This is a genomic window from Streptomyces sp. NPDC001732 (assembly GCF_053596315.1).
In genome coordinates, this window is the sequence record NZ_JBSFFY010000026.1 from 57390 (window position 1) to 107102 (window position 49713).

45 protein-coding genes and 1 pseudogene (1 of these 46 cut by a window edge) are annotated in these 49713 nt (G+C 72.3%); 16 read left to right on the forward strand and 30 right to left on the reverse strand.

The window, feature by feature from the left end; translation table 11 throughout:
* Window positions 1-97, forward strand: partial view of a L,D-transpeptidase family protein gene (locus tag ACWCXX_RS23575; RefSeq protein ID WP_451130271.1) — the final stretch only. Its footprint begins 779 nt before the window's first position; only the last 97 of its 876 coding nucleotides appear in the window; its start codon lies beyond the left edge, outside the window; its stop codon occupies window positions 95-97.
* Between the two features lie 93 nt (window positions 98-190).
* Here ACWCXX_RS23575 and metG read toward each other — a convergent pair whose 3' ends face one another.
* Window positions 191-1795 (reverse strand): methionine--tRNA ligase, encoded by a 1605-nt coding sequence (gene metG / locus ACWCXX_RS23580; RefSeq protein WP_451130273.1) that lies wholly within the window; start codon window positions 1793-1795, stop codon window positions 191-193.
* A 148-nt stretch (window positions 1796-1943) separates the two neighbouring features.
* Between metG and ACWCXX_RS23585 the strand changes: the two genes are divergently transcribed.
* Window positions 1944-2597: a response regulator transcription factor gene (locus ACWCXX_RS23585; protein ID WP_451130356.1), complete on the forward strand. Its 654-nt coding sequence runs from the start codon at window positions 1944-1946 to the stop codon at window positions 2595-2597.
* Between the two features lie 29 nt (window positions 2598-2626).
* Window positions 2627-3832: a sensor histidine kinase gene (locus ACWCXX_RS23590; protein WP_451130358.1), complete on the forward strand. Its 1206-nt coding sequence runs from the start codon at window positions 2627-2629 to the stop codon at window positions 3830-3832.
* On the opposite strand, the gene ACWCXX_RS23595 is transcribed toward ACWCXX_RS23590, so the two are convergent.
* The gene (locus ACWCXX_RS23595) at window positions 3766-5397 is read right to left on the reverse strand and encodes a VWA domain-containing protein (RefSeq protein WP_451130275.1); all 1632 of its coding nucleotides are present in this window, start codon (window positions 5395-5397) and stop codon (window positions 3766-3768) included. The genes ACWCXX_RS23590 and ACWCXX_RS23595 overlap by 67 nt on opposite strands.
* 476 nt (window positions 5398-5873) lie before the next feature.
* On the opposite strand from ACWCXX_RS23595, the gene ACWCXX_RS23600 reads away from it, so the two are divergent.
* Both ACWCXX_RS23600 and ACWCXX_RS23605 read left to right on the forward strand, forming a co-directional pair.
* Window positions 5874-7436 carry a hypothetical protein gene (locus tag ACWCXX_RS23600; protein WP_451130277.1) on the forward strand — a complete coding sequence of 521 codons (1563 nt, stop codon included), beginning with the start codon at window positions 5874-5876 and terminating at the stop codon, window positions 7434-7436.
* A 77-nt stretch (window positions 7437-7513) separates the two neighbouring features.
* Window positions 7514-7915: an RNA-binding S4 domain-containing protein gene (locus ACWCXX_RS23605; protein ID WP_451130279.1), complete on the forward strand. Its 402-nt coding sequence runs from the start codon at window positions 7514-7516 to the stop codon at window positions 7913-7915.
* Between the two features lie 52 nt (window positions 7916-7967).
* Here the strand turns inward: ACWCXX_RS23605 and ACWCXX_RS23610 are convergent, their stop codons facing one another.
* The 3 genes from ACWCXX_RS23610 to ACWCXX_RS23620 form a co-directional block, all read right to left on the reverse strand.
* Window positions 7968-9983: an FUSC family protein gene (locus tag ACWCXX_RS23610; RefSeq protein ID WP_451130281.1), complete on the reverse strand. Its 2016-nt coding sequence runs from the start codon at window positions 9981-9983 to the stop codon at window positions 7968-7970.
* A gap of 168 nt (window positions 9984-10151) precedes the next feature.
* Window positions 10152-11099 carry an NADP-dependent oxidoreductase gene (locus ACWCXX_RS23615; RefSeq protein ID WP_451130283.1) on the reverse strand — a complete coding sequence of 316 codons (948 nt, stop codon included), beginning with the start codon at window positions 11097-11099 and terminating at the stop codon, window positions 10152-10154.
* 165 nt (window positions 11100-11264) lie between these two features.
* Window positions 11265-12158, reverse strand: a complete 894-nt coding sequence (locus tag ACWCXX_RS23620) for a hypothetical protein (RefSeq protein WP_451130285.1) — start codon at window positions 12156-12158, stop codon at window positions 11265-11267.
* 119 nt (window positions 12159-12277) lie between these two features.
* Here ACWCXX_RS23620 and ACWCXX_RS23625 point away from each other — a divergent pair, with 119 nt between their 5' ends.
* A complete protein-coding gene (locus ACWCXX_RS23625) occupies window positions 12278-12691 on the forward strand; it encodes a hypothetical protein (protein WP_451130287.1) in 414 nt (137 codons plus the stop codon).
* 76 nt (window positions 12692-12767) lie between these two features.
* On the opposite strand, the gene ACWCXX_RS23630 is transcribed toward ACWCXX_RS23625, so the two are convergent.
* From ACWCXX_RS23630 to ACWCXX_RS23640, 3 genes are all read right to left on the reverse strand, one after another.
* A complete protein-coding gene (locus tag ACWCXX_RS23630; protein WP_451130289.1) occupies window positions 12768-13193 on the reverse strand; it encodes a universal stress protein in 426 nt (141 codons plus the stop codon).
* Window positions 13194-13397: 204 nt separating this feature from the next.
* On the reverse strand, window positions 13398-14078 hold the full coding sequence (locus ACWCXX_RS23635; protein WP_451130291.1) for an FMN reductase: 681 nt from the start codon (window positions 14076-14078) through the stop codon (window positions 13398-13400).
* A 5-nt stretch (window positions 14079-14083) separates the two neighbouring features.
* A complete protein-coding gene (locus ACWCXX_RS23640; RefSeq protein WP_451130293.1) occupies window positions 14084-15175 on the reverse strand; it encodes an LLM class flavin-dependent oxidoreductase in 1092 nt (363 codons plus the stop codon).
* Window positions 15176-15346: 171 nt separating this feature from the next.
* On the opposite strand from ACWCXX_RS23640, the gene ACWCXX_RS23645 reads away from it, so the two are divergent.
* Window positions 15347-15496 (forward strand): DUF6126 family protein, encoded by a 150-nt coding sequence (locus ACWCXX_RS23645; protein WP_451130295.1) that lies wholly within the window; start codon window positions 15347-15349, stop codon window positions 15494-15496.
* A gap of 117 nt (window positions 15497-15613) precedes the next feature.
* On the opposite strand, the gene ACWCXX_RS23650 is transcribed toward ACWCXX_RS23645, so the two are convergent.
* Entirely contained in the window at window positions 15614-15742 is a 129-nt protein-coding gene (locus ACWCXX_RS23650; RefSeq protein ID WP_451130297.1) for a hypothetical protein, read from the reverse strand.
* Between ACWCXX_RS23650 and ACWCXX_RS23655 the strand changes: the two genes are divergently transcribed.
* On the forward strand, window positions 15732-16190 hold the full coding sequence (locus ACWCXX_RS23655; protein ID WP_451130299.1) for a VOC family protein: 459 nt from the start codon (window positions 15732-15734) through the stop codon (window positions 16188-16190). The two genes, ACWCXX_RS23650 and ACWCXX_RS23655, sit on opposite strands and share 11 nt — an antisense overlap.
* Before the next feature lie 178 nt (window positions 16191-16368).
* Complete coding sequence (gene trpS / locus ACWCXX_RS23660; RefSeq protein ID WP_451130301.1) at window positions 16369-17472, forward strand: tryptophan--tRNA ligase; 1104 nt, start codon at window positions 16369-16371, stop codon at window positions 17470-17472.
* An 82-nt stretch (window positions 17473-17554) separates the two neighbouring features.
* On the opposite strand, the gene ACWCXX_RS23665 is transcribed toward trpS, so the two are convergent.
* The 5 genes from ACWCXX_RS23665 to ACWCXX_RS23685 form a co-directional block, all read right to left on the reverse strand.
* Window positions 17555-18175, reverse strand: a complete 621-nt coding sequence (locus ACWCXX_RS23665) for an exonuclease domain-containing protein (protein ID WP_451130303.1) — start codon at window positions 18173-18175, stop codon at window positions 17555-17557.
* 101 nt (window positions 18176-18276) lie between these two features.
* Entirely contained in the window at window positions 18277-20274 is a 1998-nt protein-coding gene (locus ACWCXX_RS23670; protein WP_451130305.1) for an NAD-binding protein, read from the reverse strand.
* 80 nt (window positions 20275-20354) lie between these two features.
* Complete coding sequence (locus ACWCXX_RS23675; RefSeq protein WP_451130307.1) at window positions 20355-25439, reverse strand: DNA repair ATPase; 5085 nt, start codon at window positions 25437-25439, stop codon at window positions 20355-20357.
* A 412-nt stretch (window positions 25440-25851) separates the two neighbouring features.
* Window positions 25852-28035: a flotillin family protein gene (locus ACWCXX_RS23680; RefSeq protein WP_451130308.1), complete on the reverse strand. Its 2184-nt coding sequence runs from the start codon at window positions 28033-28035 to the stop codon at window positions 25852-25854.
* A 131-nt stretch (window positions 28036-28166) separates the two neighbouring features.
* Window positions 28167-28844 carry a hypothetical protein gene (locus ACWCXX_RS23685; protein ID WP_451130310.1) on the reverse strand — a complete coding sequence of 226 codons (678 nt, stop codon included), beginning with the start codon at window positions 28842-28844 and terminating at the stop codon, window positions 28167-28169.
* Between the two features lie 267 nt (window positions 28845-29111).
* Between ACWCXX_RS23685 and ACWCXX_RS23690 the strand changes: the two genes are divergently transcribed.
* Entirely contained in the window at window positions 29112-30182 is a 1071-nt protein-coding gene (locus tag ACWCXX_RS23690) for a PucR family transcriptional regulator (RefSeq protein ID WP_451130312.1), read from the forward strand.
* Between the two features lie 82 nt (window positions 30183-30264).
* Here ACWCXX_RS23690 and ACWCXX_RS23695 read toward each other — a convergent pair whose 3' ends face one another.
* The 3 genes from ACWCXX_RS23695 to ACWCXX_RS23705 all read right to left on the reverse strand — a co-directional run bounded on the left by ACWCXX_RS23695 (window position 30265) and on the right by ACWCXX_RS23705 (window position 32980).
* Entirely contained in the window at window positions 30265-31443 is a 1179-nt protein-coding gene (locus ACWCXX_RS23695; protein WP_451130360.1) for a GDSL-type esterase/lipase family protein, read from the reverse strand.
* A 161-nt stretch (window positions 31444-31604) separates the two neighbouring features.
* The gene (locus ACWCXX_RS23700) at window positions 31605-32174 is read right to left on the reverse strand and encodes a TetR/AcrR family transcriptional regulator (RefSeq protein WP_451130314.1); all 570 of its coding nucleotides are present in this window, start codon (window positions 32172-32174) and stop codon (window positions 31605-31607) included.
* A 350-nt stretch (window positions 32175-32524) separates the two neighbouring features.
* Window positions 32525-32980, reverse strand: coding sequence for a tellurite resistance TerB family protein (locus tag ACWCXX_RS23705; protein ID WP_451130316.1), 456 nt, complete (start codon window positions 32978-32980; stop codon window positions 32525-32527).
* Between the two features lie 363 nt (window positions 32981-33343).
* Between ACWCXX_RS23705 and ACWCXX_RS23710 the strand changes: the two genes are divergently transcribed.
* Together ACWCXX_RS23710 and ACWCXX_RS23715 are read left to right on the forward strand one after the other, a co-directional pair.
* Window positions 33344-33715: a BlaI/MecI/CopY family transcriptional regulator gene (locus ACWCXX_RS23710; protein WP_451130362.1), complete on the forward strand. Its 372-nt coding sequence runs from the start codon at window positions 33344-33346 to the stop codon at window positions 33713-33715.
* A gap of 7 nt (window positions 33716-33722) precedes the next feature.
* On the forward strand, window positions 33723-34664 hold the full coding sequence (locus ACWCXX_RS23715) for a M56 family metallopeptidase (protein ID WP_451130318.1): 942 nt from the start codon (window positions 33723-33725) through the stop codon (window positions 34662-34664).
* A 91-nt stretch (window positions 34665-34755) separates the two neighbouring features.
* On the opposite strand, the gene ACWCXX_RS23720 is transcribed toward ACWCXX_RS23715, so the two are convergent.
* The 5 genes from ACWCXX_RS23720 to ACWCXX_RS23740 all read right to left on the reverse strand — a co-directional run bounded on the left by ACWCXX_RS23720 (window position 34756) and on the right by ACWCXX_RS23740 (window position 39637).
* A complete protein-coding gene (locus tag ACWCXX_RS23720) occupies window positions 34756-36030 on the reverse strand; it encodes a cation:proton antiporter (protein WP_451130320.1) in 1275 nt (424 codons plus the stop codon).
* Between the two features lie 2 nt (window positions 36031-36032).
* Window positions 36033-36503: a cation:proton antiporter regulatory subunit gene (locus tag ACWCXX_RS23725; RefSeq protein ID WP_451130322.1), complete on the reverse strand. Its 471-nt coding sequence runs from the start codon at window positions 36501-36503 to the stop codon at window positions 36033-36035.
* A 387-nt stretch (window positions 36504-36890) separates the two neighbouring features.
* The gene (locus ACWCXX_RS23730) at window positions 36891-38357 is read right to left on the reverse strand and encodes a flotillin family protein (protein ID WP_451130324.1); all 1467 of its coding nucleotides are present in this window, start codon (window positions 38355-38357) and stop codon (window positions 36891-36893) included.
* 178 nt (window positions 38358-38535) lie between these two features.
* Window positions 38536-39045 (reverse strand): hypothetical protein, encoded by a 510-nt coding sequence (locus ACWCXX_RS23735; protein ID WP_451130326.1) that lies wholly within the window; start codon window positions 39043-39045, stop codon window positions 38536-38538.
* Between the two features lie 106 nt (window positions 39046-39151).
* Window positions 39152-39637 carry a peroxiredoxin gene (locus tag ACWCXX_RS23740; protein WP_451130328.1) on the reverse strand — a complete coding sequence of 162 codons (486 nt, stop codon included), beginning with the start codon at window positions 39635-39637 and terminating at the stop codon, window positions 39152-39154.
* Window positions 39638-39823: 186 nt separating this feature from the next.
* On the opposite strand from ACWCXX_RS23740, the gene ACWCXX_RS23745 reads away from it, so the two are divergent.
* The 3 genes from ACWCXX_RS23745 (at window position 39824) to ACWCXX_RS23755 (ending at window position 42877) form a co-directional block, all read left to right on the forward strand.
* A complete protein-coding gene (locus tag ACWCXX_RS23745) occupies window positions 39824-40525 on the forward strand; it encodes an alpha/beta hydrolase (RefSeq protein WP_451130330.1) in 702 nt (233 codons plus the stop codon).
* A gap of 153 nt (window positions 40526-40678) precedes the next feature.
* The gene (locus tag ACWCXX_RS23750; RefSeq protein ID WP_451130332.1) at window positions 40679-40951 is read left to right on the forward strand and encodes a DUF1876 domain-containing protein; all 273 of its coding nucleotides are present in this window, start codon (window positions 40679-40681) and stop codon (window positions 40949-40951) included.
* A 225-nt stretch (window positions 40952-41176) separates the two neighbouring features.
* On the forward strand, window positions 41177-42877 hold the full coding sequence (locus ACWCXX_RS23755) for a SpoIIE family protein phosphatase (protein ID WP_451130334.1): 1701 nt from the start codon (window positions 41177-41179) through the stop codon (window positions 42875-42877).
* 117 nt (window positions 42878-42994) lie between these two features.
* Here ACWCXX_RS23755 and ACWCXX_RS23760 read toward each other — a convergent pair whose 3' ends face one another.
* From ACWCXX_RS23760 to ACWCXX_RS23790, 7 genes and pseudogenes are all read right to left on the reverse strand, one after another.
* A complete protein-coding gene (locus ACWCXX_RS23760) occupies window positions 42995-43843 on the reverse strand; it encodes a GNAT family N-acetyltransferase (RefSeq protein WP_451130336.1) in 849 nt (282 codons plus the stop codon).
* A 46-nt stretch (window positions 43844-43889) separates the two neighbouring features.
* Window positions 43890-45200 carry an MAB_1171c family putative transporter gene (locus ACWCXX_RS23765; protein ID WP_451130338.1) on the reverse strand — a complete coding sequence of 437 codons (1311 nt, stop codon included), beginning with the start codon at window positions 45198-45200 and terminating at the stop codon, window positions 43890-43892.
* A gap of 95 nt (window positions 45201-45295) precedes the next feature.
* Window positions 45296-45907 carry a toxin gene (locus ACWCXX_RS23770; protein WP_451130340.1) on the reverse strand — a complete coding sequence of 204 codons (612 nt, stop codon included), beginning with the start codon at window positions 45905-45907 and terminating at the stop codon, window positions 45296-45298.
* A 6-nt stretch (window positions 45908-45913) separates the two neighbouring features.
* The gene (locus tag ACWCXX_RS23775) at window positions 45914-46375 is read right to left on the reverse strand and encodes a hypothetical protein (protein ID WP_451130342.1); all 462 of its coding nucleotides are present in this window, start codon (window positions 46373-46375) and stop codon (window positions 45914-45916) included.
* A 416-nt stretch (window positions 46376-46791) separates the two neighbouring features.
* Window positions 46792-47037: pseudogene (locus tag ACWCXX_RS23780) on the reverse strand (glutaredoxin domain-containing protein); the annotation flags it as partial.
* On the reverse strand, window positions 47037-47417 hold the full coding sequence (locus tag ACWCXX_RS23785; protein WP_451130344.1) for a transposase: 381 nt from the start codon (window positions 47415-47417) through the stop codon (window positions 47037-47039). The gene ACWCXX_RS23785 and the pseudogene ACWCXX_RS23780, both read right to left, overlap by 1 nt.
* A 15-nt stretch (window positions 47418-47432) precedes the next feature.
* Window positions 47433-48287 carry a class I SAM-dependent methyltransferase gene (locus ACWCXX_RS23790; RefSeq protein ID WP_451130346.1) on the reverse strand — a complete coding sequence of 285 codons (855 nt, stop codon included), beginning with the start codon at window positions 48285-48287 and terminating at the stop codon, window positions 47433-47435.
* Window positions 48288-48349: 62 nt separating this feature from the next.
* Here ACWCXX_RS23790 and ACWCXX_RS23795 point away from each other — a divergent pair, with 62 nt between their 5' ends.
* Window positions 48350-48985: a TetR/AcrR family transcriptional regulator gene (locus ACWCXX_RS23795; RefSeq protein ID WP_451130348.1), complete on the forward strand. Its 636-nt coding sequence runs from the start codon at window positions 48350-48352 to the stop codon at window positions 48983-48985.
* An 86-nt stretch (window positions 48986-49071) separates the two neighbouring features.
* Here the strand turns inward: ACWCXX_RS23795 and ACWCXX_RS23800 are convergent, their stop codons facing one another.
* Entirely contained in the window at window positions 49072-49437 is a 366-nt protein-coding gene (locus tag ACWCXX_RS23800) for a hypothetical protein (protein WP_451130350.1), read from the reverse strand.
* Window positions 49438-49713: the final 276 nt, after the last annotated feature.

Consider the following 49713-nt stretch of genomic DNA (forward strand, 5'->3'; position numbering starts at 1 on the left):
GCTCCCCGAGGACCGGATGCGGGAACTCCTGAGCACCCTCGACCCGGCGAAGAAGCCCGTCGTCGTCATGGGCGACGCGGAGGCCCTGGAACGGTGAACCGGAAACGGGCGGGGAGGGGGGCCCGTACGCTGGAGACGGCCGGTCCCCGCACCTGCGGGGACCGGCCCTTCGTCGGGTGTGCGGGGCCGCTTACGCGGGCTTCTCCTCCAGGCGCGGGAAGAGCACCGCGCCCTTCGTCACCGTCGTGCCCGCCGGGAGACGGCCCCAGGTGCCCGCGTCCTGCACGCGCTGGTCGGCCAGCGCGCCCAGGGACGCCTCGGCGCCGAGGGAGTCCCACAGCTTCTGCGAGGTCTCCGGCATCACGGCGTTCAGCAGGACCGCGACCCCGCGCAGCGACTCGGCGGCCGTGTAGAGGATCGTCGCGAGGCGGGCCCGGCCCTCGGGGGAGTCGTCCTTGGCGACCTTCCAGGGCTCCTGCTCCGTGATGTAGCCGTTGACCTGCTTCACGAAGTCGAAGATCGCCAGGATGCCGGCCTGGAAGTCCAGCTCCTCGCCGATCTTCCGGTCGGCCGTGGCGACGGCCTTCGCCAGCCCGTCCTGGACCGCCTTCTCGGCGTCACCCGCGGCGGTGGCCTCCGGCAGCGCACCCTCGAAGTACTTGCCGACCATGGCGGCGACGCGCGAGGCGAGGTTGCCGTAGTCGTTGGCCAGCTCGGAGGTGTAGCGGGCGGAGAAGTCCTCCCAGGAGAACGAGCCGTCGCTGCCGAACGCGATGGCGCGCAGGAAGTACCAGCGGTAGGCGTCCACGCCGAAGTGCGAGGTCAGGTCCTGCGGCTTGATGCCCGTCAGGTTCGACTTCGACATCTTCTCGCCGCCGACCATCAGCCAGCCGTTGGCCGCGACCCTGCCGGGCAGCGGCAGGCCCTGCGCCATCAGCATCGCGGGCCAGATCACCGCGTGGAAGCGGAGGATGTCCTTGCCGACCAGGTGCACGTTCGCGGGGAAGGTCCCGTCGAACTTCTCCTGGTTGGCTCCGTAGCCGACCGCCGTGGCGTAGTTCAGCAGGGCGTCGACCCACACGTAGATGACGTGCTTGTCGTCCCACGGCACGGGGACGCCCCAGTCGAAGGTCGAGCGGGAGATGGAGAGGTCCTGGAGGCCCTGCTTGACGAAGTTCACGACCTCGTTGCGGGCGGACTCGGGCTGGATGAAGTCCGGGTTGTTCGCGTAGAACTCCATCAGCTTCGGCCCGTAGGCACTCAGCTTGAAGAAGTAGTTCTCCTCCTTGAGGATCTCCACCGGCTTCTTGTGGATCGGGCACAGCTTGACGCCGTCCTCGTCCTCGACGAGGTCGCCGGGGAGCTTGTACTCCTCGCAGCCCACGCAGTACGGGCCCTCGTAGCCGCCCTTGTAGATCTCACCCTTGTCGTACAGGTCCTGCACGAACTCCTGCACCCGGTCGGTGTGCCGCTTCTCCGTCGTACGGATGAAGTCGTCGTTCGCGATGTTCAGGTGCTCCCAGAGGGGCTTCCACGCCTCCTCCACGAGCTTGTCGCACCACTCCTGCGGGGTGACGCCGTTCGTCTCGGCAGTGCGCATGATCTTCTGACCGTGCTCGTCCGTGCCGGTGAGGTACCACACCTTCTCGCCGCGCTGGCGGTGCCAGCGCGTGAGCACGTCGCCTGCGACGGTCGTGTAGGCGTGGCCCAGGTGAGGAGCGTCGTTGACGTAGTAGATGGGGGTCGAGACGTAGTACGCCGTCGCCCCCTGCTTCTCGGATCCAGTGGCCGCCATGGTCGAAATCCTAACGGCCTGCGGGAGGCCCGTTCACACCGATAAACCCGGTCACGGGTGCGGAGACCTTTGCGAAACATGCCTTCCCGTAGCAAAGACGCATCCTGGGAGGGAGTGGACGCGCATGCACGAGGCAGGGGACATCACGATGCGGGTACTGGTCGCCGAGGACGAGGAGATTCTGGCGGAGCTGGTCGCCACCGGGCTGCGGCGCGCCGGTTTCGCCGTCGACACGGTGTACAGCGGTGACGCCGCCCTCGCCTACCTGGGGCTGCACGACTACGACGTCGTAGTCCTCGACCGCGACCTGCCGCGGGTGCACGGCGACGACGTGGCGCGGCGGCTCGTCGCCGCCGGCTCCCGGACCAGGATCCTGATGCTCACCGCCGCCGGGTCCATGGAGGACCGGGTCGCCGGGCTCGACCTCGGCGCCGACGACTACCTGGGCAAGCCGTTCGAGTTCCCCGAGCTGGTGTCGCGGGTACGGGCGCTGCGCCGCCGCAGCGCCCGCCCCGTGCCACCGCAGCTGGAACGGCACGGCATCCGGCTCGACACCGTGCGGCGCACCGCTGTCCGGGACGGGCGGGAGCTGGACCTCTCGCCGAAGGAGTTCTCGGTGCTCCAGCTGCTGCTGGAGGCCGACGGCGGGGCCGTCAGCGCGGAGGAACTGCTGGAGCGGGCCTGGGACGCCAACGCCGACCCGTTCACCGGCGCGGTCCGCGTCTGCATGAGCAAGCTGCGCGGGAAGCTCGGGGAACCGGCCGTGATCCGGACGGTGCAGGGCGTGGGGTACGCGTTGTGAGGCGGCTCGGGGCACGCGCTGTGAGGCGGCTGTCGCGAGTGCCGCACTCCCGGATCCGGGCCCGGATCGCGCTGGTGTACGGCGGGGTGTTCCTGGTCCTGGGGACGGCGCTGCTCGCCACCGTCAACCTCGCCTCCCGCGCCGGTACGGACTCCCAGGCGCGGGACATCGCCCGCACCGCGGCCGTGGCCCAGCCCGGTTACGCGGTGAACGGTCCGCTGATCACCCGGCGCAGCCTCGGCCCGCCCACCGTCTACGACCTCACCGACAACGTCAGCGACGCGGCCGGCCACCAGTTGCTGATCTGGTCCGTGGCCGCGCTGCTCGTCATGACGGCGTGCGCGGTCGGCGTCGGCTGGTGGACGGCGGGGCGGGTGCTGCGGCCCGTGCACGCCATGACCGCGAAGGCGCGGCGGCTCTCCGAGCACAATCTGCACGAGCGGATCGCGTCCAGCGGCCCGGACGACGAGCTGAAGGAGCTGGGCGACACGCTCGACGCGCTGCTGGCCCGGCTGGAGAAGGCGTTCGACAGCCAGCGGAGGTTCATCGCCAACGCCTCCCACGAGCTGCGGACGCCGCTCGCCACCCAGCGGGCCGCGATCCAGATCGGGCTGGACGACCCGTCCCCGGAGGATCTCGTACGGATCCGGCAGACGCTCCTGGACAACAACCGGCGCAGCGAGCGGCTCATCGAGGGGCTGCTCGTCCTGGCGCGCAGCGAGCGGGGGCTCGCGCAGGGGGAGCAGGAGGCGGTGGACCTCGCGCAGGTGGTGGCGGAGGAGACGGCCCGGCACCCGGGCGTGAAGGCCGACGCGGGCGCCCGCGCGGTGGTCCGGGGCAACCGGCTGCTGCTCGCGCAGCTGGTGGCGAACCTGCTGGCCAACGCCGTCACCTACAACGTGCCCGACGGGTCGGTGGACGTGTCGTTGACGGCGGACGGCGACGGGGCGCTGCTGGAGGTGTGCAACACCGGGCCCGTGGTGGACGCGGCGGACATACCCGGGCTGTTCGAACCGTTCCGGCGGGGCGAGGGCCGGGACCGGATGGGGCGCGGTTCCGGCCTCGGCCTGTCCATCGTGCGGTCCATCGCGCTGGCGCACGGCGGTACGGTCACGGCGGTGCCGGGCCCCGAGGGCGGGCTCGCCGTGACCGTACGACTGCCGGTGGATCAGGCGTCGGGCGCCGTTTCGCGGGCGGCGAGCCAGGCGGGGAGCGCGGCGAGCACCTCGCGGTAGAACGTGGTGTCCGCGACCTCGCGGGGGGCGGGGCCCGCGTGGAAGAACCCGGCGTTCGGGGCGTCCAGCTTCCGCAGGAAGTCGAAGCCCTTGGCGTCCTGCTCGCCGAACGCGACGAACTGGAAGAACAGCGGCAGCCGGGCCGCGTCGGCCAGCGCCTGCCTGGCGGGCTGCTTGGCGTCCGGCGGGCCGTCCGTCTGGAAGATCACCAGGGCGGGACCGGTGGCCCCGGAGCCCTCGTGGTGTGCGACGACCGCTTCGACGGCGGCCTGGTAGTTCGTCCGGCCGAGGCGGCCCAGGCCCGCGTTCAGCTCGTCGATCCGGCCCTCGTGGTCGGCGAGGCCGACCGTGCCGGTGCCGTCGATGTCCGTCGAGAAGAAGACGACGGGGACGGTCGCGTTCTCGTCGAGGTGCGCGGCGAGCGCCACGGTGCGGTCGCCCAGGTGCTGGGCGCTGCCGTCCTTGTAGAACGGCCGCATGGAACCGGAACGGTCGAGGACCAGGTAGACGGTGGCGCGCAGCCCGGTCAGCCCGTGCGCCTTCAGCCCGGCCTGGGCGGCCTTGTACGGGGCGACGAGGCCGGGGGCGCGCGACTTGACCCGGGCGAGGGAGACCGCGGGCTTGGCGGCGGGGGCCGGGGCGGGGGCTTCGGAGGCCGGTTCGGTGGTGGGGTCGGGGGCGGAGGTCTCGACCTCGGGCCCGGCTTCGGGGGCCGTGGTGGCTTCGGGCTCGACCTCGACCTTGGTCTCGGGCTGAGCGGGGGTCTCGGCCACCGGGGCTGCCTCGGTGAGGGCCTCGACCTCGGCCTCGGGTTCGGCCTCGGTCTTGACCGGTTCCGGCTCGGGCTCGGGCTCGACCTCGACCGGCTCGACCTTGGCCTCGACCGGCTCGGGCTCGGCCTCGGGCTTGACCTCGGGCTTGACCGGTTCCGGCTCGGGCTCGGTGGTGGTTTCGGCCACCGGTGTCGGCTGCTCGGGCTGCCCGTTCGTCGGCTCGGGCTCGGCGGGAGCCTCGGCCGCGGCGGCCTCCGGGGCGACGGTAGCCGCGCTCTCCGCGGTCTCCGTCACCTCGGCCTCCGCGGGCTTCTGCTCCGCAGTCTTCGGTGCGCCCGACTCCGACTCCGACACCACGACCGGCTCCGGTTCCGGCGTCGGCTCCGATACGTGCGCCGTCTCCGCCACCGCTTCCCGTTCCTCCGTCTTCGGCTCGTCCGCCTTCGGCTCCGGGGCCGAGCCCTGGGACGGGACCGTGGGGGTGGAGGGCTTGTCGAAGGCGGCCGCCACCAGGTCCGAGGCCAGACCGGTGGTGCCGTCGCCCTCGGCGGACCGGGGGGAGGCGGGGGCCGGGATCGTGGCCCTGGCGGCCGGGGCGGGTTCGTTCGCCGGGGCCGTCGCCGCTTCCGGCCCGTCCTTCGGCTCGTCCGCCGGTTTGTCCGTCGACACCGCGACCGGCTCCGACTCCGCGGGCGCGGTGCGTTCGGTCTGGGGCGGGACCGTGGCCGTCGGCGCGTCCTGCTCCGCGCGGTCACGGCCGAACACCTTGCGCAGCAAGCTCCGAATGCCCATGGGCGAGGCCTTTCGCGTGAGTTGGGTGCGATAAATGTCCGACCTGTGGGAATTTATCCCTGGCCAGGGCGGATACGTAAGGTTAGCGGCCGGATCCGGCCCTTCGTCGGCACGGCCCGCCCGGGGGAAAACGCTCGGCGAACGATCGCCGAGCGGCTCCTCGCCGGGCCCTGATCGCATCCCGCCGCGTCCTGTGCGCATGGCGTGCGGGCCTGATGTGCGTCGTCGAAATGTGCTGACAAGGCCCTGAACTGCCTTGTTAGCGTGAGCGGGCGGTGCGCTTGACATGAAGTCGGGCGCACCGTTGTCCGTTGTTCACGCGTATTGCCAAGAAGGGCCTTCACATGGGGAAACCCTCTCGTGGAACACGTCTCGCGGCTTGTGCCGTCGCGGCCGGAACGCTGCTTTCCGTACTTGCTCCGGCAGTCGGCGCCACCGCCGCTCCGGCGGCTTCGTCGCCGTCCGCCGTGCCGGCCGTGGACGAACCCGTACCGGGCAACGAGGGCATGCCGGACGACGGTTTCGACAACGAACCGGAGGGCGAGCAGGACGACTTCGCGGGTGTCGGGGCCGGAACGGCCTCGGCCGCGCCGCGGGCCCCGCTCGCCGCAGCCCCCGTTCCCGGACGGGCCGCCGACTTCAAGTTGGCGAAAGGTGCCGATATTTCCGGTCTCGTCGAGAAGCTGGACGCCGGACTGCCCAAGCAGGGTCTCACCGAGCTGATGGAGCAGGCCAACCGGCCCGCCGAATGGGAGGGCGCCTGCGGAACCACCGGCATCTACGGGCCCGACCTGGCGGTCAACCACCGCGTCTGCTGGAAGAGCGACGACGCCATCTCCTCGGAATGGGTTCCGCAGGCCATCACCGGGGTGTCGGACGCCCAAGAGGACGAGGACTGGGGCACGTCCAACGCCGAGCCGATCGCCGTGGCCGGCTATGACGCGGAGAACCCCGGGCGCAGCGACTACCTCTCGGGCAAGGACAACTGCCTCCTGAGCCCCTCGGGGGACGCCTGCAACGAAAAGGGCATCCGGGTCAGCTTCTTCAACCAGGCCACCAAGATGTACCGCCATGTGCTGCTGGTCTGGCCGTACATGAACTCCAAGAACCACATCTCCTTCGACGCGCTGCACGCGCGCGAGGGCAAGTGCATCAGTGAGGTGACGTCCTCCTGCGCCGCACAGAACGGCATCCACGCCGGCGGCATGGTCTGGTACGGCAACTACTTGTACGTCGCCGACACCGCCAACGGCATGCGGGTCTTCGACCTGCGCAAGATCATGGACCTCGACCCGGACAACAAGACCGACGTCGACGACCCGACGCCGGACGGTCTGACCAGCAACGTCACGGACAAGAAGCGGATCGGCCGACAGAACAACGTCTGGTACGGCTACGGCTACCGCTACGTCATGCCGCAGGTCGCCACGCTGAAGTTCACCACGGCGAAGAACGGCGGCCCCACCGGCGGCAACCAGTGCTACGCCACCGGACGCCCGAAGGCCTCGTACATCTCGCTGGACCGCACCGGCACCGACCACATGATCCTCGGTGAGTACTGCAACACCAAGAACAACAAGGAGGGCGACGGCGGGAGCCCCGGCCGGGTCGGCACGTACCCGATGACCGCGCTGACGGCCGCGGTCGAGGGCGCTGTCGGCACGACCGCATCCGCCGACCTGGCCTACGGCCTGCCGACCGGTGCCACGTTCAACAACGAGGCGTTGTGGCACAAGATCCAGGGCGTCATGCGGTACGAGGGCAAGTGGTACTTCCACCGCAGCAACGGCTACGACCACGGGCGGCTGCTCCAGGCCACGCCGGGCACGGTCGACGGGGTCGACCAGCTCGTCGGCAACACGAAGGTCCTGCAGTCGTCGTTCGGGCCCGAGGACCTCTACCTCGCCCACGGGCGCGGTGACGGTTTCGCGCCGCAGCTGTGGTCGCTGAGCGAGCACGCGCCGAGCAGCAAGTGCGGATCGTGCAAGCGCGAGCTGTACAGCTACAACATGTCCGAGGTCATCGGCGACTTCAGCTGAGACCTCGGGGCCCGGTCGTCGGGGCCCGGGAACGATCCGGCCCGACCCGACGCCTGCGTCGCACTACAGTCGGACCCATGGTTTCCGGTGAGGCGCCGCAGGCGGAGGGCAGCGTTCGGGTCGATGTCTGGATCTGGTCGGTCCGGCTGACGAAGACCCGTTCGCAGGCCGCTGCCGCCTGCCGCGCGGGTCATGTGAAGGTCGCCGGTGAGCGCGCCAAGCCCGCCCAGACGGTGCGCGTCGGCGACGAGGTACGGCTCCGGTACGCGGGCCGGGACCGGGTCGTGGTCGTGTCGAAGATCGTGAAGAAGCGGGTCGGTCCGCCGGTGGCGGTGGAGTGCTTCGTCGACAACAGCCCGCCCCCGCCGCCGCGCGAGCTGGCGATCCAGGTTCCGGTACGGGACCGGGGCGCGGGCCGGCCGACGAAGCGGGACCGGCGCGAGATGGAGCGGCTGCGGGGCAACGGCCCCACGGGCTGACCGTCGGCCGGGTTCCCCCGCCGTGGCAGCGGGGGAACCCGGCCGGCAGCCGTCACGGCTGGGGCGACGCGATCGCCCGTGCCGCCGCCACTTCCTGGCGCAGTGGGGCCAGTACGCCCTTCTCGTCGCCCGGCAGTTCGGTGCGCACCTCCACCAGGACCTCGCTCGACCGGATTCCGTCGGCCAGTTCCAGCAACTGCCGCCGGACCTCCGCCACCTCTTCCGCAGGTGGTTCCGGTGCTCCGTGGTTGACCCGGACCCGGGCCGCCGTCGTGGCGTCCACGATGCGTTCGACCGCGACGACCAGCGGCCACCAGGCCGCGGCCCGGGTGCCGACCGGTGGCGGTTCGGTCAGCGCGCGCTGGAACTCGGACCGTACGACCGACAGATCGCGGTAGATGCGGCGCCGGGCCCGTACCCGTTCCGCCCGGTCCCCCGAGCCACCGCTCGTACCGGTTCCGCTGCTCGTACCGGTTCCACCGCTTTCGCCGCCCGAGTCGGCCGGCTCGAACGCGCACGTCACGTAGTCGGCGATCTCCGTCACCGCGTCCGCGAGCCGGTGGCCGATCCGGACGTGCCAGCTCTCCGGCCACAGCAGGTAGCCCGCCACCAGCACGATGGCGCAGCCGATCAGGCTGTCCAGGAAGCGCGGCCAGACCAGATGGAAGCCCTCGTGGTTCAGCAGGTCGGACAGGAGCAGGATGACCGGGGTGATGGCCGCCGTCTGGAACGCGTACCCCTTCGCCGTGAACGCCGGGATCAGCGCCGCGAGCACCACCATCACCGGTACGTCCCACCAGCCGATCGGCACCGCGGCCAGTACCGGTGCGGCGACCACGAGACCGGCCGCCGTGCCCACCGAGCGCAGCACGGCCCGTGAGAACACCGAGCCGAAGTCCGGCTTGAGGACGAACGTGACGGTCAGCGCCACCCAGTAGGAGCGGGGCACCGGGATCAGCGAGGTCAGCGCCTGGGCCAGGCCGATGCACAGGGCGAGCCGCAGCCCGTACCGCCAGGACGCCCCGGAGAGCAGCACGTCGCGGGTGGTCCGCCGGATCCGCGCCCCGAGCGCGGCGGGCCTGCCGAGCCGGTCGTCGACGTTGTACGGGTCGGGGTCGGCCTTGTGCACGACGACCGCGGCGTGCCGCAGCGCGCTGTCCACCGCCCGGGTCGCGGGCGAGTCCGGGGCGGGCAGGAGGAGTTCGGGGCGGCCGGTGCGGCTCTCCTCGACGGCGACGGCCAGTTCGCGCACCGCCGCCGGGACGGCGTCCGGGAGGGGCCGCCCGCGCACATGGACCGCGGGGGCCGCCTCCACGAGCGGGATGACGACGTTGAGCTGGGCGAGCAGCCGCACCATGGCGTTGCTGCGGCCGTGGTAGCGGGCCCGGCGGGCCAGGATCAGGTCGTACGAGGTGTTGAGGGACTGGGTGACGGCCTGGCGCTGTTCCTCGTACCCGGCACCGCCCGCGGCGGCGAGCAGGTCGGCGACCGCGAGGTAGGTGCCGGCGACCGCGACCCGTTCCGGCAGGGCCCGCCGCAGCGGCCAGGCCAGCAGGGTCAGGCCGAGAACGAACAGGCCGCCGACCGTGAGCAGCAGCGGCGCCACCCACCAGGGTTCCGGCAGCGGGAGCCCGGCCCCGACGATCGCGTTGAGCAGGAGCAGCAGCCCGGACACGGAGGCGACGGCGCCGATCGTCGACATCATCCCGGAGACCAGGCCGACCACCGTCAGCGCGGCGACGGCCGCCCAGCCGGTCCCGTACACCAGCGTGCCGAGCATCACGCCGAGCGCGCCGAACAGCTGTGGCACGGCGATGTTGAGGATGCGCATGCGGTACGCGTCGGCGGTGTCGCCGATGACGCCGGAGAGCGCGCCCATGGAGACGAGCGCGCCGTACGCGGGCCGGTCGAGCGCGAAGCCGACGGCGAGCGGCGTGGCCAGCGCGACGGAGGCGCGGAGGACCGCGGCCCAGGGAACGGGGGTGGACGACTGGGGGCGCAGTCCGCTCAGCAGCCACGGGGGTGGGGTCGCGCGCCTGCGTCCGTTCCCGGTCTCCGCCTCGGTCAATGCGTCCCCCTGGGTTCCGCTTCCGGCACCGGAAGCCCTCGGCCTCGTCGGACGCGTTCGGTTCGCGGTGCTGTTGCAGCAGATCCCAGCACTGATCGGGCCGGACCTCAACAGCGCGCGACCAGGCTTTTTCGTCCGGCCGGGGGCGGACCGGGCCGGGCCGGGGAATCAGAGCACGATGACGGTCTTGCCGCGGGCGCCGCCCGTCCGGTTCCGGTCGAGGGCCTGCGGGGCCTTCTCCAGTGGGAGTTCGATGTCGATGGGGACGCGCAGGATGCCCTCGGCGGCGCCCGCCGCCAGGACGTCGAGCAGGACCGGGTTGGGTTCGAGCCGGAAGTCGATGCCGGTCACGTCCGGGGGCAGGGCGGCCTCGGCGGCGACGCCGCGCGTGGTGAGGGCGATGCCGCCGGCGCGCACCGGCGCGGCACGGGCGGCGAAGGAGTCCGGCGTGGTGGAGACCAGGTCGACGAGCGCGTCGACGCCGTCCGGGCAGGTCGCGCGCACGGCCTCGTCGAGGGGGCGGTCGGTGACGTCGATGGTGGTGGCGGCGCCCAGTTCGGCCATCCGCCCGTGCTCGTCGCCGCGCACGGCGGCGATCACGTGTACGTCGCGGGCCGAGGCGAGCTGGGTCAGATAGCTGCCGACGCCGCCCGCCGCCCCGATGACCAGCAGGCTCTCGTGGCCGCGGAGCGCCGCGCTCTCCAGGAGTTGGGCGGCGGCCATCCCGGCGGACGGCAGGGCGGCCGCGGCCCGGAGGGCGAGTCCGGGCGGGACGAGGGCGATCGCGGAGTCCTGTGGCACGGACACGTAGTCGCAGTACGTGCCGCTGCCCCCCGCGGTCTCGGAGATCCGGCCGAAGACCTGGTCACCGACCCGGAAGCGGTTGTGGCCGCTGCCGACCATGTCCACCCGGCCGGCGAAGTCCACGCCGACGACCAGGGGGTAGACCCGGGTGGTGGCCGGGGCCCCGGGGCCGTCCCGCGCGGTCTGCCAGTCGCAGGGGTTGAGCGCGGCGTACTCGATCCTGACCCGTACCTCACCGGCACCCGGCTCGGGCTTGGGCATCTCCACCAGTGCGGGGTCGGCCCGGAACGCGCCGACGGCTATGGCTCGCATGCGGAAGACCTCTCAGTCGTCCCCGATCGGGCAGTCACGAGAACCATTGTTTTTCGGCCCGCCCGGCCCCGCATGTCGAGCCCGCCCGGCCCCGTACGCCGGGCGGGCCCGGTCCCGTACGGCGAGCTCGGCAGCCTTCGTGCGCCGGGCCCGTCCCGGGGCGGCTCAGCTGTTCGTCCCGGGCCGGTGCCGTGCGGCCAGGAGTCGGGCGAGCACCGCGCACACCGCCACCGCGAGCCCGGCGGCGAACACGATCCACACCGTCGTGCGCAGTGAGGCGGTCAGCGCGTCGTACACCGCCGCCGCCCCGTTCGTCTCGCTGTCCGGCACCTCGGACAGCACCCGGCCGCGGGCGAACGCGAGCACCGCTCGCAGCACGAGCGCCCCGAGCGCGAAGCCCAGTCCCACCACCGCCGCGGCCGAGAGCGCGGCGGCCCCGGAGCGTCTGTGCCCCGGCCCGCCACCGCGCGCCCAGGCCGCGGCCACGGCCAGGACGGCGAGCACGAGCGTGCCCACGGCGGGCCAGATGCTGCCGGTCCGCAGCAGCCGGAAGGTCTGGCGCAACTGGTCGGCGCGGTCGGCGGAGACGAGCGTGATGTCGGTGTGCTGGACGGGGATGCGGTCGGCGAACGGCACCCCGTTCTCCATCAGGTTCCGTCTGATCTGCTCGGTCACGGGCGCCAGGTCGATGGTCACGGCCTCGCCGGTCCTGCCGTTCAGCGCGGCGGTGACGGCCTCGTGGGCGGTGCGGTTGGCGGCGTTCCACGCGGTCCGGAAGGCGTCGGTGGTGGTGAAGGACAGCACCGCCTGGTGCAGGAAGTCCCGCACGGTGTCCTGGAGCGGCCCCGCGTCGATGTGTTTCATCGCCCCGTCGGTGATGAGGTTGCTGACGGTGTCGCGCACTCCGGGGTCGGAGGCGAGCGGCGCGACCGCCTCGACGTAACGGTCGGTGTCGTCGATCTCCAGATCCACCCAGGCGGACAGGGCGCCGACCGGCACGAGGACGGCCAGGACCACCGCCAGTACCACCGAGAGAGCCGCCGAGAGATGCGTCCGCATCCCTCCAGGGAATCGTGCGCGCGGGCGCCGCGCCCCGGGCCGTACGCCATCCGAGTTGCCGGGCGGCCCGGCCGGGTGTGCCCTGGAGGGAGCAAGAGCGACGGAAGGAGATCTCCGCCATGGCCACACATGCGGCGATGCCGACACGCGGACGGAGGGCGCACGCGCGCAGGCGCAGCGTGCTTTCCTGGGCCATTCCCGTCACTCTGGGTGCGGCGTACGGCCTCTACGCGTCCTTCATCCTCCGCAACAACGGCGCGAGCGGCACCCGGCAGTTCTGGTACGGCCTGATCACCGCGGTGGTCCTCACGGTCCTCTGCTTCGGGCTCGGCCGGATCCAGCGCAGGCTGCTGCCCCTGGTGCGGGCGGTGGCGTACGGCGCGCTGATGGCAGCGGCGATCGGCCTGCTGGTCGGCCTGACGGATTCGAGCGTGCTGCGGTCCTCGGCGCTCGGGCTGGCGGTGGGGCTGGGCATGTTCGTCAGCGCGTTCTACATCTTCTACACCCATGAGGACGTCCGGCCCATGGGGTGACGGACATGGTGGTGGGCCCGCACGATCGCTGTCGTGCGGGCCCACCGCCGTTCCGTCTTGAGCTACGCGCCTTGCGTCATACGTCGCGCACGACCGTCACCGGGCAGTTCGCGTGCTGGGTGACGTGGAGGCTGACCGAGCCGAGCAGGGTCGCCTTGAAGCCGCTGTAGCCGCGCGCGCCGACGACCAGCAGGTTCGCGCCCTTGGAGCGGTCCAGCAGGGCCTGGGCCGGGTTGCCGATCACCACGACCTTGCTGACCGCCGCCGCGCCCTCGGCGCCCAGGGCCTCCTCCAGTGCCTCGGTGAGGGACACGGTCGCCAGGGCCTGCGGGTCGAAGTCCTCCGGCATGCCCGGCATCATCGACGCCCAGCTCGTCGCGGGGTACTCCCAGCTGTTGACGGCCTCCACCGTGTCGCCGGTCAGCTCCGCCTGGCGCACGGCCCAGTGCAGTGCCCTGATCGACGACTCGGAGCCGTCAACGCCCACCACGATCCTGCCCATCTCTGCCTCCAGCTCGGTTCGGCTCAGTGCGCAGAGGCGTCGTGCGGAAGAAGCACGAAAGAAATGCGAAAGAAAGTCGCACGACGCATCTTTCGCTCCAACTCTAATCAAACCGGGCCGGGCCGCCGGTGGCGGGCCCCCCGCCGGGCCGGGCGGGTTGCGGGCCCGGTCGGGGAATGCGGTTGCTCCGGGTGCGGGAGGCGGTCAGTCCAGGCGGAGATCGGCGAGCTGCTGCTCGAACGGCACGACCTCGTCGTCGAGCCCGAGCACCCGCGACGCCCCGGACCGCGCCCGGCCGCCCGTGATCATGGTCGCGAGTTCGCCGCCCGCCCGCCGGATGCGGGACGGCAGGCCGTCGGTGTACTCGTCGCCGGACGAGCCCCAGTCCTCCGAGGCCGCGTACACGGAGGTCGGGGCGACGGTGGCCCGCAGATAGGCGAAGAGCGGGCGCATCGCGTGTTCCAGGACCAGCGAGTGGCGGGCGGTGCCGCCGGTCGCGGCGACGACGACGGGCTTGCCGGTCAGCGCCGTGTGGTCGATCAGGTCGAAGAACGACTTGAACAGTCCGCTGTACGAGGCGGTGAAGACGGGCGAGACGGCGATCAGGCCGTCCGCCTGCGTCACCTCCTTGACGGCCTCGTCCAGGGCGGCCGGCGGGAAGCCGGTGACCAGGTGGTTGGCGATGTCGACGGCCAGGTCGCGCAGCTCGATCACCCGGACCTCGACGGCGCGGTCCTGCTCGGTCAGCAGCCGTTCCCGGGCGGCGCCGGCCAGCCGCTCGGCCAGCAGCCGGGTCGAGGAGGGGCTGCTGAGTCCCGCCGACACGGCGACGATCCGCAGCGGCTCGGCGTCGAACGCGGTGGACGTGGTGGGCTCGGTGGTCACGGTGGTCAGCCCTCCTTCGGGGCGGTACGGGCGGCGGCGACGGCCGGGTGCACGGGGGCGGCGTCCGGAACCCCGGCCGGCCGCAGGTTGGCGAACTCCTTGCGCAGCACCGGGACGACCTCCTCGCCGAGGATGTCGAGCTGCTCCAGGACCGTCTTCAGGGGCAGGCCCGCGTGGTCCATCAGGAACAGCTGGCGCTGGTAGTCGCCGACGGCGTCCCGGAAGGACAGGGTCCGCTCGATGACCTCCTGCGGGGAGCCGACGGTCAGCGGCGTCTGCCGGGAGAAGTCCTCCAGGGAGGGGCCGTGCCCGTAGACCGGCGCGTTGTCGAAGTACGGGCGGAACTCCCGTACCGCGTCCTGCGAGTTCTTCCGCATGAACACCTGGCCGCCGAGGCCGACGATGGCCTGCTCGGCGGTGCCGTGCCCGTAGTGGGCGTAGCGCTGCCGGTACAGGTTCACCATCTTCTTGGTGTGCTCGATGGGCCAGAAGATGTTGTTGTGGAAGAAGCCGTCGCCGTAGTACGCGGCCTGCTCGGCGATCTCCGGCGAGCGGATCGAGCCGTGCCAGACGAACGGCGGGACGCCGTCCAGCGGGCGCGGGGTCGCGGTGAAGGACTGCAGCGGCGTACGGAACTTGCCCTCCCAGTCGACGACGTCCTCGCGCCACAGCTTGTGCAGCAGGGCGTAGTTCTCGATGGCGAGCGGGATGCCCTGGCGGATGTCCTTGCCGAACCAGGGGTAGACCGGGCCGGTGTTGCCGCGGCCCATCATCAGGTCGACGCGGCCGTCCGCGAGGTGCTGGAGCGTCGCGTAGTCCTCGGCGATCTTCACCGGGTCGTTGGTGGTGATCAGCGTGGTGGACGTGGAGAGGATCAGCTTCTCGGTGCGGGCGGCGAGGTAGCCGAGCGTGGTGGTCGGGGAGGACGGGACGAACGGCGGGTTGTGGTGCTCGCCGGTCGCGAAGACGTCCAGGCCGACCTCCTCCGCCTTCTGAGCGATGGCGAGGGTGGCCTTGATCCGCTCGTTCTCGGTCGGGGTCCTGCCGGTCGTCGGGTCGGTGGTGACGTCTCCGACGGTGAAGATGCCGAACTCCATGGCCCGCCTCCAGAAACCTAGTTTGGTTGAACTTTGAACTATGTGGACACACCCTACAACGGAGTGCCCCCCTGACCTATTCCGCGGGCCGCGAAGGAGCCGGGGCGGTGCGTACCCTGGTCGGGGCGCACGGGCCGAGTACGGGACCCGGGCCCGGACGGAGGCGGCGCGGTGAGCGGAAACAACGAGAGCAGCGGCGGGAGCGAGCGCTGGAAGGAGCGCGGCGTCGCGCTGCGCGTTTTCGTGTACGTCTTCGCCACGCACCTCTTCGCGGGCTTCGTCTGGATCCTGTTCTACGTCGGCGAGCACGCCAAGAAGTGAAGCGGGCGGGGCCGGGCGGACGACGCTGTTCTCGAAGCACGTCCTAGGTCTCCGGCCGCAGGAGATTCGGTCGCGGGGACCGGGAAACCGGACCGATGCGGACCCGCAGGGCGGGGCCTACGCTGCGGATCTGCGGGTGCGCGGACGCGGTGCGTGGAAGGGCGTGCCGTTGTCGAGGCCGCCGAAGTCGTCGTCGACGCCGATGCCGTCGAAGCTCTTGAAGAGGGGAACCCCCGTGCCGTTCACCGCCCGGAATCATGTCCGTATCGCCCGGCCGTCCCGGGACCTCGCCGCGGCCGAGCGGTTCTGGGCGGGCGGGCTCGGGCTGACCGTGCTTCACCGCGCCGCGGCGTCCCGGGCGCCGGGGACGCACGACCTGCTCATGGTGGGGCACCCGGACGCGTCCTGGCACCTCGAACTCGTCCACGGCGGCGACCACCCCGTCGAGCCGTGCCCCACCGACGAGGACCTGCTCGTCCTGTACCTCGACGGGCCGGTGCCGAAGGAGACGGTGGAGCGGCTGCTGGCGCACGGCGGCACCCGCGTCCCCTCGCCGAACCCGTACTGGAACGAATGGGGCGTCACCGTCGAGGACCCGGACGGCTACCGGCTCGTCCTCTGCCGGCGCGGCTGGTCCAACGCACCCGAGGACGAAAGTCCGGTGTCCCCGGCCGCCCGCCGCGTTAGGCTCTGACCCATGACTTCCGTACCGTGCCGGAACTGGTGGCGCTCCTTCTAGGAGCGGCCACCTCCATCTGCACGGAATCAGGGCCGTTCGAAACGGACGGCCCTTTTCTCTGCCCTCGTACGGGTACGGATGCCGATCCCGGCGGGCCGTCCTCCACGCAACCGACATCGCGAGGAGAGAAACCATGAGCACCGCCACCGCCACCACCCCCGCCGTCACCCCCACCATCGTGGGCGAATCCGTGTCCACCGCCGCCGTGTCCGCCCGGCGGCGCAGTGCCGAGCTGGAGGCGGAGATCGGGCGGGCCCCGGGCCGGTTCCGGGTGATGACCGGGGACCGGCCCACCGGGCCCCTGCACCTCGGGCACTACTTCGGCACCCTTCACAACCGCGTCCGGCTCCAGGACCTCGGGGTGGACGTCTTCGTGATCATCGCCGACTACCAGGTGCTCACCGACCGGGACGTCGCCGACCGGCTCACCGGGCACATGGAGTCGATGCTGCTGGACTACCTGGCCGTCGGCATCGACCCGGCCCGCTCGACGATCTTCAACCACAGTGCCGTGTCCGCGCTGAACCAGCTGATGCTGCCCTTCCTCAGTCTCGTCTCCGTCGCCGAGCTGAACCGCAACCCCACCGTCAAGGACGAGATCGCGCACTCCCGGCAGTCCGCAGTCAGCGGGCTGATGTTCACGTACCCCGTGCACCAGGCCGCCGACATCCTGTTCTGCAAGGGCAACCTGGTGCCGGTCGGGCAGGACCAGCTGCCGCACCTCGAAGTGACCCGGACCGTCGCCCGGCGCTTCAACGAGCGGTACGGGACGGTGTTCCCCGAACCGGACGCGCTGCTCTCCGCCGCGCCGCTGCTCCTCGGCACCGACGGCACCAAGATGAGCAAGAGCCGGGGCAACTCCATCGCGCTCGGCGCCACCGCCGACGAGACGGCCCGGCTGATCAAGGGCGCGAAGACGGACGCCGAGCGGCACATCACCTACGAACCGGAGACCCGGCCCGGGGTGTCCTCGCTCGTGCTGCTGGCGGCGCTCTGCCTGGACCGCGACCCGCACGCGGTGGCCGAGGAGATCGGCGGGGGCGGTGCGGCGGCCCTCAAACGAACGGTGACGGAGGCCGTCAACACCCGGATGGCACCGATCCGGGCCCGGCGGGCCGAGTACGCGCGGGACATGGCGTACGTGCGGTCGGTGCTCCGGGCCGGGAACGAGCGGGCCGCCGAGATCGCCGGGGCGACACTGGACGAGGTGCGAAGGGCCATGGGCGGCGTGCTCTGAAGCCGGTCCCGGTTCGTCGACGCGGCCGGTGCTTTCGGGGCACGTCCCGCCGGTGCTTTCGCGGTGCGCCCCGGCCGGCTCCTCAGGCGGTGGGTTCCGGCCAGGCGCCCCGGGCCGCGAGGTCCAGGATCAGGGCCGCGATGTTCCAGGCGTCGTCCGCGCCGCTGTGGTGGCGGCCCTCCAGGGGGAGGCCCGCGATCTCCAGGGCTCGGGCCATGCCGGGGCGCTTGCGCAGGCCGTGGGCGGCGGTGAAGGGGATCTTGGCGTTGGTGTGGCGGCGGCCGAAGGGATACGGGGTGCCGGTCGCCCGGCACTGGCGGGTGAACTGGTTGCGGTCGTAGTCGCCCCAGCTCGCCCAGGGCCGGGTTCCCGCCCGGTGCTCGGAGGCCAGCAGTCGGCAGGCCTCGGCGAAGGAGACCCCCGTGTCCACCTCGGCCTGGGTGAGGCCGGTCAGTTCGGTGCAGAAGTCGCTGACCGTGGACCGGACGGGCCGGACCAGGATGCGGTGGCGGGCGATCCTTCCCGGGATCCCCGGCTTCCCCGGCCCCCTCCGGGCGGGGGCGGCCGCGGCCGCCGCGCGCAGGTCGACGACGGTCAGCCCGATCTCGATGATCTCGCTGACCGCGCCGGGCGGCGGCTGCCCGTCCCAGCAGGTCGCCTCGATGTCGATCACGTTGAGGAGGTCGGGGGCGGCGGTGTCCATGGGGGGAGGGTAGGGGGCCGGGCGGGGCCGGGCACACGGTTTTCCCGCCGCCCCGCCCCGCCCCGTTCCGCCCCGCCCCGCCCCGTTCCGCCCCGCTCCCGTCACGGCCTCGTCGGTGCCACCGGGCGGCGACGGCGGAGCAGTTCGGCCAGGCCGCGGCGGGTCGCGGCGATCACCACGCGGTCCTGGGGGCGCAGTACGTACCCGGGGTGCAGGTCCCAGACCAGGCCGGACGGGCGGTCAGGGGAGGCCTGGGAAGGGATGGCCAGGTCCGGCAGGCGGTCCTCGGGCGGGGTGGCGTCCAGGGCGAGGACCCGCCAGGCGCCCGCCCGGAACGCCTGCTCCACCGTGCGGCCCTCCAGCTGAGGATGGCCCGCCACCTCGATCGCCGCGAACAGCATCACCTTCCGCTCGACCGGGATCGCCCCCAGGATCTGGCGCCCCATCATGGCGACCGCGAAGGACGGGGCGGCCAGGTGGGAGACGGAGCGGGACCGGGTCACGGCCTGCGGGTGGGCGGTGCGCAGGGTGCGGTAGACGGCGGTGGCGAACTCGTCGTCGTACAGGCGCAGCGCCACGCGCAGGTCGTGCTTGACCGAGCGGGCGTACAGCGCGGCCTCCAGATTGGTGGTGTCGATGCTGGTCAGGGCGAGGAGCGCGCGGGCTCGCTGGATCTTCGCCGCCTCCAGCACGCCTTCCTGGGTGACGTCGCCCAGGACCACCGGTACGTGCAGCCGCCGCGCCACGGGGATGCCGCGCGCGTCCGGGTCGTCCTCCACGCACACCACCGGGATGCCGAGCTCGCGCAGCCGGACGAGGACCCGCGTACCGATCTTGCCGAGGCCGAGCAGCACCACGTGGTTGGACAGGCCCCGCGGCGGGCGGCGCAGGGACGACGCCGTACGGATCGAGCCGAACGCCTCCAGCACGCCCGCCACGAGCAGCGGGAGCAGCATCAACCCGGCGACGCCGGACAGGAGTTGGATGAGCTGGCGGGCCGTCGGTTCGCCGACCGCCGGGTCGCCCATCGCGAACAGGTCGAGCAGGGTGAGGTAGGCGGCGTGCAGCGGGTCGTCGCCGGTGGTGAGCGTGGAGGCGACGGCGAGGGCCAGCACGGCCAGGCCGACGCCCAGCGCCGACCAGCGCAGCCGCCGCGAGAAGACCTGGCCGAGCGGTGCGCCCCGGCCGCCCATCGGGGGCGGCGGCCCGGACGGGCCCGCCTGGCTGACCGCCTCCAGGACCACCGTGCCCCGGCCCGTCGCGGCGGCCACCTGCCGTTCGTCGGGCAGCAGCCGGGGGCCTTCGTCGCCGCTGCTGTCGGAGCCCTCGGTGCCCGCCGGGTCGTGGGTGGTGGAGGAGAGCAGCGCGAGGGTGCACAGGCCGGGGTCGGCGATCTGCCCGCCGCCGGGCGGGGTGCGTTCGGCGGCGCGCAGCAGCAGGCCCTCCGCCTGGATGACCTTGCTGGAGCCGGTGAGGACGGTCGCGGCGAGGCCGGGGGCCGCGGTGTCGGCGTCGGACAGGACGGTGGTGGAGGAGTCCAGGGCGGACCGGTCCAGGCCGGGTGCGGCGAGGGCGGCGGCCTGGTCGAGCAGCGCCTCCAGGTGCTGGCCGAGCTTGCGGTTGTAGAGCCGGATGACCAGCCGGAGGCGGGGGTTGATGCGGCGGGCGGTCAGCGCGGCGCGGATGTTGCGCTCGTCGTCGTCGTAGACCAGTGCCAGCGCGGCGGCCGATCCGACGCCCGCCTCCTCGAACGCCTCGTCGGACGGCTCCGCCGCCTCCATGATGTGGACGGCCTCGACCCCGGCGTTGGTGTCGTCCCCGAGGGCGTCGGCCCCGCCCCCGCCGTTTCCGCCGTTGCGGTTCACCGCCGACGACATCCGGCCGAACAGGGCCGCCGCCAGACCTCGTCCGGCCAGCGGCAGTTCGGGCCTGCGGGCGTCGCGGCCGGGCGGCAGGACGAGGGTGACCCGCTCCCCGTACACGTAGCGCAGCTCGACGGCGAGCCGCCGGGCCAGTGCGTCGTCGCCGCAGACGACCATGTGTCCGCTGAACGGGGAACGTTGGGGCTGCTGGGGAAGTTGAGGCACGTGTCCCAGCATGCCTTGCTCCTCTCCTTCGTGAGCGGTGCGCGGTGCGCGGTGGGCGGTGCGCCGGACGGTCCGCCGTCGGTGATCCGCCGTCAGTCGTTCTCCGGTGGTGTGCCGGGCCGGTGAATCGCGTGCGAGGTGTGCGGGGCTTGCGGGGTGGGCGGGTTGGTGAGCAGATGGCGCGGGTCGGCGACCCGTACGATGGCCGACTCGACCGCCGCGATCCGGTCCGCGAGCAGCCCCAGCGCGGCGACGGCCCGGGTCATGGGGTCGCCGTCCGGTCCGCCGAGCGCCTGCGTGCGCACGTAGGAGGCGGTGATCTCCGACCAGCGCGCGGACTGCTCGGCGGTGAGCCGGCCGCGCAGCCCGGCCAGTTTCAGCAGGTTCGACTCCGCGCCCGAGGTCAGTGTCTGGGCCTCGCCCGCGTAGTGGTCGTCGATGACGGCGTCGAGCTCCGCCTCGTTCATCACCGGCACGATCCGCGCCGCGATCTTGTTCATGTCGCGGTAGGAGCCCTGGAGCCGGAACGGCGGCTCGGTGCGCGACGCGTCCGTCTGCGCCGCCGACGCGATGTACGCGGCGTTCACCGCCAGCACCGTCTCCCGGGCGGTCAGCAGATGGCGCAGGACGGCGACGATCCGCTCCACGTCGGCGGGCGGGTAGGGGTGGTCGAGCCGGTCCGCGCGCGCCGAGGGATCGCCGGAGGCCAGCCGTACGAACAGGGCGAGGTCCTCGCGGGAGCGCCCGGCGAGCGGCGCCAGCACCGGGTTGGCGGTCAGCGCGTTCTCCACGAAGCTCAGCGCGAAGACGTCCTCGCGCCCGCTCAGCACCTCGCCGAGGTTCCAGACGTCGGCCCGGTTGGCGAGCATGTCGGGGATGCGGAACCTGGCCCCCGACTCCGTGTACGGGTTGCCCGCCATGCACACCGCGAACCGTTTGCCCCGCAGGTCGTGGCTGCGCGGCTCGCCGTCCCTGACGCCCTCGATGCGGCGGGTGGCGTCGCAGAGCGGGATGAACTTCTGGAGCAGTTCGGGCGAGGTGTGCTGGATGTCGTCGAGGTAGAGCAGCGTGTTGTTGCCGGACTCCAGCGCGAAGTTGATCTTTTCGATCTCCTGGCGGGCGGTCGCGGTGCGGGCCTGGGCCGGGTCGAGCGAGGTCACGTCGTGGCCGAGGTTCGGCCCGCTGATCTTGACGAGGACCAGGCCGAGCCGGTCGGCGACGTACTCCATCAGCGTCGTCTTGCCGTAGCCGGGCGGCGAGACGAGCAGCAGCAGGCCCTGCGAGTCGGTGCGCCGGTCCGCGTCGGCGGTGCCGATCTGCTTGGCGAGGCTGTCGCCGATCAGCGGCAGGTACACCTCGTCCAGCAGCCGGTTGCGGACGAAGGCCGACATGACGCGCGGCCGGAGGTCGTCCAGCCGCAGCCGGGACCGCTCGGCGTCCACGAGGGCGGTGCGCCGGCGCTGGTAGGCGCGGAAGCCGGGGACGACGCGGGCACGGAACCCGGCGGTGCGGGCGAGGAGTTCGTCGATGCGGACGGTCAGCGTGCCCCGGTCGATGCGTGGATGGGTGCCGAGCAGGCCGTCCACCCGCTCGGTGAGCGGGGCCTCGCACTCGTACCGTTCGAACACCGGTTCCGGGCAGAGCTCCACGGCGACGGACTCCGCCAAATCCCCCGCGTCGAGCCGGGTGCCGTTCGCGGCGGCGTACGAGGTGAGCCAGCCCTCGACAAGTTGGCGACGGGCCGGCAGGTCGTCGCGGAGGGCGGCCAGGTCCTCGTCGTAGGCCGAAGTGCCGGTAGCACGACGGAACTTGTCGAGGAACGTGCGGACGGTGGCGCTGGTGACGAAACCGGCCGGGCCACTTGTCAGTTCTTCGAAGAGGTACTCGGCGACGGCTCCCGGATCGATTGCCCCGGCACTGTCGGACCCGCCGCCGTCGGAGGCGGCGCTGCCGGGAGCGGTGCCGTCGGTTCCGGTGCCTTCGGTCCAAGTGGCGGGAGCAGCCCAGGAGTTGTCGTCCCGTATGACGGCCGCCCACTCCCGCTGGAGGTCGGCGACGGCCGGGGCGAGGCCGAATGTGTCGCGGGCGCGGGCGAGCGAGACCGCCCGCCGGGTCCACGAGCCGCGCCGGACCTCGTCCGTGCCGTACGCCCAGAAGAGTTGGGCCGCCGCGCGCACGGCGGGCGGCCGGCGCAGCAGACCGGCCGCGGGGTACAGCCGCAGCAGGGCGGCGAGGATCGCGGTGGCGTCCTCGTCGTGGACCCCGCGCTGGTGGCCCTCGTCGTACGCGGCGGCGGCCGACTCGCGTACCAGCGCGGCGAGTTCGTCCGGGGTCAGGGCGGCCAGGGCGTCCACGCCCCGCTCGGCCAGGAGCCGGGCCGCCAGGTGCTCGCCCCGGTAGACGTGCGGGGACTCGGAGGGAAGGGTCTGCTCCCAGTACGGGCGGGTCTCCTCGAACCCCGGATCGGTGACCGGCGCCCGGTAGTCCGTGCCGGTGAGTGCGAACGCGAGCCGGTCCCCGTGCGGGACGAGCGTGAGGTCGAAGGGCTGGGTGTTCACCGCGAACCGGTGCCGGCCCAGCCGGATCGTGGCACCGCCGTCCGCGTACAGCTCGCTGCGGTCGCGCAGCGCCCGCCCGGCCTCCTGGCGGGCGGCCAGCAGCTGCCCGTCGAGCTCCTCCGCGCGCACCGGGTCGCCGAGTTCCCGCAGCTCTTCCGCGGTGCGGCGGACCTTGGCGACCATCGGGTCGGAGGCGAAGTAGGTGTGGACGGCGTCCGGGTCGGCCAGGGCCGCCACCCTCCGGGAGACCGTCTCCAGGATGCGGGCCGCCGAATCGGCCAGCCGCTCCGCCCGCCGGGCGCGGGCGTCCTGCAGGGTCTGCTTGCGGGCCGAGAACGCCTCGTGGACCTCCGTCCGCCGCTCGGCCAGCTCGGTGAGGAAGTCGTCGAACTCGGCGAACCGCGACTCCAGGTTCTCCAGCCGCACGAGCAGCCGGGCGAGCTGGTCGTCGCAGGCGTCCGGGGTGTCGGCGGCGGCGATCGCCCCCGTGACGGCCTGCCCGAGCAGCGCGAACTCGGCGGCGAATTCGGCCCGGCCCTCGCGGTCGAGGAGTTCGCGGCGGCGCGCGTCGAGCGTGGCGCGGGCCCGGTTGACCCCGCCGAGCACCTCCGCGATCCGCTCCAGGATGGAGGTCCGGACCGTCGCGTCGCCGATGTCGAGGCCGGCGACGACGTCCGTGACGGTGCCGAGCCCGTCCGTCATCCCGGTCAGCCGGTCGCCGAGCGCCGCCGCGTCCGCGACGGTGGCGAGCGCGGACGCCTCGGCGGTGAGGCGGTCGACGTCCTCGTGGTAGCCGGCGAAGGCGTCGTCCCGGGAGAGGAAGGAGACGGCGCGCCGGGCCACCGCGTCGATGTCGGCGGCGGTGTCGGCGGAGAGTTCCGCGATGCGTTCGGTGTCCGCGTACCGCATCTCGGCGAGGGTCGCCACATGGCCGTGGGCGCGGCGCAGTTCGGTGAGCCGGTCCACCCACTCGGCGGCCGAGCGCGGGACCTCGCCGCGGCTGCGGCGGACGAGCGCGGTGATGTGGTCGGTGGCCTCGGCCAGCGCCTCGGCGGCCTGCCGGGTTAGCTCCCGCACCGTCTCGAACTCGGTCAGGACCTGCTCGGCGGTGGCCCTGAGTTCGGCCAACGGGTCGGCGAGCGTGCCGAGTTCGGGGTCGGTGAGCCAGTGGTAGCGGTCGGTGGCGCGGACGCAGTCCGCGACCAGCCGGGCGTACACGGCGGCGGTCGGGGTCGTCTCGGTGGCGCCGTGGGCGAGGGCCAGGCAGTCGGAGATGCCGCGCACCAGATCGGCGTTGCCGACCCGGGCGAGCGGCCCGTCGGCGGCGGGGCGGGAGGCGGCGTGGGTGTCGGAGACGTACGGGGTGTGCCAGCGCTGCACCGGGTGGACCCGGGCCGGTTCGTCGCCGGTGGCGGTGGTGCGCAGCAGGACGAGCGTGCCGTCGTCGAGCAGGGCGTGGCCGAGGCCCTGGAGCGGGGTGGCGACCTCCTGCCGGATCAGGTTGTACGGCAGGAGCAGGCTGCGGCCGTCGTCGGGGGAGCGGAAGACGTACAGGACGTCCTCGCCGTTCGGGGAGCGGACCGCGCCCTCGAAGACCGGGGCGGAGAGCGGCTCGGCGATGTCGAAGGTCTTGGCGGTGCCGGTGGTGAGGTAGTAGCCGCCGGGGAAGATGATCCCCTGGTCCTCCGGCAGCCGGTGGCAGGCCGGGCCGATGCCGTCCAGGCGCAGGACGGTGCCGAGCAGCGTGTTGAAGACCAGGTGCCGCCAGGACTCCTCGTTGTACGGGCGGACCCGGAGCAGGACCAGCGAGCCGACCGTGGCGTGCTCCACCTCCGCGTCGGCGAGGGACTGGAGGGGTTCGGCGACCGGTTCCTCGTAGATGCCGTGCGGGGTGTCGGTGTCGTTCTCCGTCTTGACGGTGAGCGTGCCGCCGAGCGTGTCGATGAACAGGACCGCCGTCGCGCCGTCCCCGTCCCCGCCCACCGCGATGTGCGGGTGCCGGCCCGGTACGTGCGACTCGCGGCCCGCGACGGTCCAGGCGAAGTCGTGCGACGGCGGGAAGACGTGGTCGCGGTCGCCGCGCGCGTCGAGGAAGGCGCCCGGCGAACCGTCCGCGGCGAGCGCCCAGCGCAGCACGCGGACGCCGTCCGCGCTCTCGCCGGTGCGGAAGACGGCGAGCAGCTTCCCGTCCACCCGGCGCAGCCGCAGGAGCCGGGCGTCGCGGTAGTAGCGGTGCAGGGCGGTGAACTCGCGGACGAAGTCCTCGTCGGCCGGCGGCCCGCCCGCCACGGGGGCGTCCAGCTCGGGCCCGTACAGGGCGAGTACGTCGGACACCTCGGCGGGCCCGGTCGCGCCCGGCCCCCGTTCGAAGCCGAACAGCAGCCGCCCGCCGACGGCCACCAGGTCGCGGGGGACCGACGCCTGTTCGGTGCGGATCTGCTCGGTGCCGGTGAGCCGGAGCTCGGTCGAGCCGAACTCCTGGGTGCGCCGTGCGTTGAGCGCCTCGGCGCGGCGGGCGAGTTCGGCGGCCCGGTCGCCCAGCCGGCGGCGCAGCACGTCGTACGTTCCCGCGTCCACGGGGCCGCCGACGGGCGTTGCGGTCGTGGTGTCGGTGTCCATACGTGCGGCTCTTTCTGCGAGATGTGTGGTGCGGGCGGTTCGGAGCGGTTCGGGTCCGGGCCGTATCTGCGGGCCCGGATCGGACCGGAGCGGCGGACCGGACCCGCGGACCGGATCGGGCCGGATCGGGCCGACCCGGCGGAGGCCGGACGGAAGCCCGGCGAAGGCCCGACGGAGGCCGGGCCCCTGGGCCGCCGGCCTCCGGGACCCCCGGGTGACCAGGCCCCCAGGCCCTCAGGCCTCCAGGCCCTCAGGCCCCCAGCCCCCCAGGCCCCCAGGACCCCAGGACCCTCGGGTTACCGGGACCCCGGCGACCGGCCCCTGGAGGACCAGGCCCCCGGGGCGACCGGCCGTCCCCTGGGCAGCTGGGCCCCGGGCGGCCGGTCGCCCGGCGGTCGCCCGGCGGTCGGCCCTAGGCGACCGGCGTTCCGTTCCGGGCGGCGGGCACCGCGGACGGGTCACCCGCGGTCGCCGCCTCGACCACCGCGGTGGCGTCGGCCGTGGGCGCTCCGCCCGTCGCCAGTGCCCCGGTCACCTCGGAGACCGGCACATCGGCCAGCCCCAACTCGCGGGCGGCGGCCAGCAGTTGCTGCACCTGGCCAGGTGCGACGCCGGTCCCGGGCGTCCGCATCATCCGGGTCAGCAGCGCCGACACCGTCAGGTTGCGCACATCGCCCGTCGAGACCGATCCGACCATCCGGGTCAGGTCCTCCGTGAACGACGAGGTGCCGTTCAGCCACGGGCCGGCGAGGGCCTTCGCCGTGTCCGAGTTCTCCATGAACCCGTCGAAGCTCTTGCCCATCGAGATGGCCGAGACCAGCCGGTCGAAGAAGACCGACTCCCCGCCGACGATGTCGATGTCGGCGTTCTCCAGGCCCGTGGCCAGCACCGTCGCCTGCGCCTCGGCCACCTGCCGCTGCACGTCGAGCCCGGCCAGCCGGATCTCCTTCTCCGCCGCGAGCCGCAGCCGGTACTCCTCGTGCCCGCGCGACGCGTCGTCCAGCGCCGCCATCGCGGCGGCCTTCTCGGTGAGGCCCGCGGCCTCGGCCTTCAGCTTCTCGCCGATCATCGCGGCGTCGGCCGCCGCCTGGGCCTGCGTGCCCTCCGCCTCGGCGAGGGCCTTGAGCCTGGCCCCCTCCGCCTCGGCCCGGAGCCGGGCGGACGTGGCCTCGGCCTCGGCGAGACCGGCCTTCTCGATGACGTCGGCCTCCGCCTCCCGCACCTGGACCTCCGCGAGGCCGGGCGCGGCGGACTCCGCCTGGATGCCCTCGGCCAGCCGCAGCTTCGCCTGCGCGTCCAGGTCGGCGGTCTTCAGCCGGGCCTCGGCGAGCGTCAGCTGCTCTGCGGCCAGGTGGCCCGCCGCGGCCTCGGCGGCCTCGGCGGCCTTGATGTCCTTGACCAGCTTCTCCTGGGCCTCCGCCTCGGCGGCGATGATGACCGACCTGCGGGTGCGCTCCGACTCCTCGACGGCCCGCAGCGTCTTGATGGACTCCTCCTGCTCGGCGACCGTGCGGTCCACGGCGATCCGCTCGCGGATCACGTCGGCGACCTCGCGGCGCTCGGCCTCGACCTCCTTCGTCGCGGCGATCCGGTCGAGCTCGGTCTGCCGCTCGCGCCCGATGACCTCCAGCAGGCGGTCCTTCTCGATCCGCTCGTTCTCCACCGCGATGACGCGCTCGCGGTTCTTCTGCGCGACGGCGATCTCCCGGGCCTGGTTCTCGCGCTGGATGCCGAGCTGCTCCTCGGTGCGGATGAACGCGGCCTGGGCGCCGAGCCGCTCCTCCTCCTGGACCTTGGCGGTGGCGGCCTCCTCGCGGGCCCGCAGCGTCTCGACCTCGCGGCGCTGCTTGATCTCGGCCTCGGCCTGCCGGCGCTCCAGTTCCAGGATGGTCTCGCGGGCGTCGACGTCCTGCCGGGTGATCTCCTTCTGCTCGGTGCGCTGGTACTCGTTGGTGCGCACGTGCTCGATCGCCGTCAGCTCGGTGATCTTGCGGATGCCCTGCGCGTCCAGGATGTTCGCGCCGTCGAGCTGCGACATCGGCGTCTGTTCCAGGTAGTCGATCGCGGCGTCGTCGAGGTGGTAGCCGTTCAGGTCCGTCCCGATGACCCGGATGATCCGGTCCCGGAACTCTTCACGCTTGGTGTACAGGTCGACGAAGTCCAGCTGCTTGCCGACGGTCTTCAGCGCCTCGGAGAACTTCGCGGCGAAGAATTCCTGGATGGCCACCTTGTCGCTGGCCCGCTCCGTGCCGATGGCCTGGGCGACCTTGATGACGTCCTCGACGGTCTTGTTGACCCGGACGAAGAACGTGATGTGGATGTCGGCGCGGATGTTGTCCTGGCAGATCAGGCCCTCGCGCCCGGTGCGGCGGATCTCGATGGTCTTCACCGAGATGTCCATGCTCTCGGCCTTGTGGAGCACCGGCAGGACGACGGCTCCGGTGAAGGTGACGTCGACCTTCTTGGTCTTGGAGATGATCAGCGCCTTGCCCTGCTCCACCTTGCGGAAGAGCCGGGTGATGACGAAGAGCAGGGCGACGGCGATGAGCAGGACGACGGCTACGAGCACGCCGAATCCCAAGGTGATGGCATCCATGACAGTCCTTGACGGCTGGTGATGAAGAGGGTGGAGCGGCGGGGCCGACGGCGCGCCGGGGCCCCGGGCGGCTCACTGCGCGGCGGGCGCGACGGGACGCGGCGGGCGGTGCCGGGGGTCGTCCGGTCGGGTCAGCCGGTGCGGCGTGGAGTGCGGCGCGCGCTCGTGCGCTGCGCCGTGCGTGGTCGTGGTGGTGGCGGTCCCGGGTCCAGGGCCCTGTCGTACGACGAGACCCAGAAGAACTCTCCCGCGTCGTCGTACGCGTACAGCAGTCCCGCACTGCCCGAGGTGAGGGCCGCGCCGTCCGCCGGTCCGGCCAGCCTGACCTGGACGACGGCGGTGGAGCCGTCGGCCGCCACGACCTCGGCCTGGCCGAAGTCGGCGCTGACGGAGCCGGTGCGGATGGTGCAGACCCGGCCGAGGAAGTCCTGCCGGGAGGGAGGGGGCTCCTCCGGGAAGCGTCGGCGGAAGCCGCGCACGAATGCCCGCGTCGCGATCCAGCCGATCAGCAGCGCCCCGGCGAACACTCCGCAGGCGAACGCGGCCCGGCCGAGGCCCGTGACGTCGCTGCGGTGCATCAGGACGGTGCCGGTGAGGCTGGTGAACCAGCCGACGACGACCATCACGGACACGGTGACGGTGACCGGCACTCCGCCGATTCCGGCGAGGTCGGTGTCGAGGTCCCCGTCGAAGGAGTGGTGATCGGCGGCCCCGGCCAGTACCAGGAGCCAGAAGAAGACGACGACGGCCAGTGCGGCGCCGAACGGAACGGCGGGAAAGGAAGTCGCCGCGCTCAGGAACTCCCGCATCGGTCCTCCCCCTGCTGTCTTTCCGGTCCGGGCGGGCGGCGGTCCCGGCTGTCGCAGGCGGCGTGAAGCGGCGCTGAAACAGCCGGGATTTCCCCCGTTTTCCCCCGTGTTTCCCCCGTGTGGTGCTGACGGGATCGTGTCATTCGGGGGGCCGGTGTCGCACTGCCGGAGTCCGGCAATCTTTACTCGTCCTCGATGCCGGGCACCGGCATCACCCGATGTGTGTTGAGCGATTGTCGAAGTCGCGTCAGGACTGGAGGAGAGCGCGTGCCGGAGCCGGAGATTCCCGGGGAGTGCCTGGGGGACTACGTCCACATCCTGGCCGATGCCGCCGCCACCGGCCGCCGTCTGACCCGGGACGAGCTGGACGACCGCCGACGGCTGGGCCGGGAGGCCGCCGAGGCCGGGTACCAGCTGCGTGCCCTGGTCGGCATGCACCTGGCGGCGACCCGTACCTCCTGGCCGCTGTCCGTCACGGCCGACGCGGTGGCCACCGAGTCGGTGCTGGCCGTGATGGAGCAGGCCGTCGACGCCTTCGCGGAGGGCTTCGAGCGGGCCCAGCGGCTGACGGTGCGGCGGGAGGAGGCGGCGCGCCGCGAGTTCATCGACGACCTGCTGTACGGGCGCAGCGACCTGGGGCGGCTCGCCGAGCGGGCCACCCGGTTCGGGCTGCGGCTCTCGCGCGCCCACGCGGTCGCGGTGGCCACGGGCCCGGAGGCGTACACGGAGACCGACTCCGTGCCGCGCACGGTCGAGGCGGCGCTGCTCGCCCGTTTCAGCGGCCGGAAGATCCTGATCACGACGAAGGACGGGCGGCTGGTCTGCATCGCCCCGGGCAGTCAGCCCGACGTCCTGCGGTACTTCGCCAAGCAGTCGCACGCGGCGACGGACGGCGGCCGGGTCGCGATCGGCCGCCCGCACACGGGGCCCGGCGGGGTCGTCCACTCGTACGACGAAGCGCTCGACGCCCTCGACCTCGCGGAGCGGATGGACCTGGACGATCCGGTGCTGTACGCGGCGGACCTGCTGGTCTACCCGGTGCTGACCCGCGACCGGCAGGCGATGGCCGATCTGGTCCGCAGCGAACTGGGCCCGCTCCAGCAGGCCCGCGGCGGCGCCGTGCCCCTGCTGAAGACGCTCGCCGTCTACTTCGACGCGGGCTGTGTCGCCGCCGAGACGGCCCGCCGGCTGTCGCTGAGCGTACGGGCGCTCACCTACCGCCTGGAGCGAATACACCAGCTGACCGGGTCCGATCCGTCCGACCCGATGCACCGCTACACCTTGCAGACGGCGGTCATCGGGGCCCGGCTGCTGGACTGGCCCGCCAAGGAGCTGTGACGGCCAAGGAGCTGTGACGGCGGCACGGCCGCATGGCCGTCACCGGCCCCGGGGCAGCCGGGGCCGGTGACGGCCTTCCGCCTCAGGCGGAGTGGTCGGCGAAGGGGCAGCCGGGGCCGAACGCGAGCCGCGCGAAGTTCTCGCCGATGCGGCGGTGCCCCGAGGGGTCGGGGTGGACCTCGTCGGGCAGCGGGAATTCGGCGTAGTCCTGCTCGCCGTAGAGGTCGCGGCCGTCGAGGTGGTGCAGGTTCGGGTCGTCGGCCGTGCGCTGTTCGACGATCCGGGCGAGCGCGTCGCGGACGACGTTGAGCGTCAGGCGCCCGGCGGCGCGTTCGGCCGGATCGCCCGTCGCCCTGAACCGCAGGGTGCCCCCCTCGAAGTCGGGCGCGAGAGGGCCGGGGGTGTCCTCCTGGACCGGGCACAGGACGGGGGACACGACCAGCAGCGGGGTGGTCGGGTGCCCCTCGCGGACGGTGTCGAGGAAGCCGTGCACCGCGGGGACGAAGGCGCGCAGGCGCATCGCGTCGGTGTTGACGATGTTGATGCCGATCTTGAGGCTGATCAGATCCGCGGGGGCGTCCCGGATGGCGCGGGCGGTGAACGGGTCGAGCAGCGCGCCGCCGCCGAACCCCAGGTTGACCAGCTCCACGCCGCCCCGGGCCGCGGCCAGGGCCGGCCAGACGGCGGTCGGGTGGGCGGCGTTGGAACCATGGCTGATGGAACTGCCGTGGTGCAGCCACACCCTGCGCCCGCGGTCCGGCACCGGCTCGACGGGGGCATCGGTGCGCAGGGCGATCAGCTCGGTGATCTCCGTGTGCGGAAGCCAGATCTCGACGTCCTTGTCCCGCGCCGGCAGACCGGTGAAGCGGGCGGTGCCGGAGGGCCCCTCGGTCAGTTCGGAGGTCTGGGCGACCATGTCGGTGATCGTGCGGACGTTGCCGCCGGTCACCGTGGCCTGCGCTGCGAGGCGGCCGTCGACCAGCAGGTCGTACATGCCGTCCGCGGGGGGCGGGAAACCCCGGTGGGCGCGCTTGGTGGGGAGCGTGTCCAGTTCGACGGCGGTGGCCCGGGTGCGGAAGGCGAGCCGCACGCCGGACGGCTGGGCCTGCGCCATGGCCAGCTGCTCGTCGGGGATCTGCCGGCGCGCCGCGGCGGGCAGCCGGTGCGGGAGCAGGCCGCGTGCGGTCGGTTCCAGGTCGAGGAAACCGCGCAGGAGGTCCGCGGTGACGGGTGTGGTGGTCCAGCCGTGTCCGGTGTTCATGGGCTCGGTGTTCATGGGTCCGGTGTTCGTGGGCTCGGCGTTCATGGTTCTGCCCCACCTTGTTGCTCAAGGTGCGCGAATGGTTCGGATCGCCGGTACGCGTACGGCGCGGCGGGTCGCCTCCGGCGGTGCGGTTTCCCGGTGGTGCGGTTTCCCGCCGGTCAGGACGTGCTCCGGTTCCGCAGCAGGGCGTCGAGGGAGTCCAGGGTCCAGAGCCAGGACGCCTGGGAGTCGACGGCGGTGTGGCTGAAGCCTCCGGCCATCTCCAGGCTGATGTAGCCGTGGAAGACGCTGCCCAGCATCCGGACCGCGTGCGTCTGGTCCGGCTCCGTCAGGTCGTAGCCGCGCAGGATGGCGCGCGTCATCTGCGCGTGCCGGACACCGGCACTGGCCGCCGCCGTTTCGGGGTCGAGCCTGAGCCGGGCGGCGTCGTAGCGGCCGGGGTGCTCCCGGGCATAGTCGCGAAAGGCGTTGGCGGAGGCGGCCAGGGCGTCCTTGCCCGCGCGCCCGGCGATGTCGGCGGAAACCCGGTCGGCGAGCTCCTCCAGCGCGAACAGGGCGATCCTGGTCTTGAGGTCCTGCGAGCTCTTCACGTGCGAGTACAGGCTCGCGACCTTGACGTCGAACCGCCGGGCGAGCGCCGAGACGGTCACCCGGTCGAAGCCGACCTCGTCGGCGAGTTCCGCCCCCGCCCGCGTCAGGCGCTCCGCGGTCAGTCCTGCTCGAACCATAATCCTTCTCCTGTTCAGCGATAGGGATTATGGAGCTGCCTAAAGCCTTTAGGCAAGTTGGTCTGCCGTTGACGGCGTCGCCCGCCGAGCCGGGAGGGAAGCGGCCGGGGGAGGGGGGAGCGGCCGGGAAGAGAAGTGGCCGGGAAGGGAAATGGCCGGGGGCGCGCAGGGGGAAGTGCGCACCCCCGGCCTGCCGGGCGCGGACCGGTGGTCGGTCGGTCCGTGTTGATCCCGGCGGTTCGTGGGGGGACCGGCGGGCGGGCCGGTCCATGGGCGGCTCCGATCGGCGGGTGAGGCCGTGCGGGGCCGAGGGTTTTGCGAACCCGTGGTCGTACGGGGCCGGTCGGGCCCTACAGGTCGAACTCGTGGGGCGGGAGGTCGAGCGCGAAGCACGCCTCCCGCACGACGGCCTGCTCCGACTTGTCGAAGTCGCCGTCGGCGCCGCCGATGACGATGCCGATCTGGATGACGGCGCGCGCCTCGGCGGGCTTCTTCTTCGCCTTGCCGATCTCCTGGAGCACGCTGACCTTGCCGAAGGCGAAGTCGGCCGTGAGCTTGTTCACGTAGTCGTTGAAGCGGCGCTGCAGGTCGTCCGCCGGGAAGTTCCGCAGGACGTCGTTGGTGGCGATCAGGGAGGCGACGCGCTCGCGCTCGGACGGATCGATGGAACCGTCGGCGGCGGCGACCAGGGCGCACATGGCCATGCTCGCGTCGCGGAACGCCCCGCTCTTGAGGTCGTTCTTCTTCGCTTCCAGCTGCGACTGCATCGACGAAGCGGATTCCTTGATCCGATCCCACAGTGCCATGACGTCTCCATACGTTGCGTGTGTTGCCGGAGTGGGTTTCCATTCTACAGACGTGTAGAAGTTAGCAGCAAAGGTGCCCCTCGTGTGCCGAAAACGGTGGTAAGTAGGATGTTGCGACGCCGCGGCGGGCGCGGCAGCGCAGAAGGGCGGACCCCGATGGACTCGGCCAGGCCCGGTCGGCGGCACTCGGACAACGAACCACCCCGCGCCGGAGTGCCCACCACCCCGGAACCGCTCCCCGCCCCGCACGACCCACATGCCCCGCACGACGTGCACGCCCCGGCTGCCGCTGCCGCTGACACCGCCGCCGACGACGCGACGCGTCCCGGCGGCGGTCGGCTCCGCAGGCGCGGGCAGGGCGAGTTGGAGGCGCAGGTGCTCGCCGTGCTGCGCTCGGCCGACGGCCCCGCGACGGCGGGCTGGGTCCAGGAACACCTGGACGGCGACCTCGCCTACACCACCGTCATCACGATCCTCTCCCGCCTCTACGCGAAGAAGGCCGTGACCCGCTCCCGCGAGGGCCGCTCCTACACCTGGACGTCCGCCTCCGACGAGGCCGGTCTCGCGGCCCTGCGGATGCGGCGGGTCCTGGACGGCGAACGGGACCGGGACGCCGTGCTCGCCCGGTTCGTCTCGGCGCTCTCCCCGGGTGACGAGGAGCGGTTGCGCGAGCTGCTGGCGCGGGCGGACGCCCCGGACGACCCCGGTCACCCCCGCGACACGGAGGGTCTGTAGCCGGCCGATGGGTGTCTTCGTCTGTCTGCCGCTCGTGCTCCCGCTGACCGCGCTGCCGATCGCGCGCCTCGCCGAACAGCATCTGCACCCCCGCAGCGCGACCCGGCTGCTCGCCGTCGTCGGCACCCTGCTCGCCCTGTGCAGCACGTTGTGCCTCGGCCTGCTGATGGTGGTGGGCACCGCGCAGCTCCCGGGCAATCCGCTGCCGGACAGCTGGTCGGACCCGGAGGTGCGGGACGCCGTGCCGTACGAGGTGAAGGCGGGCATCGTCGCGATCGGCGCGCTGGCGGCGGTGCTCGTGGCGTGCGGGTGGACGGTGTACCGCCATGTGCGGCTGCGCCTCCGGGCGGGCCGAGCCCTGGCCGCCGCCCCGTCCGTCGTCTCGGGCGACGTCGCGGTGCTCCCGGACCCCGAGCCGTATGCCTACGCGCTGCCCGGGAGTCCGGGCCGTGTCGTCGTCTCGACCGCGATGACCGAGTGCCTGGACGCCGGTGAGCGCCGGGCCCTGATCGCCCACGAGCGGGCCCATCTGGCCGCCCGTCACCACCGCTATCTGCTGGCCGTCCAACTCGCGGCGCGCGCCAATCCGTTCCTGCTGCCGCTGCGTACGGCGGTGTCGTTCAGCACCGAGCGGTGGGCGGACGAGGAGGCGGCGCGGGCGGTCGGCGACCGTCGGACGGTGGCGGTCGCGGTCGGCAAGGCGGCGCTCTTCTCGCACCGTGCCCCGGCCGGTTTCGCGGCCTTCGCCTCCTCGGCCGCGGGTCCCGTGCCGCGCCGGGTGGCGGCGCTCCTCGCCCCCGTGCCGTCGGCCCGGCTGTGGCCGCCGTCCTCCGCCCACGTCGCCCTCGCGGCCCTCGTCGCGGCGGTGGGCACGGCGACCTCGGCGCTGTCGTCCCTCAACGCGACGGTGGCGCTGGTGGGAATCCTGCACGCGGCGACCCCGCTGTAGGAGCGCGGCGGGCGTCCGTACGGCGGCGGACACGCGTGTGGGGGCGCGACCGGCTCGGTCGCGCCCCCACACGTACGTACGGTGCCCGGCCTCAGTCCGTGGACGAGGCGAGCTGCTCCTTCACGGGCTGCTCCTGTGCGGACAGCTCCTGAGCGGCGGGTGCCGGACGGGCCCCGGGGACGTTGCCGCCCTTGCCGGTGCCGTCGCCCCGCCCGCGCCACGCCTGGACGCGGGCCGCGACCGGCTGGGTCCAGCGGGCGGTGAGCGGTCCGGCGATGACGAGGATGAGGACGTATGCAGTGGCGATGGGGCCTATGCGGGGTTCGGTCGCCACGGCCAGACCGGCGATGACGATGGAGAACTCGCCGCGTGCGACGAGCGTCCCGCCGGCCCGCCACCGGCCGCGCTCACCGATTCCGGCGCGCCGGGCCGCGTACCAGCCGGTGCCGATCTTGGTGAAGACGGTCACGACGGCCAGCAGCGCCGCGGGCAGCAGCACCGGCGGGATCTCTGAAGGGTCGGTGGAGAGCCCGAAGAAGACGAAGAAGACGGCGGCGAACAGGTCCCGCAGCGGGGTCAGCAGCTTGCGCGCGCCCTCGGCGACCTCACCGGAGAGCGCGATGCCGACCAGGAAGGCGCCGACGGCGGCCGACACCTTCAGCTCCTGGGCCACACCGGCCACCAGGACGGTCAGTCCGAGCACGACCAGCAGCAGCATCTCGGGGTTGTCGGAAGACACGGCCCGGCTGATCAACCGCCCGTGCCGCAGCGCCAGATAGAGCACCAGGCCGACCGTGCCGAGCGCGATGAGCAGGGCGACGCTGCCCCCGGCGAGGCCCACGCCCGCCACCATCGCGGTGAGCAGCGGGAGGTAGACGGCCATCGACAGGTCCTCGATGACGAGGACGCCGAGGATGACGGGCGTCTCCCGGTTGCCCAGTCGTCCCAGGTCGGTGAGCACCTTCGCGATGACGCCGGACGACGAGATCCAGGTGACCCCGGCCAGCGCGACGGCCCCCACGGGCCCCCAGCCGAGCAGCAGTGCCGCCACCGCTCCCGGCGTCGCGTTGAGCACGAAGTCCACGGCGCCGGACGGGTACTGGGTCTTGAGACTGGTGACCAGTTCCGACGCGCTGTACTCCAGTCCGAGCAGGAGCAGCAGCAGGATGACGCCGATCTCGGCGCCGACGGCGGTGAATTCCTCACTGGCCCCCAGCGGGAGGAGTCCGCCGTCGCCGAAGGCGAGGCCGGCCAGCAGGTAGAGCGGGATCGGCGAGAGTCCTATCCGTCCGGCGAATCGGCCGATGAGCCCGAGGCCCAGAATGACGGAGCCGAGCTCCACCAGCAGTGCGGTCGTGTCGTGCACGGTCAGCCCTCCGAGATGATGTCGGCGAGCGCGTCGACGCCCTCACGAGTGCCGACGACGACGAGTGTGTCCCCGATGGCCAGCCGGAAGTCCGGGCCGGGCGACGGGTGTGCGCTGTGGGTGCGCAGGACGGCCACGATCGAGGCGCCCGTCCGGGTCCGCGCCTTGGTGTCCGCGAGCAGCCGGCCACCGTACGGGGAACGCGTTCCGAGCGGGATGTGCTCGGTGACCAGATCTATGCCCTCGGTCCGCACGGCGTCGATGGGCGCGGCGTCGATGAGGTGGGCCAGGCCGGTGGCCTCCTGCGGCGTCAGGGGTACCGAGAGGAGGCACGAATCAGGGTCGTCCTGATCGTAGAAGCCGATGAACCGCCGCCCGTCGTAGTGGACGACGACGGAGATGTGCTGGCCCGACTCGGTGGTGTAGTCGTACTGCACACCGACTCCGGGCAGCGTGGTGCGGTGGGTTCCCATGGCTTCCTCCCGAGAGGTACGGCTGTTTTCGGACATGCTTGGTGATTTCTTTATCGGCGCATTACCTTATCCGGAGACTTCGGCGGGCTCCGGGAGCTGCCACGGACCGGGACCTGCCACGGACCGTGCCCCGCCGCGGACCGGGACCCGGCCGGCCGATGCACCGGCCCCGGCTCCCGCCCCCCATGTCTCCGTACGCCTCCGTACGTCTTCGTACGCCTCCGCCCGGTCCTCACGGAGCGGCGCCACGACACAGGGCCGTGGCGCCGCTCCGGGGTTCCGGCCCCGTGCCGACGTCGGCACACGGACGGGCCGCCCGTACCGTCCGGACATGACGGTGCCCGGCCGGTACGGGACCGGCCGGGCACCGTCATGGCGTGGGCCGGGTCAGTCGGTGATCTCGATCTTTCCGTCGGACGCGGCGCTCCCCGCGCCCTGCGCGGGCGCACCGGCCGGAGAGCCCGAAGTGGCCGGAGCGGCTTCGGACTTGCTGGTCTTGAGGCTCTTCAGCAGCCCGGCGATGTCGACTCCCGTGGTGGAGCTGAGGAGTTCCATGCCCTGGGCGACGTTGTCCGTGACGGTGCGCGACAGCTGGCTCGCGCCGTCCGTCGAGATCACGGTCATCTTGTCCACGGCGCTCAGCGGCTCGGACGCCTTGGCGACGACCTGCGGCAGCACCTCGACCAGCATCTGGAGCACGGCCGCCTCGCCGTACCGCTCGAAGGCGTCCGCCTTCTTGTGCATGGCCTCGGCCTCGGCGGTGCCCCGGGCGGCGATGGCCGCGGCCTCCGCCTCACCCTCGATGCGCACGGCCTCGGCGAGGGCCGAGCGGTGCAACTTCTCGCCCTCACCGGTGAGCCGGGAGCGCTCGGCGTCCGCCTCGGCCTCCTTGACCTGGGCGATCCGGCGGGCCTCCGCCTCCTGCTCGGCCTGGTAACGGGCGGCGTCGGCGGGCTTGCGGACCTGGGTGTCGAGCTGGCGGTCGGTCAGCGCGGCCTGCCGGGCCGCCACCTTCTCCTGCTCGCTGAGGATGTCCTGCTGGCGGGCGGCCTCGGCGAGCGGGCCCGCCGCGTTGGCCTGGGCGGCGGCCTCGTCCGTCTGCGCCTTGATCTCGGCCTGCTTCAAGTAGAGGGTCCGCTGCGCGATCGCGATCTCCTCCTCCGCCTTGAGCCGGGCCTGTTCGGCCGCACGCCGGGCGACCGCCTCGGCGATGTCCGCCTCCTGCTTGGCGCGGGCGGCCTCCGGACGGCCGAGGTCCTCCAGGTACGAGCCCTCGGTGGTGATGTCCTGGATCTGGAAGGCGTCCAGGATCAGGCCCTGGCCGGAGAGGCTGGCCTCGGCCTCCTCGGCGACCTGGCTGGCGAACGCCGCCCGGTCGCGGATGATGTCCTCGACCGACATCCGGCCGACGATGGCGCGCAGCGCACCGGAGAGCACTTCCTGGGTGAAGCGGACGATGCCGTCCTGCTGCTGGAGGAAGCGCTGGGCCGCGGCCCGGATCGTCTCCTCGCTGCCGCCCACCTTGACGATCGCGACGCCGTCGAGGTTGGACTTCACGCCGCGCAGGGTCACGGCACCGCGCACGGCCACCGGGATCTGCCGGCTGGAGAGGTCCAGGGTGAACTTCTGCTGGACGAACGGGACCACGAAGACCCCGCCGCCGACGACGACCTTCTGGCCGCTGTTGTCGATGCTGGTGCGGCCGGTCACCGGGTCCGTCGACTTCTTGCCGCGGCGGCCGGTGATGATGAACGCCTCGCTGGGCCCGGCGACCTTGTAGCGGGTGATGACGGCGAGAGCGAGGATCACCAGGAGTACGACGACTCCGATGACTGCGATCACGACTGGGCTCATGGACGTGTCCCCCCTGCCCTCCTGAGAGGACGGCAGTTCGAGTCGGGCGGTACGGGCGCGGTTCGGTGCGGCGCACCGCGGGTGTGTCGGTTGATCGGTCGGTCCGGTGTGGTCCGGTACGGCGTGGCCCGGTCCGGCATGGTCCGGTGCGCCGCACCGCGGGTGGGTCGGTCGGTGGTCAGCGCTCGACGGGACGGACCGCGACCGAGGTGGTCGACAAGGCGGCCTCCACCCAGATCTCGGCGCCGCGTTCGATCGGCACCGGGCTCTTCGCGGCCAACTTCACGGTGTGGCCCCCGAGTTTGAGCAGGACCTCGCCGTAGCCGTCGGCCGGGATGGCCGTGACGACCGAGCCCGACGTGCCGACCAGGTCGTCTTCGCGCGGGGTGGAGTCGGTCTGGTCCCGCATCAGGACCTTGCTGAACTTCCAGGTGAGCAATGCCGCGACGATTCCGGCCAGACCTCCGGCGACGATCGCGGCGACCGTACCGAGTCCGGTGGTGCCGAGCACGATCGCGCCTCCGAAACCGAGCATCGAGAGGAATCCGGCGATGACCGGCAGGGAGAGGAGGCCGTCGAAGAAGCCGCTCAGGGCGCCCCCGAAGAGGCCTTCGAGGATTCCGTCGAAGATCAGGGACAGGACGAGCAGGGCGATTCCCGCGATGCCGAGACCGAGGAACAGAGTCACGCGGTCACCTCCCCCGAACTGTGAACGCCCCTGGACGTTTCTGTCGAACTGGCTGGATGTTCCCATACGCCACCGGCTGTGGGTACTGCCGGAATCCGGAAACTTTCTACGGGGTTTTGATGCCGGAAAGTTGCTCGGTCAGTGTCTCCAGGGACCGGTACGTGGCCCCGAGCAGCGCGACGTGCTTCCAGCGGAGCACCCCGTCGGGGCCGATCAGGAAGACCGAGCGGCGCACCCCGATCCCCGGCGCGGCCACCCCGTAGGCACGGGCGGCCTCCCGGTCGGTGTCCGCGAGCAGTGGCATCCGCAGTCCGTGGCCCCGGGCGAAGGACTCGTGGCTGTCCACACCCTGTGGACTGATTCCCCAGACCTCCGCGTCCAGCGCCTCGAAGGATTCCAGCCCCGAGGAGTACGAGCAGAGCTGCTTGGTGCACACGGCCGTGTTGTCGCCCGGGTAGAACGCGAGGACGACGGCACGACCGCGCGCGGCGGAGAGGGTGAAGTCGCGCCGCTCGAAGGCCCCTTCGGCGAGCACCCCGCCCGGCAGGGTGAAGTCCGGGGCGGGCAGCCCGAGTTGAGGTGACGATGCCACGTGTTCCTCCGTGGTCCGGTGCTGCGGAAGTCTTCCGGTCCATGCTCTGTAGAGCACGCCCGGCACGGATTCGGTTCCCGCGCCGGGGCCGGTTTCCGATATGGGTCCGGTTCCCGATGCGGGTCCGGTTCCCGCATCATCGCCGAAGGCGCACCAGGAGGTACAAAGGCGCACCAGGAGGTACACATGACAGGTTCTCGTCCGCCGGGCGCGGCCGTGCTCCTGCTGCACGGCGGCGCGGAGACGGGGCTGGCACCACCGCCGCCCGGTCCGCTGAACCTGCCCGCCGTGCGGATGCTCCCCTTCGCCCGGACCATCGCCTCGGTGACGGACGGCCCCGCCGCCGACGTTCTCGTACGCACCGCCCGTTACGCCCACCGCGGCTGGAACGGCTCCCGCGAGGACCCGCTCCACGACACGGTGCGGGCGCTGGAGGGCCTGCGCCGCGAGGCCGGGGAGGTCCCGGTGGTCCTGGTCGGCCACTCGATGGGCGCCCGCGCCGCCCTCCGCGCCGCCGGTCATCCGCTGGTGCGCGCGGTGGTGGGCCTCGCCCCGTGGTGCCCGCCCGACGACCCGGTCGGCCAGCTCGCCGGGCGGGACGTCGTCCTGCTGCACAGCACCCGTGACCGGATCACCAGCCCCCGGGCCTCCCAGGACCTCACCGCACGCGCCCGCCGGGCCGGGGCCCGCACCTGCCTGGTCGCGATCCGGGGCAGCGACCACGCGATGCTCCGGCGCGCCGGGGCGTGGCACGCGCTGACCGGCCGGATCGTCACCGGCCTGCTGGGCCTGCGCCCGCTGCCCGGCCAGGTCGCGGCGGCGCTGCGGCTCCCGCCGGACGCCCCGGGGACCCGCGGCACCCTCGATCTGGACCGGCTGGGGGGATGAGCGCCGGGCACGGGCGTCACCTCCGTCCCGCGGGTGCCACCCGCACCCTGCACCGCGCCCGGCACCGGACTCCCGGTGTCACCCCTGTGGCGGGGGCGCCGCCGTGGTGCGGCCCCGGGGGAACGGGAGCACCCTGGTAGAGAGGTGATCGTCATGAGGACAACTGCCGGGTGGCACGTGGACATGGAATTCGAGGAGGACTCCCACCGGACCCGTGCGGCCGCCCTGGTGCGGCTTCCGGACGGCAACGAGGTGCGGGCCCACGGATACGCGAGCCGTCACCCCTCCGACAAGGACCAGCCCAGGGTCGGCGAGGAGATCGCGGGGGCCAGAGCCCTCAACGAGCTGGCGATGAAGATGCTGACGAAGGCGCACGACGAGATCGACGAGGCGTCCGGCCGGACCTCGCACCCCCTCACCACCTGAGGACCTGACACCCGTACGCGCAGGGGCCGGACCGGGGCAGGCCGGGACCGGGCCGAGGCAGGCCGGAGCCGGGTCTCTCCCCGCCCCGGTCGGCGGTCCCTCCCTGCCCGGTCCGGCGTGCGGGAGCGCGGAGGAGCGGCCCGTTCAGCGGATGCGCGGCGGGGGCCGCCGCCCGACGATGGAGGGCCGGGCAGCGGGTGGTCCGCGCCCGCCCAGGAGGTTGACGTGCAGGCCGAAGCGTACGCCGACGTCCCGCTGCCCTTCGGGCCCGAGGTGCTGGCGGCCCTGGTCGGCGGGACCACGGCCGGGGTGGGGGTGCTCGACACGAAGCTGCGCTACCTGTACGTCAACCCGGCTCTCGAACGGCTCAACGGTCTTCCGGCCGAGGCACACATCGGGCGTACCGTCGCCGAGATCCTCCCGCGGGTCGACGCCCGCGAGGACATGATGCTGGCCGTGCTCGCCGACGGGAGGCCCCGCGAGATCACCTCCAGCGGGTTCACCTCGGCGGCCGGCACGGTCCGGCGGTACTGGCGCGGGACGTACCACCGGCTGGAGAGCGGCGGCCGGATCGTGGGCCTGGCCGGGATCGTGCTGGAGATCATGGTCCCGGACCGGGGCCTGCGCGAGCTGGAGCGGGCCCGGCGCCACCTCGACCTCCTCGACACCGCCGCGTCCCGGATCGGCACCACGCTCGACATGGACACCACCTGCGCCGAGCTCGCCGACCTCGTCGTGCCGGGACTGGCGGACCTCGCGACGGTCGAGGTGTTCCCGCCCGACGTCGCCGCCCCGGTCCGGCCCGCCCCGCCCGGTGTGCTGCGGCTGCGCCGGGCGGCGCTGACGGCCGTGGCCGGGCTCCGCGACGAGCTGCACGGCTTCGGGCTGACCGGCGAGTACATCGACTACCAGGAGGGTGCCGCCGTACAGCGCTGTCTGGCGTCCAACCTGCCGGTGGTGGAGAACCTCACCGCCGACGAACAGCTCCTGCGCTCCGCCCCCGCCCCCGAACGGGTCGCCGCCTACCGCGCCCTCGGGATGCACTCGGCGGTCGTCGTGCCGGTGTCCGTGCGCGGCGGGCCGCTCGGTGTCCTCGGCCTGATCCGGGCCGGGAGCTCACCGCCCTTCACCGACGAGGACGTGGTGGTCGCCCGGGAACTCGCGAGCCGGGCCGCCGTCGACCTCGACCACGCCCGCCGGTACGCCCACGAGCACACCATCGCCCTGGAGCTCCAGCGTTCCCTGCTGTCCGAGCCGCGCCTGCCGCACCCGCACATCGAGGTCGCCACCCGGTACCTGCCGGCCGACCGGAGCGTGCTGGTCGGCGGCGACTGGTTCGACATCATCCCGCTGCGGGACGGGCGCCATCTGAAGGTGATGGGCGATGTGATGGGCCACGGGGTGGAGGCGGCCGTCGCCATGAGCCACTACCGCTCGCTGCTGCGCATGTTCGCCGACGACGACCTGCCGCCGCACCGCATCCTGGAACGGCTGGACCGGATGGTCGAGCGGTCCGGCCTGGACCGGGCGGCGACCTGTCTGCTGGCCGTCGTCGACCGGTTCGGCGGGGCGTGCGAGCTGGCGAGCGCCGGGCACCTGCCGCCGGTGCTGATCGACCCGGTGACGGGGGCCAGGGTGTGCGACGAGATGGCGGTGGGGCCGCCGCTCGGCACCGGCTTCGGCGGCTACCGTTCGACGTCGGTGGAGTTCGGCCCCGGGGCGGTGCTGTTCCTGTACACCGACGGTCTGGTGGAGCGGCGCGGCGAGGACATCGACATCTCGGTGCACCGCCTGGAGGACCTGACGATGCCCAGGAGCGGCAGTCTCGACGACCTGCTGGACGAGGTGCTCGAACGGTTCGGCCGGGGTGCCGAGGACGACGTGGCGGTACTGGCCTCGCGCACCCGCCCCCGCGCCCCCCTCTGACCCGCCGGTGCGACCTGCCGGACGTCGGCGGACCGGGCCCGGGGGGCAGGGCTCGATCTCGGACCGGGCACGGCGAACAGGGCCCGGTTCCGGACCGGCTCGGCCCGGTTCCAGGCTTCAGCCCAGTTCCAGGCTGGTGATGCCGAACAGCCCGCCGTGGTCGACGTCCGGCGCGGGGCCGGTGTACATCCGGGCGGTCTCGAACGACGGGGTGAGGCCCAGCCGTTCCGCCAGCCGCACGGCCGCCGGGTTGACGTCGGGCACGTCGATCGCCACCGGAGTGCCGGGATCGGTCGCCGCCAGGGCGCTGACCAGGGCACCGGCCACCTCGGGCGACTCGGCGTACACCGGACCGATGCGGGACGACGTGCGGCACGGGCGCAGCACGGCCAGGCCCCGCAGCTGCCCGTCCCGTACGGCGGCGAGCGAGGTGCGGCCGGGACCGGCGATCCACGGGGCGAGGAAGCCGTCCCGGGCGGCGGGGAAGAACCGGCGGTCGTAGTCGGCGATCCGGTCGAAGGGGACGGCACGGGCGTCGACGAGGGCGGTACCGGCCGGGGCGGGCAGCCCGGCCGGGGGCAGGCCCTCGTAGCGCATGTTCGTCCAGGCCGGACGGAAGCCGGACTTGCGGTAGTTGGGCTGCTGGGCCACCACCCCGTCGAGGCCGACGTTGCGCCCCTCCAGCCGTGCCATGCCGGCCTGCCAGGTCCGCAGGCCGTACCCCTGACCGCGCAGTTCGGGGCGGGTCAGGTAGAAGCCGAGGAAACCGAAGCCGGTGCCGTAGCGGACCACGGAGACGCAGGAGACCGGTTCACCGTCGAGCCGGCCGAACAGGAAGCCGCGCGGGTCGGCGGCGAAGAAGGCGTGGCGGTCGGTGAGGCCGGGGTTCCAACTCTCCTCGTGGGCCCATTCGGCCTGGAGGGTGAGGTCGTCGGCGCTGGCGGTGGTGATCTCGAAGTTCGGCACGGGGCACCCGTACCCCTCGGGTGCCCGGTTCAACGGTGGTTTTCCGTCATCCACCGGTGTGCGGAGGTTGTACGACATCGGCACCGGCATCGGCACCGGTGCCGACACCACTGCCGGCCGAGGCGTGCTCCAGCACCTGCGCCGCCCGGTCCGCCGTGACGGTCCGGTAGGCGGTGGCCACCCGCACCAGCCAGGCCACCTCGCCGTCCTGGTCGGTGGCGTTCTGGGTGTCCACCGTCGCGGCGCTCGCGGCGGTGGCGCCGTTGTTCCGGGCGGTGAGCGCCGCCTTGATCCAGTACGCCTCGGCGAGCGGCCCGGCCTTCTCCGCGTCCGTGGCGCCGTCCGCCGCGGCGGCGGCCTTCGAGGCGGGGAGCAGCGTGTCCGGTACGTAGTGGCGCAGCTTCTCGACCGCGTCCGCGATGTCGGCGGCCCAGCGGTCGATGCGCAGGTCGGCCGGGGTGTCGAAGCGGGTGAGTTCCCGGACCAGCGGGGCCGGCGGGTCGAAGGGCTGCTCGGGGAAGGCGGTCATCAACTCGTACCAGAGGCCGTGCAGTTTGACCTGGGCCCGCCACAGCTTCGCACGGCGCTGCCCCTTGCTGAAGGCGGGTATGGAGGCCCCGACGGCGAAGAAGGCGAACAGCACCACCTGCGCGGCCTCGGTGACCTCGTCGAAGTACAGCGCGAAGGACTCGCTCGGCTGGTCCAGGACGCTGACCCACAGGAACAGGGTCCGGCTGACGGTGTAGCCGACCCCGATGAACATGGCGAACGTCATCATCCCGAGCCCCACCCGCAGATGGCGGAGCCGGGCCCCGGCGGTGGCCAGCGCCCACTGGTACGCGCAGACGGCGGACGCGGCACCCAAGTAGAGGTAGAACACGCTCATGTACAGCGTGGCCCCCCACTGCCCGGCGTGGTCGGCGACGAAGCGGTCCGAGGGGACGGAACGGTCGACGACGGTGAAGAACAGCACCGTCAGCAGGATCAGCGTGGCGAGCGACGCCTTGGCCGCCACCTGCTGAATGGCTCGGGCGAACCGCACGTGGCGCGGAACGGTTCCGCCCTCGGGGTACTGGCCGTAGATGGCGACGATGTAGCTGAGGATGGCCAGGATCGCGATGGTCGCCGTGTAGTGCTTGATCAGTACGGCGAGGTCGGTGACGGGGCTGTCGTTGAGCGCGATGCGCACGGCCCGGGTCTTGGTCCACAGGGCGGCGGCGAAGCCCGCGTAGCAGCCCCACAGGGCCCGGCGGCGCTTGTCTTCTTCGTCGCCCCACAGGGCGGCCGGCATGCGCCAGACGGCGACGGCCGTCATCAGGACGGCTATGAGGTAGCCGGCGAGGTCGAGCGGGGTCACGGCGGGTCCTTGGGGGTGGGGGTGCGGGGGCGAGAGGAGTGTGCCGGACGTGCAGGGCACCAGGGGGCGTGCGGGGCGGGCCGGGCGGGCGGTGATCAGGTGCGGCGGAACAGGCCGCGGCGGCGGCTGGCGACGGGGCGCGAGAGGGAGTTGGCCAGGCGCCCCACCATGTCGTCGCTCGACACCTCCCGGGCCATGCGGGGGATGAGGGAGGCGCCGAACTCGGCCATGCGCTCGTCGTGGGTGTCGTACTGCGCACGGGCCTGCACGGTGCCGTCCCCCGAGCGGATCGCGTGGGCGATGGTGTCCGCGGGGTTCGCGACCGGCGGCGCGGGCGCGGGTTCACCGCCCAGGACCCGGGTGATCAGCGAGGTGTCGAAGACCGGCAGCAGCCGCCGGAGCTGCTCCGCATCGAGGGAGGTGCCGTGGTCGAACCACTCGTGGCACAGCTCGTGCAGGATGACGTGCTGGGTCTGGTACTCGGTCGGGCGGCGGCGGTAGAGCACGAAGCTCGTCCCGCCGGTCTTCAGGCGCAGCCCGCAGGCGGCGTTGACGCGGGCCAGCCGGTCGGGCATCTCGTGCAGCACGATGGTGCGGCCACGGGCCGCCTCCATGTTCGCCACCAGTGCGTCGATGGAGAAGGGGGCGGGGATGGGCAGGTCGGCCAGCCCGGCCTCGCACTCCTTCCGTAGTTCGCGCATGGACATGGAGGTCTACTTCTCCGGCTCGCCATGGGGGGCGCCGCCGTCGGCCGCGCCCTGTCTGCCCCGGGCGTCCTCCAGCAGGGAGAGGGCGAACTGCAGCAGCTCCGGCGGAAGCCCGTCCTCGTCGAGCCCCCGTCCGGCGACCCCGCTGATCTCCCCGGTGCGCCGCTTGGCGAGGAACTGGAGCCCGGCGACGACGTCGTCGACGACCTCGGACTCCTCCTTGAAGAACCGCCAGTCCACGCCGAAGCCCAGGCCGAGCGCCTTGAGGATGTCCTCGGACGGCTGCGTCACCTTCCCCGCGAGGATGTTGGAGAAGTAGCTGTGCGAGAGGGAGCCGCCGCGCTCCTTGACCAGGTCGGCGAAGACCCGGCCGGAGACCTTCTGGTTGGGAAACGTCTTCTCGACCATGTACTCGACCTTTTGCTGCAGCGTCCGCAGCTCCGGTGTGCGTTCCCCGACGCTGTCCATCCGGCCCCCCACGTATCCGTTCCCCGCCCGACCGGCGGTGCTCGGTCGTCGATTCGGTCAACGGGATTGCACTGTAACGAACCCGGGGGTGTGGCTCTCGGCGCGGTAGGCGGTACGGGAACGGGCTTGCGTAAATACGCAACGTCACTGTTAACTCGAAAAAACACGGGCAGGAGACCGCGAGGGGAGTGTCCTGCCCGTGAAGTCGCCTTCCCCTGCGCGAAATTCGACCGAACAAGTCGGACAAGCTGCGCATATGGGGGTAGTTGTGGGCGCAGCCCTTCACGACGGGGGATGCGTGAAGGGCTGCACGTCCATTATGACCGTTGGTCAAGTCGGCATCAACTGACCCGCGGGTCAGTCGGATGCGTGTCGCCGCGCTCCGGCCCGTCCGGAACGCCGGCCGGTGACCGGATTCACGTGGTGGAGGACAGCTGCTCACGCACCCATTCCGGGCGGGGGTTGGTGTGCGGCCGTCCCGCCACGATGACCGTCGGTACGGTCTCGTTGCCGTCGTCGGCCTCCCGCACCGCCGCGGCACCGTCCGGATCGCGCCAGATATTGACCCGATGCAGCCGGTGGGCGTCACGCCCCAGCCGCATGCGCAGCCGCAGGCAGTACGTACAGCCCGGCCGTTAGAAGGCGACCGGCCGTCCGTCCGTCAGTCCCTTTTGAGGGCTGCGTGGATGGCGGAGCCGCCTTCGGCGCTCCGGCGGTGTGCTGGTGGGCACGCATCACGGTGGAGTCGACCGAGACGTCCCAGGTCGATGCCGCCCTCGGCGTCGACCTGGGATTGAACATGCTGAAGCGGCATCTCCCAGGCGCCGCCGGCTGACCGCAGCGCGTGCCGTTTGTGGACGGTCTGCCACGGCCCGAAGCGTTCCGGCAGCTCACGCCACTGCATGCCGGTCCCCAACCGGTGGATGCTGCCGTTGATCACCTGGTGGTGGTCCCGCCACCGGCCGCACCGGTTGTTGCTCACCGGCAGCAGCGGCTTCAGCGGCGCCCACTCGTCGTCGGTCGGATCCCCCCTGCTGATCACTTCCGGAACGATGCGTCACTTGCCCGAAGAGATGCGCTCACGCGCCGCTGTGACGATCCAGACTGCCCCGGGGATACAGACACCCTCTGCGGTCTCGAACTCCGTGAGGGCGTCATGTACTTCGGCACGGATGCGGGTGATGGTTGTCGGGTCGACATTGCGCAGGTTGTAGCGCGTCGGGCCCATGGAGAAGATGAAGTCGGCGGCGTCGCCCGCGTTGGCGCCGAAGGTCATGGGCGCCTCGACTGGAGCCACCTCGATGTCGGTGAACCCGCTGGCGGCGAGCACTTGGCGGATGCGCGCTGGGTCGAGGAGCGACCCCATACCCCTGGAGGCGGGGGATGCCTCGCGCAGGAACGGCGAGAGTGCGGCGGTTGCGCGGGCGTAGGCGCTGTCCGGGCCCGCGGGCTGCGGGCCCAGGAACGCGAGGCGGCCGGCGGGCACGAGCGCGTGCCGGAGATGGGTGAAGGCTGCGACGTGGTCGGCGAAGAACATGACGCCGCCGCGGCTGATGAGGACATCGAATCCGCGGTCGGGGAATGGATGCACCTGTGCGTCACCCTGCTCGAAGGTGACATTGTCGAGACCTTCCGCGGCTGCGTCACGGCGGGCGCGTTCCAGCATCGGCTCGGACAGGTCGATACCCACGACGTTTCCGTCGTAGGCCCGTTGCGCTGCGAGGCGCGTCGTCTGGCCGGTGCCGCAGCCGACGTCGAGAACCCAGTTCTGGGCCGTGATGTCCGCGGCGGCGAGGAGGGGGGCGTTGAACGAGCCCATCATCCCGTTGTAACGCTCGGGGTGTTCGGCCCAGAGGACGCCCTCCCAGTCGTTCCATGCCTCTGCCTGCTGACGGTTGGCGATCGTGTGCACGGCTTGCCCTCCAACGATTAGAGTTCACCTCTAGAGTTCACCTCTAGATATAGACTCCAGTCATGGGTGAGGGCAAGGGGAAGCAGAGCAGCAAGGCTCAGGAGACACGGCGACGGATCATCGAGGCGGCCGGCGCGCTCTTCGTCGAGCAGGGCTACGGAGCGACAAAGCTGCAGGAGATCGCCGACCGGGCAGGGGTGGCGGTGCAGACCATCTACTTCGTCTTCCGCAACAAGCCCTCGCTGCTCAAGGAACTTGTCGATGTCGCGATCGCCGGCGACGACGAACCCGTGCCGACGATGGATCGGCCCTGGTTCGTGGAGGTCGCGACCGCGCCTACCGCCGAGTCCGCACTGGCCGCACTGGTCGCCGGCACCCGCAGGACACTCGAACGCGTCGCGGCCATCAACGAAATGGTCCGTGCCGCGACAGCAACCAACCCGGAGATCCGAGAGCTGTGGCCGGATCAGGCAGACCCGCGGTACACAGTGATCGCGACAGCGGCGAAGTCCCTGACCAAGAAGCCAGGCGCCCGCCCCGCCATCGCCGTCGAAGAAACGGCGGACATCCTCTACGCCATCCTCAGCCCAGAGCTCTTCCTCGTCCTCACCCGAGACCGCGCGTGGCCACCGGCCAAGTGGGAGCAATGGGCGTACGACACCCTCAGCTCTCAGCTGTTGGTCAACAACGAGCTCTGATCAACTCGGCCTTTGAGGGCGACATGGTCCGCAGTTGGCCAGGGCCGATGCATCGGGGGCTCCGATCGTGATCGAGGAGACAGGCCCTAACTGCAGATGCGCTTGAAGGCACTCGCACCGGGCCGGGCACGGAACTTCACCTCATGCCCAGCATCGTCGGTGAAGACGGCCTCCGTCTCGGACTTCAAGGTCATCGTGCCGCGCTGGGTGGGATTGTCCCACCCCTCGGGCGGGTTTCCCGAGCCATCGGAGAGTGGGGGCTCCGCTTCGAAGTACGTCGAGCCGATACGGGCCTCGTCGATCCCGCAATGCGTATAGAGGTCGAAGGGAATCGTCCGGCCGGACGGCGTCGCCCGGACGGCGTCTGCGCCCTTGTCAGCCTGGGCACAGCCCGTGAGCACCCCAGCAGTCAGCGTGAGGGCGAAGATGATTTGTCCAGCTCTCTTGGCCATGGCCTTTCGACGCTCACGCCAAGTCGGCGGTTCCACACCTCGCAGATGTGAGCCACGGGGGGCGTGCAGCGAGGCCATCGGCTCGGCTGGTCCGACTGGCGACGCTGCCACCAAGCCCGGTTCCGGCCCTGCGAATACCAGCGGCAGGCTGCTCCGATGGGGCTCGTTGAATTTCCCCACCTAAGGGCTGTCCCGTAATCCCCGGCGGGCGCGCGACGACAGCTACAGCACCTCGCTGCGTTGTCGGAACGTCCGAATACATCCAGTATGCGGACG

What these genes read in the sequence shown, in the direction of transcription:
- metG (WP_451130273.1), bottom strand. Translation starts at nt 1,795, where the DNA reads ATGGCGGCCACTGGATCCGAGAAGCAGGGGGCGACGGCGTACTACGTC.
- ACWCXX_RS23585 (WP_451130356.1), top strand. Translation starts at nt 1,944, where the DNA reads ATGCGGGTACTGGTCGCCGAGGACGAGGAGATTCTGGCGGAGCTGGTC.
- ACWCXX_RS23595 (WP_451130275.1), bottom strand. Translation starts at nt 5,397, where the DNA reads ATGGGCATTCGGAGCTTGCTGCGCAAGGTGTTCGGCCGTGACCGCGCG.
- ACWCXX_RS23605 (WP_451130279.1), top strand. Translation starts at nt 7,514, where the DNA reads ATGGTTTCCGGTGAGGCGCCGCAGGCGGAGGGCAGCGTTCGGGTCGAT.
- ACWCXX_RS23615 (WP_451130283.1), bottom strand. Translation starts at nt 11,099, where the DNA reads ATGCGAGCCATAGCCGTCGGCGCGTTCCGGGCCGACCCCGCACTGGTG.
- ACWCXX_RS23620 (WP_451130285.1), bottom strand. Translation starts at nt 12,158, where the DNA reads ATGCGGACGCATCTCTCGGCGGCTCTCTCGGTGGTACTGGCGGTGGTC.
- ACWCXX_RS23625 (WP_451130287.1), top strand. Translation starts at nt 12,278, where the DNA reads ATGGCCACACATGCGGCGATGCCGACACGCGGACGGAGGGCGCACGCG.
- ACWCXX_RS23630 (WP_451130289.1), bottom strand. Translation starts at nt 13,193, where the DNA reads ATGGGCAGGATCGTGGTGGGCGTTGACGGCTCCGAGTCGTCGATCAGG.
- ACWCXX_RS23640 (WP_451130293.1), bottom strand. Translation starts at nt 15,175, where the DNA reads ATGGAGTTCGGCATCTTCACCGTCGGAGACGTCACCACCGACCCGACG.
- trpS (WP_451130301.1), top strand. Translation starts at nt 16,369, where the DNA reads ATGAGCACCGCCACCGCCACCACCCCCGCCGTCACCCCCACCATCGTG.
- ACWCXX_RS23665 (WP_451130303.1), bottom strand. Translation starts at nt 18,175, where the DNA reads ATGGACACCGCCGCCCCCGACCTCCTCAACGTGATCGACATCGAGGCG.
- ACWCXX_RS23670 (WP_451130305.1), bottom strand. Translation starts at nt 20,274, where the DNA reads ATGCTGGGACACGTGCCTCAACTTCCCCAGCAGCCCCAACGTTCCCCG.
- ACWCXX_RS23675 (WP_451130307.1), bottom strand. Translation starts at nt 25,439, where the DNA reads ATGGACACCGACACCACGACCGCAACGCCCGTCGGCGGCCCCGTGGAC.
- ACWCXX_RS23680 (WP_451130308.1), bottom strand. Translation starts at nt 28,035, where the DNA reads ATGGATGCCATCACCTTGGGATTCGGCGTGCTCGTAGCCGTCGTCCTG.
- ACWCXX_RS23685 (WP_451130310.1), bottom strand. Translation starts at nt 28,844, where the DNA reads ATGCGGGAGTTCCTGAGCGCGGCGACTTCCTTTCCCGCCGTTCCGTTC.
- ACWCXX_RS23695 (WP_451130360.1), bottom strand. Translation starts at nt 31,443, where the DNA reads ATGAACACCGGACACGGCTGGACCACCACACCCGTCACCGCGGACCTC.
- ACWCXX_RS23700 (WP_451130314.1), bottom strand. Translation starts at nt 32,174, where the DNA reads ATGGTTCGAGCAGGACTGACCGCGGAGCGCCTGACGCGGGCGGGGGCG.
- ACWCXX_RS23705 (WP_451130316.1), bottom strand. Translation starts at nt 32,980, where the DNA reads ATGGCACTGTGGGATCGGATCAAGGAATCCGCTTCGTCGATGCAGTCG.
- ACWCXX_RS23715 (WP_451130318.1), top strand. Translation starts at nt 33,723, where the DNA reads ATGGGTGTCTTCGTCTGTCTGCCGCTCGTGCTCCCGCTGACCGCGCTG.
- ACWCXX_RS23725 (WP_451130322.1), bottom strand. Translation starts at nt 36,503, where the DNA reads ATGGGAACCCACCGCACCACGCTGCCCGGAGTCGGTGTGCAGTACGAC.
- ACWCXX_RS23730 (WP_451130324.1), bottom strand. Translation starts at nt 38,357, where the DNA reads ATGAGCCCAGTCGTGATCGCAGTCATCGGAGTCGTCGTACTCCTGGTG.
- ACWCXX_RS23745 (WP_451130330.1), top strand. Translation starts at nt 39,824, where the DNA reads ATGACAGGTTCTCGTCCGCCGGGCGCGGCCGTGCTCCTGCTGCACGGC.
- ACWCXX_RS23750 (WP_451130332.1), top strand. Translation starts at nt 40,679, where the DNA reads ATGAGGACAACTGCCGGGTGGCACGTGGACATGGAATTCGAGGAGGAC.
- ACWCXX_RS23770 (WP_451130340.1), bottom strand. Translation starts at nt 45,907, where the DNA reads ATGTCCATGCGCGAACTACGGAAGGAGTGCGAGGCCGGGCTGGCCGAC.
- ACWCXX_RS23775 (WP_451130342.1), bottom strand. Translation starts at nt 46,375, where the DNA reads ATGGACAGCGTCGGGGAACGCACACCGGAGCTGCGGACGCTGCAGCAA.
- ACWCXX_RS23795 (WP_451130348.1), top strand. Translation starts at nt 48,350, where the DNA reads ATGGGTGAGGGCAAGGGGAAGCAGAGCAGCAAGGCTCAGGAGACACGG.
- ACWCXX_RS23800 (WP_451130350.1), bottom strand. Translation starts at nt 49,437, where the DNA reads ATGGCCAAGAGAGCTGGACAAATCATCTTCGCCCTCACGCTGACTGCT.